Source organism: Stenotrophomonas maltophilia, assembly GCF_006970445.1.
GTDB classification, from domain to species: Bacteria; Pseudomonadota; Gammaproteobacteria; order Xanthomonadales; family Xanthomonadaceae; genus Stenotrophomonas; species Stenotrophomonas maltophilia_AU.
Window position 1 is genome coordinate 230,102 of sequence record NZ_CP033877.1, and the last position, 56,188, is coordinate 286,289.

The following is a 56,188-nucleotide window of genomic DNA, read 5'->3' on the forward strand; positions in this document are numbered from 1 at the left end:
CACTCAGCGCGGCCTGCTCGCGTTCGATCAGCGCGGTATCCAGCTTGGCGTGCGTGAACGAATCGGTGTTCACCAGGCGGCGCAGGAAACCGGCATTGGTGGTCACGCCCACCACCTGGCAGTCGGCCAATGCCTGGCTCATGCGGCGCAGTGCGGCGTCGCGGTCCACGTCCCAGACAATCAGCTTGGCAATCATCGGGTCGTAGTACGGCGTGATGCTGTCGCCTTCCTCGACGCCGGTATCCACGCGCACATGGGCCGACGGCGTCGGCAGGCGCAGGCGGCGCAGGGTGCCGGTGGACGGCAGGAAGCCGCGGTCGGCATCCTCGGCATACAGCCGCGCTTCGATCGCGTGGCCGTGGATGGCCAGCTGGTCCTGGCGCAGCGGCAGCGGCAGGCCCGAGGCCACGCGCAGCTGCCACTCCACCAGGTCGGTGCCGGTGATGTACTCGGTCACCGGGTGCTCGACCTGCAGGCGGGTGTTCATTTCCATGAAGTAGAAATCGCCATCCGGGCCGGCGATGAATTCCACCGTGCCCGCACCCTCATAGCCCACCGCACGCGCGGCATCGACCGCGGCCTTGCCCATCGCAGCACGACGCTCGGGACTCATGCCCGGCGCGGGTGCTTCTTCCAGTACCTTCTGATGGCGGCGCTGCACCGAGCAGTCGCGCTCGAACAGGTAGACCGCCTCACCGTGGCTGTCGCCGAACACCTGGATCTCGATATGGCGCGGGCGCTCGACATACTTCTCGACCAGCACGTGGTCGTTGCCGAACGCCGAGGCCGCCTCGCGCTGGCAGCTGGCCAGTGCATCGACGAAGTCTTCGCTGCGTTCGACCTTGCGCATGCCCTTGCCACCGCCACCGGCGCTGGCCTTGATCAGCACCGGGTAGCCGATGCCGTCGGCCTGCGTGCGCAGGAAGTCCGGCGCCTGCTGGTCACCGTGGTAACCCGGCGTCAGCGGTACACCGGCCTTGGCCATCAGCGCCTTGGCCGCGCTCTTGTCGCCCATCGCGCGGATGGCGCTGGCCGGCGGCCCGATGAAGGTGATGCCGGCGGCGGCGCAGGCATCGGCGAAGTCGGCATTCTCGGACAGGAAGCCGTAACCGGGGTGGATCGCCTGCGCGCCGGTCAGGCGTGCGGCGTCGAGCAGGGCATCGCCGCGCAGGTAGCTCTCACGCGCGGCGGCCGGGCCGATGTGGATGGCTTCGTCGGCCAGGCGCACGTGGCGTGCGTTGCGGTCGGCATCGGAATACACCGCCACGGTGGCGATGCCGAGGCGCCGGCAGGTGGCGATGACGCGGCAGGCGATCTCGCCGCGGTTGGCGATCAGGACTTTGGTGAACATGGCAACAGGCTCGGTCATGGCACGGGTTACATGCGGAACACGCCGAAGCGCGTCTGCTGCGGGGCGGCGTTGAGGCTGGCCGACAGCGCCAGGGCCAGCACCCGGCGGGTATCGGCCGGATCGATCACGCCGTCGTCCCACAGGCGCGCGCTGGCGTAGTACGGGTGGCCCTGCTGCTCGAACTGGTCGCGGATCGGTGCCTTGAACGCATCTTCTTCCGTTGCCGGCCACTGCCCGCCCTTGGCTTCGATGCCATCGCGCTTGACCGTGGCCAGCACGCTGGCGGCCTGCTCGCCGCCCATCACGCCGATGCGCGCGTTCGGCCACATCCACAGGAAGTTCGGCGAGTACGCACGGCCGCACATGCCGTAGTTGCCGGCACCGAACGAGCCGCCGATCACCACGGTGAACTTGGGTACCTTGGCGCAGGCCACCGCCATCACCAGCTTGGCACCGTCCTTGGCGATGCCGCCCTGTTCGTATTTGCGGCCGACCATGAAGCCGGTGATGTTCTGCAGGAACACCAGCGGGATGTTGCGCTGGGTGCACAGCTCGATGAAGTGCGCGCCTTTCAGCGCCGACTCGGAGAACAGGATGCCGTTGTTGGCGATGATGCCGATCGGGTAGCCGTTCAGATGGGCAAAGCCGGTCACCAGCGTTGCGCCGTAGCGCGGCTTGAATTCATCGAAGCGCGAACCGTCCACCAGCCGCGCGATCACTTCGCGCACGTCGTAGGGCTTGCGCGTATCGGCCGGGATCACCCCGTACAGTTCGTGTGCCGGCAGCAGCGGTTCTTCGGTTGCCCGCACCGCCATTGCCGGTTCCGGCTTACGCCAGTTGAGCTGGGCGATGATCGCGCGCACCCGCGCCAGCGCCTGCAGATCGTTGTCGGCCATGTGGTCGGCGACGCCGGAGATGCGGGTGTGCACATCGGCACCGCCCAGTTCCTCGGCCGTGACCACTTCGCCAGTGGCCGCCTTCACCAGCGGCGGGCCACCGAGGAAGATCGTGCCCTGCTCGCGCACGATCACGGTCTCGTCGCTCATCGCCGGCACATAGGCACCACCGGCGGTGCAGCTGCCCATTACGCAGGCGATCTGCGGAATGCCCTGTGCCGACAGGTTGGCCTGGTTGTAGAAGATGCGGCCGAAATGGTCGCGGTCGGGGAAGACTTCGTCCTGCAGCGGCAGGAACGCGCCACCGGAATCGACCAGGTAGATGCACGGCAGGTGGTTCTGCTCGGCGATCTCCTGCGCGCGCAGGTGCTTCTTCACCGTCATCGGGTAGTAGGTGCCGCCCTTGACCGTGGCGTCGTTGGCCACGATCACGCATTCCACGCCGCTCACCCGGCCGATGCCGGCCACCACGCCAGCGGCCGGCACGGCGTCTTCATACATGCCGTGCGCGGCCAACGGTGCGATTTCCAGGAAGGCGCTGCCGGGGTCGAGCAGGGCGTCGATGCGGTCGCGCACCAGCAGCTTGCCGCGAGCGGTGTGCTTGGCGCGCGCCGCCTCGCTGCCACCCAGTGCGGTGCGGGCGAGGGTGGCGTGCAGGTCGTCGACCACGGCCTGCATGGCGGCGCGGTTGCTTTCAAACGTTTCGCTGCCCGGTTGCAGCTGGCTGTTCAGGACGGTCATCGCGTTGGCCTTACAGGGTGCGCTGGAACAGTTCGCGGCCGATCAGCATGCGGCGGATCTCCGAGGTGCCGGCGCCGATTTCATACAGCTTGGCGTCGCGCCACAAGCGGCCGGTCGGGTATTCGTTGATGTAGCCATTGCCACCGAGGATCTGGATCGCCTGGCCGGTCAGCCAGGTGGCCTTCTCGGCGGCGTACAGGATGGCACCGGCGGCGTCCTGGCGGGTGGTGCGGCCCTGGTCGCAGGCGCGCGCCACGGCATAGACATACGCACGGCAGGCACCCAGGCCCACGTACATGTCGGCGATCTTGGCCTGGATCAGCTGGAAGCTGCCGATCGCTTCACCGAACTGGTGGCGCTCGTGCACGTACGGCATCACTACGTCCATGGCCGCGGCCATCAGGCCCAGCGGACCACCGGACAGCACCACGCGTTCGTAGTCCAGGCCGGACATCAGCACCCGCACGCCACCGCCGACCTGGCCCAGCACGTTCTGTTCCGGTACTTCGCAGTCCTGGAACACCAGCTCGCAGGTGGGCGAGGAACGCATGCCCAGCTTGTCCAGCTTCTGCGCAGTGGAGAAGCCCTTCATGCCCTTCTCGACGAGGAACGCGGTGATGCCCTTGGCACCGGCCTCCATGTCGGTCTTGGCGTAGACCACCAGCACGTCGGCGTCCGGGCCGTTGGTGATCCACATCTTGTTGCCGTTGAGCACGTAGCGGTCGCCGCGCTTGTCGGCGCGCAGCTTCATCGACACCACGTCCGAACCGGCACCCGGTTCGCTCATCGCCAGGGCGCCGACCAGGCTGCCATTGCACAGGCCGGGCAGGAAGCGCTGCTTCTGTTCTTCGTTGCCGTTCTTGCGCAGCTGGTTCACGCACAGGTTGGAGTGCGCGCCATAGGACAGGCCGATGCCGCCGGACGCGCGCGAGATTTCTTCCATCGCCACCACGTGGGCCAGGTAGCCCATGCCGGTACCACCGTATTCTTCTTCCACGGTGAGGCCGAGCAGGCCCTGTTCGCCCAGCTTCGGCCACAGGGCCAGCGGGAACTGGTTGCTGGCATCGGCCTCGGCGGCCAGCGGTGCGACCTCGGCGGCGGCAAAATGGGCCACGCTCTGGCGCAGCAGGTCGATGTCTTCGCCAAGGTCGAAGTTCAGGGATGGCACGTGCATTGTGGTGGCTCCACGGGGGATGGCAGGGAATGGACGCACCCGGCGGGGGAGCGGGCGGCGGTGTACAGGACCGCCACCCGCACGGGCGATAGGCCCCAGCGTAGCGGGGTTCGGGTAAGAAGTGAATACGAATTCAAAAATTGAAACTAGAATCAGAACATGGCCTATAAACGCTCTGCATTGATGGAAGAACGCCTGGCGGGCGCCCGTGAACGGATCCTGCTGGCCACCCGCGAGCTGGTCGCCACCGGCGGCTGGCGCAATGCCCCGGTGACCGCCGTGGCGACCCAGGCGGGGGTGTCCACCGGCCTGATCTATCGCCACTTCCCGTCCAAGGCCGAGTTGTTCGTGGAAGTCCTCAATGCCGCCGTGGCCCACGAGGTCGCGATCATGGAGCGCATCGCCAGTGGCCCGGAGGTGGCCAGCGAGCGCCTGCGGCTGGCGATCACCGCCTTCGTCCGCCGCGCCCTGGCCGGGCCGGGGCTGGCGCACGCCTTCATCGTCGAACCGGTCGATCCGGACGTGGAAGCCGAGCGCATGCGCGGACGTCGCGCGTTCGGCGACGTGTTCCTGCGGCTGGTGGAGGAGGGCGTGGCGGCCGGTGAGCTGCCGGCGCAGGACGCGCATGTGGCCGCCGCCTGCCTGGTCGGTGCCTTCACCGAAGCCATGGTCGGCCCCACCGCGCCCAGCCGCGAAGCGCACCGCGACGAAGACGCGCTGGTGGATGCGATCTGCAGCTTCTGCCTGCGCGCGATCGGCGCCCCGGTAATCCGGTAGCGCCGGCCGCTGGCCGGCTTCTGTTGCTGGGGTCAGATCCCTTTTGCGGCGCAAAAGGGATCTGACCCCATCCCCCGGCATGTTGCGCCGCACCAGCAGTGACGCCTGTTGTCGCACGCAAAGCGCGTTCTATACTCGGTCCATCACGCAGTCGCTCAGCCGTGGTCCAACGACTATCAGCCAGGGGTAACGAAGAGTGCGGAATTACGATCTGGAGTTCCTGAAACGCTTCTCCATGGTGATCGCGCTGCTGGCGACCATCACCCTCGGCCTCATCCTCCTTGCCGCCTACATCCACACCCGGATTCCGCCCGAGGTGTCGCCGACCGCGGCCAAACGCACCGAACAGCGCATCTCGCCCACCGGCGCGGTCTATGCCGGCAGCACCGGCGCTGCCGCACAGGCTGCTGCCAAGGCCGCCGCGCTGGCCAAGGCTGCTTCGCAGGTGGCCTACGGCGGCACCAAGGATGGCAAGGTGATCTTCGACAACCTCTGCACTGCCTGCCATACCAACGGCGTGGGCATGGCGCCGACGCTGGACCATTCGCACTGGGACAAGCGCATCGCGCAGGGCAAGGACACCCTCTACAAGCACGCCATCGAGGGCTATACCGGCCCTGACGGCGGCATCATGCCGCCCAAGGGCGGCAACCCGGCCCTGACCGAGGAGCAGATCCACGCCACCGTGGACTGGATGCTGGGCAACCTGAAGTAAGTGGTAGTGCCGGCCGCTGGCCGGCAACCACGCGTCGCACGAAGGTCATGAGGTTGCCGGCCAGCGGCCGGCACTACCCAGGCTTTGCCTACCGAGGCCTGATCGCTCATATGCCCCCGCTGCGCAGGCGGGGTTTCGCATTTCAGGGTTAGTCTGTGCGCCCTCTTCCAAGGAATCGCCCGTCGATGCGCCGCCGCTCCCTCGCCCTTGCCCTGTCCCTGCTGCTGCCGGCCGGCGCCTTTGCCCAGGCCCAGCCCCAGGCCGCACCGGTCGCGACACCGGCCGCCGCGCGCAGCAGCGCCACCGTGGTGCTGACCGCCGCGCCGGCCGACTGGCGCGCGCTGGATGGCCAACGCGTGCGCATCGCCGCACCGCTCACCCTGGCCGGTACCGATGGCCTGGAGCGCTTCGGCCAGCTCACCGTGGCCTTCGATGGCCGCCTCTGGCAGCCGACCGAAGTGGCCGCGCCGGGTACTGCCGGCTATGAGCAGGTGATGGCCGACAACCAGCGTCGTCGCCTGCTGCTGGACGATGGCAGCGATGCCCGCGATCCGGCCAGCGTCGCCTACCTGCCGGGCAACCCGGTGCTGCGCACCGGCATGCAGCTGCGCAATGTGGAAGGCATCGTGCGCGTGGATGCGCAGGGCCGTCCGCGCCTGCAGGTCGAGGGTGCGCTGAAACTGCCGGAACTCAAGCGCCCGGCGGTGCCGACGGTGCCGGGCAGCCTGCATGTGGCCGCTTTCAACCTGGAGAACTTCTTCAACGGTGATGGCCAGGGCGGTGGCTTCCCGACCCTGCGTGGTGCGCGCACCCTGGACGAGCACAAGGCGCAGGTGGCCAAGCTGGTCACCACGGTCAACGCGCTGGGCGCCGATGTCGCCGCGCTGATGGAGCTGGAGAACGACGGCTACGGTCCGCAGTCCGCCATCGCCGAACTGGTCGATGCGCTCAACCGTGACCGCGGCGCGCAGGGTGACTGGCGCTTCGTCGACGCGGGCACCGGCCCCGGCGACAACCCGATCCGGGTCGGCATCATCTACCGCAGCACGCGCCTGCAGCCGGTCGGCAAGCCGGCCACGCTGACCGGCGGCCCGTTCGTCGAGCACAGCCGCGTACCGTTGGCGCAAGCCTTCCAGGGCAAGCACGGCGCGCCGTTCGTGGTGGTTGCCAACCACTTCAAGTCGAAGGGCTGCCGAGACGCGGCCGGTGCCGACGCCGACCGCAACGACAACCAGGGCTGCTGGAACGCCACCCGGGTGACTTCGGCGCAGCAGCTGCACGCCTGGCTGCAGACCGATCCGACCGGTACCGGCGCCAAGGACGCGGTGCTGCTGGGTGACTTCAACGCCTACGCGATGGAAGACCCGATCCGCACCCTGCATGACCTGGGCTGGCAGGACGCGTTCAAGGTTGCAAAGGTCGAGCATCCCTACAGCTACGTCTACAACGGCTACACCGGCCGCCTCGACCACGCGCTGCTGAACCCGGGCATGGCCAAGCGCCTGCGCGGTGCCGCCGAATGGCACAGCAATGCCGACGAGCAGGACGCCAGCGGCTACCAGGGCCGCAACGTGCAGGGCCCGTGGCGCAGCTCTGACCACGACCCGCTGCTGCTGGGCTTCGATAAATAACCCAGCAGTTGGGCATCCGCTTGGGTGTGGGCGCGTACATGGGGCGGCACTGATCCTGCTGTTGCTTTTGACCTGTCAGTCCGCCTTCAAGCGAGCCGAGCATCGCAGGTGAATCAGGGGCGAAGAGGCGCCGATGTCTGAGCGTAGCGAGTTCGGCGCCGTCCCCTGGTTCACCGAGAAGCGCAGGGTACCGGTGCACAGCACCGGCTCGCGGCTGGCGGAGCGTTTCTTTGGTTACTTTCTTTGCGCGCAAAGAAAGTGACACCTCTCCGGAGTTGCGGAAACGACTTGCCGGAAATGGTCCGTCGCAACCAAATGCTCACCCCCAGGCGATCAACCCGATCGCCAGCACCGCCAGCGCCAGACCTGCGCGGTTCCACCTCGTGGTGGCTTCGCCGAAGGCGAACACGCCCACCAGCGCCCCCAGCACCACCACGCCGATGTTCATCCCGGCGAACACGGTGGCCGGGCTGTCCGGCATGGACTGATGCGCGTGCACATAGAAAAGAATGTTGCCGCCGTTGAGCAGGCCCAGCAGCGCGCCCGCGCCCAGGTTGCGCCAGGCCAACCGGCTGCGGCCACTGGCGTGCCGCCACAGCTGCACTGCCAGCATCAGCACGAAGGCGACGCTGAAGCTGGCCAGCACCGCCGCCATCGACGGCGTGCCGGACAGCGCCACCTGCTTGAGCAGCACGTCGACCACCGCGAACCCGGCCCAGACGCCCAGCAGCCAGCCCCATCCACCCGGTGAGGACGCCACCGCCGGTCCGCGCGGGCGCAGGCTGATGGCCACCATCGCCAGCAGGCCCAGGCCGAGCCCGGCCAGCTTCCACGGCGTGGTGGTCTGGCCGAAGAACAGGAAGGCGGCGGCCAATGACAGCAGCAGCGACAAGCGTTGCGCCACGTCGCTGCGGACGATGCCGGCCACCGCCACCGCGCGGCCCAGCACCAGGAAGATCGACGGCAGCACCACGGCCAGCGCCAGCAATGACAGCCACGGGGCATGCGGCGCGCGCAGTGCGTCCAACGGCGGTTGCAGTACCACGGCGGTGAGCGTTGCGGCCACCAGATAGTTCCAGGTGACCATCTGCGCAACATCCAGCTGGCGGCGTCCGGCCACCTTCAACAACACCGAAACCAGCACACTGCAGATCACGGCCAAAGACAGGTAGAGCATGGGGCGGGCACAGGGCAGGGGCAGGGGACGGTATCATGGTGCCATGCACAAGCCTTCGTTCCCCGTCGCCCCCGGCGAAACCGCCTGCCTCGAACTGGACGGCCCGGCCGGCCCGCTGGAAGTGGTCGTCGACCTGCCCAAGGCCGATGTGCCGGTGCAGCCGATCGTGGCCATCGTCTGCCATCCGCTGTCCACCGAGGGCGGCACCCTGCACAACAAGGTGGTCACCATGACCGCCACCACCCTGCGCGAGCTGGGCATCACCACGGTGCGCTTCAACTTCCGCAGTGTTGGCGCGTCGGCCGGTGAGTTCGACCACGGCGTGGGCGAGCAGGATGATCTGAAGGCCGTCGCCGCCTGGGTGCGCAGCCAGCACCCGGACGACCGCCTGTGGCTGGCCGGTTTCAGCTTCGGCTCGTTCGTGTCGCTGAAGGCCGCGGGCGAGTTGCAGCCCGAAGCGCTGATCTCGATCGCGCCGCCGGCCGGCCGCTGGGATTTCGATGGCATCGCGCCGCCGGCCCGCTGGCTGGTGATCCAGGGCGAGCAGGACGAGATCGTCGACCCGCAGGCCGTCTACCAGTGGCTGGACACGCTGGACGCCCCGCATGAGCTGGTGCGCATGCCCGAGACCAGCCACTTCTTCCACCGCAAGCTGATCGACCTGCGCGGCGCGCTGACCCACGGCGTGAAGCATTGGCTGGGCGCAGCGGCATGAGTGCAACCGAGTTGACCCCGTCGCAGCGGTACGCGGAAGGGGTCGCCCGTGGCGACTGGCAGAACGACCCGGCCCAGCACGCGGCGCTGGCCGAGCTGGACCGGATCCATCTGGGCCTGCTGGACAGCGCCGAGGACGGCTGGCTGGACCGCCTGTCCTCGTTCTGGAAGAAGCCCGAGCCGGTGAAGGGCCTGTACTTCTGGGGCGGCGTCGGCCGTGGCAAGACCTTCCTGGTCGACCTGTTCTACGACGGCCTGCCGATCAAGCAGAAGTACCGCACGCATTTCCACCGCTTCATGCGCAGCGTCCACGAGCGCCTGCGCGAGCACCAGGGGCAGAGCGACCCACTGGCAAAGATCGCCCAGGAGTGGCGCAGCAACCTGCGCGTGCTGGTGCTGGACGAATTCTTCGTCACCGACATCGGCGATGCGATGCTGCTGGCACGGCTGCTGGAGCGCCTGTTTGCCGAGGGCGTGACCCTGGTGACCACCTCCAACACCGCGGTGGAGAACCTGTACCTCAACGGCCTGCAGCGCGAGAGCTTCCTGCCGGCCATCGGCCTGCTGCAGCGCTTCTGCGTGGAGCTGTACGCCGAAGGTACCGAGGACTACCGCATGCGCGCGCTGACCCGCTCGCCGGTGTACCGCGCACCGTTGGCCGCCGACAGTGATGAGTGGCTGGCCACGCGCTGGAACGAACTGAGCGGCGGCCAGCCGGCCAAGCCCGGCAACATCGAGATCGAAGGCCGCAAGATCCCGGTGCGCGGCCGTGGCAAGAGCATTGCCTGGTTCGATTTCGCCGCGTTGTGCGAAGGCCCGCGTGGCCCGTCGGATTACATTGAGATCGCGCACGAGTTCAACACCGTGCTGCTGGGCGGCATCCCCGCCTTCGACCGTTTGAACGAAGATGCCGCGCGCCGCTTCGTCAACCTGATCGACGAACTGTACGACCGCCACGTCAACCTGGTCTGCACCGCCAGTACCTCGCCGATCGAGCTGTACAGCGGCCAGCGCCTGCAGGGCGCGTTCGAGCGCACCGCCTCACGCCTGATCGAGATGCAGAGCGCCGAATACCTGGGTACCCCGCACCGGGCGTGAGGGGTGCCGCGGGTTGTAGAGCCGAGCCCATGCTCGGCTGCTTCTGCTGGCCGGCATCTGCTCGATGCCTTCAAGAGCCATGATGTTGCCGGCCAGCGGCCGGCACTACCCGATGCAGGCGGGGGCGTCGGCTGGGCAAAAAGCGTCAACGACTATCGCTTTAAGACTTGCCTGATAGTTCACCGGGTGGGGTCGGCCTAGCATGGCCGTCATCGCCTGACGTCGCGTGCCTGTGCCGCAACGGGGCCCCACCGAACGGGAACTGCCATGAACGCTCTTCTTTCGAAGCGGCGCGGGAATCTGTTGGCCTGGAAATGGCTGGCTGCCGCCGCGCTGCTCGGCCCGGCTGTGCCGCTGCAGGCGTCCACCTTTGCCCTGCAGAGCAATACGGTGATCCTGGAGGAGCGCGAGGGACGTACCGCGTTCAACATCAGCAATCCCGGCAGCGAGCCGATCCTGCTGCTGAGCAGCGTGGACGACCTGGACGGCCAGCCGATGGCCGGCAACATCCTGGTGACCCCGGCGGTGACCCGCATCGACCCGGGCCAGAGCCAGATCGTCAACTTCACGCTGAAGAAGGGCACGGTGCTGGATCGCGAATACATGCTGCGGGCGTCGTTCGAAGGTGTCACCCAGAAGAGCGAGCGCGGCATGCGCATGCCGATCCGCCAGCAGATCGGCTTCATCCTGCAGCCGCGTGCGGTTGCCGTTGCAGCGCGTCCCTGGCAGGACCTGCGGTTCTCCATCGATGGCGATCAGTTGACCGTCCGCAACAGTGGACCCCATGTGGTCCGGATCGGCCCCGAGTTGCGCCTGCAGCCCTCCGCCGCGTTGGGCGTGCTGCCGCATCCCTACCTGATGCCGGGCGAAACGCGTGTGCTGACCCTGGCGGGTGAAGTGGGCGGCAGCAACCGGCACGTCGAAATCGTGCCGCTGAGCCGCTATGGCTTCGCCAAGGACAAGGAACAACTGCCGCTGCAGCCGTGAGCGCGCGGCGATGACTCCACCTGCATGCAAGGACCCCACCCATGAGGCAGCCGCCGTCATTGGCGCCGGTTGCCGCCCTGGTGATCGGCGCGGGAGGAATGAGTAGCGCCACCGGAGTTGCCGCACAGGAGGTGCAGTTCGACCTCAAGCAGCTGGAGCGCAATGGCGTCTCGGCCGACGTTGCACGCTTCTTTGCACGCCGGGCCGGCTTTCTGCCAGGCGTGCACCAGGTTGACGCCAGTGTGAACGGCATGCGTCGCGAGCCGCTGCAGGTGCGTTTCGATGCTCAGGGTGAGCCTTGTTTCTCCGCCGAAGTGCTGGCGCAGCTGGGCCTGAAACAGGACGACCCGGAGCAGATCTGCGCGCCGCTGCAGCAGATCCATCCCGGTACCCGGGTCGAGCTTCGGCCAGGCAGTGCGCGGATGGATCTGGTCGTGCCGGCCACGGCCCTGCGCGACAGCAGCGCGGGCGGTGCCTTTCAGCGTGGCGGCAGTGCCCTGGTTCTCAACTACGACGTTTTCTCCCAACGCGTGCAGCGACGCACGGGCAATGACCATTCTTTAAGTGCACGCATGGAACTGGGATTCAATACCGCCAACTGGGCCGTACGCAGCCGCGGCGATTATGCACGGCGTCGCTCGCAAAGCCGCTACGTGCAGCAGGAAACCTATGCCCAGCGTGCGCTGGAGCGTGCCTCGGCGTTGTTCCAGGCGGGCCAGCTGAGCCTGGCCTCGGAAGGCTTCGGTGGCACTCCGGTGGTGGGGGCACAGCTGTTTTCCGATGACATGCAGCGCCAGGCCAGCCGCCTCAGCGTGCCGATCGAGGGCATCGCCGACAGCCATGCGGTGGTGGAAGTGCGCCAGCGCGGCAGCGTCGTGCATCGCAGCGTGGTGGCGCCAGGTGTCTATTCGATCAGCGACATCGCCGTGACCAGCCGTGGTACGGACCTCGATGTGGAAGTCCGGGAAGAGGACGGGCGCACGACCCGCTATCGGGTACCGGCACCGATGGATGTGCCGGAGGCCGATGCCGCGCCAGCCTTCCAGCTTGGGGTGGGGCGCTACCGTGCCCGCGATGGCGTGCACCTGCAGGGCAATGCTCCCTGGCTGGTCCACGCCGGGGGCGCCATGCAGCTGCACGCTGATACCCGTGTCAGCACGTCGCTGTTGCTTGCCCGTGGCTACCAGGGATTGGCGGCACAGTCCGGCTTCAGCCTTGGGTCGCGCAGCATCTGGGGCGTGGGGGCGCGTTTCTCGCATGCCGCGCAATGGGGCTTCGGCCACGAGCTGCAGCTGCAGGGCAATGCCAGCTTCGACAACGGACTCAGCCTCGGAGCGTCCTGGCAGCGCCGCAGCGCTGCGTTCGCAACGCTGGAAGACACGTTGTCGCTGCGCGATACCCGGCCGTGGCCGTGCGAACCCTGGACCTTGCCGGAAGCCTGCGCTTCGCGCAGCGAGCGGCTGCAGCAATCGCTGTCGGCCTCGGTGGGCTGGTCCAGCGCTACCTGGGGCGCGTTCTCCTACACGTTCTGGCAGAGCCACTATGGCGGCGATGTTGGCCGCGGGCAGACGCTGTCGGCGTCACGCCGGTTCGGCCGGGTCAACGTCAACCTGACCCTGCAGCATGCGCAGGGGCGGGGCAGCGCCGCGTTCGTCAATCTGCAGGTTCCGTTGGGACGCGGCAGTGTCAGTGCCCGTGCCTACCGCTATGAAGATGCGTCGCGCAACCTGGGGGCCAGTTTCCAGAGCCGCACCGCGGGTGGCCTGGCCTACAACGTGGATGCGTCGCACAGCGGTTCGCAGCAGCGGTTGGCGGTCGCGGCCAGCCAGCGCACCGCGTATGGCGCATTCAATGCGGGGGCCTCGCATATCCAGGGCCAGGCCCAGACCCAATATCTGGCCGCCAGCGGCGGTGTAGCGCTGGCCTCGGGGCGCACGTTGGCGTTTTCCAGCTCGCGCATTGGTGACACCTTTGCCGTGGTCCGGATTCCACGTGTGGCCGGGATCGGCCTGAGCGGCGCCGGCAGTGCCACCACCTCCGTGCTGGGTACGGCGGTGTTGCCGTCGATCACCCCGTACCGGCGAACCCGGTTGCAGCTGGAGGGGCGCACGCTGCCGCTGAACCAGCGCTTTGCCAGTACCACGCTTGATCTGGCGCTGGCGCGCGGCGCCGTCGCCACCCACACCATCAGTGCGCACCCGGTGCGCCAGCTGCTGCTGACCGTGCGCACCCGCGGCGGCGAACTGGCGCGGGTGGGTACCGCGCTGTACTCCGCCGAAGGCGACTTCATTGGCACCGTGATCGGCCAGGGCAACGCGATCCTGGACAACGAACAGATCGGCAAGCCGGTGCTGCTGGACGATGCCAGCGGTCGCTGTGAAGTGCACTACAGCGTGCCGGCCCGGTTCGATCCCGCGCGTCCCTACGAGGCGTCCGAAGGACGTTGCCTGTGACGGCCTCATTCCAGCGCCGCGAACGCGCGGTGTCCGTATTGCCGGTGGCGACCTTGGTCGCTCCGCCAATGGGTCGTCGCCGCAGACGATCCCCCCATCCCCCTCCAACCTGGGAGTTTCCACACCATGAGTAAAGTCCAGCTTTCCCTTGCCGCAACCGCGCTGGCACTGCTGTCGGCCGGTGCCGTGCACGCAGAACCCATCGCGCCCTCGACCCTGAAGGTCACCGGCAGCCTGGATGTACCGGCCTGCCTGGTCACCGCTGGCGATGACGGCGTCTACGACTACGGCAGCCTGGGCCCGGGCGATATCCGCACCGGCACCACCTACAACGTGCTCCCTGCCATCAGCAAGGCCTGGAAGATCGAGTGCGAAGGCGACACCTACCTGACCTTCAAGGTGACCGACAACGCCGCCGCGTCGGCCAGTGCGGTGGACTCGTCCTACTTCGGCATGGGTAACGTCAACGGCACCGGCAAGCTGGGCTACTACACGGTGACCATGCGCAACCCGAAGGTGAATGGCACCGCATCCAACGTGTTCACCACCAACACCACCGCCATTACCCGTGCGGCCACGGCGCCGTTGCGGCATAGCAGCTACACCATGGGCTGGGCGCAGACGGCGGCCAACCTGCAGCAGATCGGCCGCGTGTTCGAGACCGATCTGGATGTGGTCGCCAACCTTGCCGGCAGCCAGACCATGGGCGGCCCCATCACCGAGGACGCGAAGCTGGAAGGCTCGCTGACCCTGAACTTCGCCTACGGCCTGTAAGGAGGCTCCCATGCGTACCCCTATGATCCGCTCCTCGCTCGCGCTGGTCCTGCTGTCGGCCTGCGGCATGGCCTCTGCTGCCATTGCGCCCAAGGACCTGGAGGTGACCGGCACGGTGAAGACGCCGACCTGCGTGGTCAGTTCCGACAAGGATGGCGTCTACGACTATGGCAAGGTCAACGCCAGCCTCATCCCGACCACGGGCTATCTCACGCTGTCCACCATCGACCAGGTGTGGACGGTGGATTGCGGCAGTGGCAAGACCTTCATGTCCTTCCAGGTGGTCGACAACCGCGAGGCCTCCAGCTCCAGCGTCAGCTCGCAGAACTTCGGGCTGGGCGCGGTGGCGGGCTTCCCCACCAGCAAGCTGGGCTACTTCACGGTGACCCTGAACGGGGCCAAGGTCGACCAGGCCAACGTCAATGTGCTGCGCGGGACCAAGGGCGCGGCCTCTGGCACCGGTGCCGCCAGCACCTTCCTGGACAAGACCCTGTCGCACAGCTGGACCACCTCGGGCACCACCGGTGCCCTGCCGCTCAGCGGCAGCGTGTTCTCGATGGGCTTGCGGGTCAGCGCCTTCGTCGCCAGTGAAACGGTGCGCGGTGCGCCGATCACCGAAGGAACGCCGCTGGATGGCAACCTGACACTGAACTACGCCTTCGGTCTTTGACGGCAATGCCGGGGCAGGTGCAACGCCTGCCCTGGCTGCTGTCGGCCACCCCGCCGTCCTCTGGCAGGCCGGAAGTCACCCGTCCACCGGATTCCCACCGGCTGCCCACCACCTATCCACAGGGTTGTCCCTAGCCAGCTTCATCACTGTCATGTGAAGCTGTCATTGTTCCGTTTCCGCGGTGCGTTGTACCACCGCAATGACGCCTTTCGGGCTTGACTGCGCAGCCCGTTCCGGCAGGTCTGAAGCGTCTGATCCGGGCGCCGATGGCACGATCCTTGCGGCGCAAGGGATTGCCGAATTTCACTACATTTGGCGTTGACGGACCCCATTACCCCCACTATCTTGTGGCCGTCGGTCGCAGCAACCCCAATTCCAGGGGTTGCCCGGGGTACCCATCCGCGATCGTCAACGGCAGTGGCAGGCGCAGGGTCTCATCCCCTGCGACGCCGTCCTGCCATCCTGGGCTGTCATGTCCCGGGCTGCGTCACCCGATGCATCGAGCACCCCCAATCACGCCAAGAGGACACACGCCGTGAGCACCGAATCCAGCGCCACCATCGAGAAGGAAAGCGAATTCCTGTTGACGTCGCCGCCGACGGCCAACGCGATGAGTGTGACCAAGCGCAATGGGACCACCGAACTGGTGGACCTGAACAAGATCGTGCGCGCGGTGCAGCGTTCCTCCGAAGGCCTGCACGCCGTCGATCCGATGCGCGTGGCCACCCGTACCATTTCCGGCCTGTACAACGGTGCCACCACCCGCGAGCTGGACGAACTGTCCATCCGCACCGCCGCCCTGCTGATCGGTGAAGAGCCCGAGTACGGCCGCCTGGCTGCGCGCCTGCTGGCCAACTACATCGCCAAGGAAGTCTCGGGCCAGGAAATCTACGCCTTCTCGCAGTCGGTCAGCCGTGGCCATGAAGTCGGCCTGATCAACGACCGCCTGCTGAACTTCGTGCAGACCAACGCGCGCAAGCTCAACGATGCCATCGACATCTCGCTGGACCTGAACTTCGATTACTTCGGCCTGCGCACCCTGTACGACCGTTACTTGCTGCGCCACCCGCACACCCGCAAGGTGATCGAGACCCCGCAGCAGTTCTTCCTGCGCATCGCCAGCGCGCTGAGCGAGGACGTGTCCGAGACCCTGGCGCTGTACAAGCGCATGGGCAACCTGGACTACCTGCCGTCCAGCCCGACCCTGTTCAATTCCGGCACCACCCACGAGCAGCTGTCCTCGTGCTTCCTGCTGGATTCGCCGCAGGACTCGCTGGAGTCGATCTATTCCAAGTACGGCGACATCGCCCAGCTGTCGAAGTTCTCCGGCGGCATCGGCGTCAGCTACACCCGCGTGCGTTCGCGTGGTTCGCTGATCAAGTCGACCAACGGCCACTCCAACGGCATCGTGCCGTGGCTGAAGACCATGGATTCGTCGGTGGCCGCGGTGAACCAGGGCGGCAAGCGCAAGGGCGCGGCCTGTGTGTACCTGGAGACCTGGCACGCCGACGTCGAGGACTTCCTCGAACTGCGTGACAACACCGGTGACGAAGCCCGCCGTGCGCACAACCTGAACCTGGCCAACTGGGTGCCGGACCTGTTCATGAAGCGCGTCGAAGCCGACCAGGAATGGTCGCTGTTCGATCCGCGCGTCGTGCCGGAGTTCACCGACCTGTTCGGCGAAGCCTTCGAGCAGGCCTACCTGCAGGCCGAAGCCCAGGGCAAGGCCAACCGCACCATCTCCGCCCGCAAGCTGTACGCCCGCATGATGCGTACGCTGGCCGAGACCGGCAACGGCTGGATGACCTTCAAGGACAAGTGCAACCGCGCCAGCAACCAGACCCTGCGCGCCGGCAACGTGATCCACCTGTCGAACCTGTGCACGGAAATCCTGGAAGTCACGTCCAACGATGAAACCGCGGTGTGCAACCTGGGTTCGATCAACCTGGGCAACCACTTCGACGAGCACAACGAGTTCGACTTCGAGAAGCTGGCCGAGACCGTGCGCCTGGCCGTGCGCCAGCTCGATCGCGTCATCGACCTGAACTTCTACCCGATCGAAACCGCCCGCCGCGCCAACCTGCGCTGGCGTCCGGTCGGCCTGGGCTGCATGGGTCTGCAGGACGTGTTCTTCCGCAAGCGCCTGCCGTTCGACAGCGCCGAAGCCCGTGCCCTGTCGAAGAAGATCGCCGAAGCGATCTACTTCCACGCGCTGGAAACCTCCTGCGAGCTGGCCCAGGAACGTGGCAAGCACCCGTCGTTCAACGACACCCGCGCCGCCGGTGGCGAACTGCAGTTCGACGCCTGGAACGTGGTGCCGGAAGACACCGCACGCTGGGATGCCCTGCGCGCCCGCATCAAGGAACACGGCCTGCGCAACTCGCTGATGATCGCGATCGCCCCGACCGCGACCATCGCCTCGATCGCCGGCTGCTACGAGTGCGTCGAGCCGCAGGTGTCCAACCTGTTCAAGCGCGAGACCCTGTCCGGTGACTTCCTGCAGGTCAACCGTTACCTGGTCAACGAGCTGAAGAAGCTGGGCCTGTGGACCGCCGACATGCGCGATGCCATCAAGCTGGCCGAAGGCTCCATCGCGGGTGTGGCACAGATTCCGGAAACGCTGCGCGAGGTCTACCGCACTGCGTGGGAACTGCCGATGCGTTCGCTGATCGACATGGCCGCCGAGCGTGGCGCCTTCATCGACCAGTCGGCCTCGCTCAACCTGTTCATGGAAAGCCCGAACATCGGTGCGATGTCCTCCATGTACATGTACGCCTGGAAGCAGGGCATCAAGACCACCTACTACCTGCGTTCGCGCCCGGCCACCAAGATCGCCAAGACCACGGTGAGCGCCGCCGCACCGGCCAAGGTGTTCAGCCCGGACGAAGCCATCGCCTGCTCGCTGGAAAACCCGGAAGCCTGCGAGGCCTGCCAGTAAGAGCGGCACCGCCGCGCGGTAGTGCCGGCCGCTGGCCGGCAACCCCGGCCAACGATCATCACCCACGGTAGCGCCGGGCCATGCCCGGCGGCTCACCCAGGATTTCAAGGAAACACCCATGGCCGACAAGCCCAAGCAGATGCTGCTCGATCCCGGTTTTGAACTGACCCTGCGCCCGATGCGCTACCCGCAGTTCTATGACATGTACCGGAATGCGATCAAGAACACCTGGACGGTGGAAGAGATCAACTTCCAGATCGACATCACCGACCTGCACAGCAAGATGTCGCCGGGCGAGCGTCACCTGATCCACCGCCTGGTCGCGTTCTTCGCCACCGGCGACTCGATCGTGTCCAACAACCTGGTGCTGAACCTGTACCAGCACTTGAACGCGCCGGAAGCGCGCATGTACCTGTCGCGCCAGCTGTATGAAGAAGCGCTGCACGTGCAGTTCTACCTGACTTTGCTCGACAACTACCTGCCGGATCCGGAAGAGCGCGTCAAAGCGTTCGCCGCGGTGGAGAACATCGACTCGATCAAGAAGAAGGCCGATTTCTGCTTCAAGTGGATCGACTCGATCCAGGACCTGAAGCGCATCGAGACCCGCGCCGAGCGTCGCCAGTTCCTGCTCAACCAGATCTGCTTCGCTGCATGCATCGAAGGCCTGTTCTTCTTCGCCGCCTTCGCCTACGTGTACTACTTCCGTTCGCGCGGCCTGCTGCCGGGCCTGGCCTCGGGCACCAACTGGGTGTTCCGCGACGAGAGCGCGCACATGGAGTTCGCGTTCGAGTCGGTGCGCGTGGTGCGTGAGGAAGAGCCGGACCTGTTCGATGACGAGATGAAGCAGCAGGTCTACGACATGCTGGCCGAAGCCATCGAATGCGAAGTGCAGTTCGCCGAGGACGTGCTGTCCGGCGGCGTGGCCGGCATCTCGACCCGTGACATGCGCCAGTACCTGCAGCATTGTGCCGACCAGCACTTCGCCAAGCTGGGCATGGAAAAGAAGTACAACGTGCGCAACCCGCTGCCGTTCATGGAACTGCAGGACGTGCAGGAACTGACCAACTTCTTCGAACGCCGCGTCTCGGCCTACCAGGTCGGCGTGCAGGGCGAAGTCGCCTTCGACATGAACTTCTGATCGAAGAGGTCAGGCCTGTCGCAACGAAGAACCCCGGCCAATGCCGGGGTTTTTTGTTTCTGTAGCGTCGAGCCATGCTCGACTGCTGTTCGCAAGAAAGTCGAGCATGGCTCCACTCTACAATCAGCGCCGCCCTTCCACCGCCATGCGCACCGCCAACCCGGCCAGCACCTTGCGTGGATGTCGGTTATCCATTCCCGAGCCGTTGCCAGCGGGCTTATGGTTGATGGATTCACATACCACTTTTGCCAGCGGCGAAGACTGTGGATCCGTTTTACCGAGCCTACTTGCCGCATCGGCGGCTGAGTGCCCGAGGCCAGTGACCTGCTTGATTCCGGACGCTGTGCTAGATTCGCGAAAGCGGGGCTGCTGCGAGAGGTACTTTCATGGATGCATGGGTCGAGAAATCCGCTTCTTCATCAAAAGGTGAACCTCGGGGCAGCCCCTGGATAGCAGGGTGTGGCTACCTCACGACAGTTATTGCGGCGTTGGTACTGCCAGCATGTTCGAGCGGTGCGCCCCCAACCCCCTCATATCATTTGGATCAAAGGCAGTCCGTCAAATCAGGGAGTGACATTGGTATGGAGCGATTCAAGAACGACATCGAGCGTTTGATCAGCGTGCGTTTTGATGATGTCGATGCATTGAATGAACAGCTTCACACGCACCTGGGAGCGCCGACTCGACAGGGTTTGAGGGACGAGCGGATTGCAGAGCGCGGAATGTTGGGTGACCTTGAGGTCCGGAACATCAAGCTGAGAAGTGCTGCCGATGATCCTGCGCATGCGAACCTGATCTTTGAGGTCGCGCCACCGAGCATTGCACTCGAGGAAGTTAGTTGGGAGGGCTCCATCGTAAATCCACCTCACCCCGATGCGTCTGGCTCCCGCCCTTACTGGTCTGCGCAAGTGAACGGTGCAGAGGTCGTGCTCGGGCTCGCGGCCGACAACGTGACGCTGACCTACGTATCGATCAGGCAGCGCTAACCACCTGTCATTGCGAAGGAACCGCACCATGGAGCGTTCTGAAGAAGCTGGACTGCCACAGCAGCAGGAGGGGGGACGCCCAGGAGCCGCACGTCGTCCTGCATCACCATTGGCCGACCCGTCGTTTACGCCGATTCTGGCGAAATCCACAACACTTCAAGCGGGTCTCGCCCAAGCAGGTCGTGACGGTCTGGATGTTGTCTGGGGGCAAGCCGGTGGCGGCACCTATCTTGTTCCTGGTGTGAAGATCGTTATTGACGAGAATGCGATCGGGCAAGGCCCCAGAATCACACGTTCTCTTTCTCACGAAGTTGGGCACCATCTCTTCACCGAAGGCCCGGATCGGACTTCCAAGCAAGCCTATGTAAACAGCTTGTTGCGAGGAGAAGCCGCCGCGACGCTGAGCAATGTCCAGGTGCAGCGCGAAATCCTCGCGGCTGGTGGACCGGACATTGGCGTGTCAGGCACGGGTAATCGGCCACAGCAGTATGGAGCCATTGCGGTGGAGCTCCAGGCTGGACGGATCAATCGAAGCCAAGCGCTTGGACAGATCGCTGAGGTGTTCAAGACGGAGGCCCCGTCTGTTGGTCCTCATGCGAATTACGAGCTCTACTACGGCGCGTTCTATGACCAGCACATAGCGCCCTCGCAACGGCGGCGCAGGCCGGAGCCAGAACTTGACGCCGAACGCACTGCGGTTGCGGAGAGAGTTGCCACTTCCATCAACGACTCTCCGTCGCTGCGTCGGGTTTCTTCTTCAATAGCTGAACTTGGTGATGCAGATCGTTCTCTCTATATGCAGATAAGGGCTGGTGTGGAACGCCTGGACGCCGAGCATGGGAAGCCATGGGACGAGTCGAGCCAGCGGATGACCGTGAGCCTGTTGGTACTGGCCAAGGAGCAGGGGCTTTCGCGGGTCGACCATGTTGTGCTCAACAACCCGACAGAAAGCTTGGCTCGTGGGGAGAGGGTCTTCATAGTGGAAGGGGCAATGGATGATCCTGCCCATCGCCGAGGAGACATGGATACGATGGATGCGCTTCGTGCACCTGAGGCGGAGTCGCTTCATCGTGCTGATGCGTTGAATCAATCGCAAGCACGAGGCCTTGAACAACAGCCGGTACAGCCTGTTCATACGCAGGACGGTCCATCGTTCTTGAGATAAGAATATCGCTGCGGCATCGAAGGCGCATATGTCGCGGCCCACAGTGCAGACTTCATGGATAAGCCCGTCATGCAATCATGGAGCGCGATGGTTGGGGCGGTGATACCGGTTGTTCCCTTCCACCAATGCTGCAGGGGTATCAGGCGGAAAAGCGACGTCGCCCAGGGTCATCAGCGCCGTCCTTCCACCGCCATGCGCACCGCCAACCCGGCCAGCACCGTGCCCATCAACCAGCGCTGCACCATCTGCCAGGTGGGACGCGCGGCCAGGAAGCCGGCGATGCTGCCAGCGGTCAACGCGATCATGCCGTTCACGCTGACGCTGACCAGGATCTGGGTGGAACCCAGCACGATCGACTGCATCAGCACACTGCCTTCGCCATCGGGATGCAGGAACTGCGGCAGCAGCGACAGGTACATCACCGCCACTTTGGGGTTCAGCAGATTGGTCAGGAAGCCCATCGTGAACAGCTTGCGCGGGCTGTCCTGCGGCAGGTCGCGCACCGCGAACGGCGAACGGCCACCGGGCTTGAGTGCCTGCCAGGCCAGGTACAGCAGGTACAGCGCGCCACCGATGCGCAGCGCGTCGTAGGCGAACGGCACGGTCATCAGCAGGGCGGTGATGCCCAGTGCCGCACACAGCATGTAGAACACGAAGCCCAGCGCCACTCCGCCCAGCGAGATCAGGCCAGCCATCGGCCCCTGGCAGATCGAGCGCGAGATGACGTAGATCATGTTCGGCCCAGGGGTGAGCACCATGGCCAGCGAAACCAGCGCAAAGGCCAGCAGGTCGGAAGTGGCGGGCATGAGCGGTCCTGGCAGTGGGCGTGGCGCAGTGTAACGCCTGCCGCAGGCGCGGCCTGCGCAGGCACCGCTGCCGGGTGACCGTTGCGCGTGCATTCCGATGGCCATCACGCCGGTCGCTTAGAATCCGCAGCACCCCACACCGAAGCACCCCCATGACCCCGATCCCCGAGACCGTGCCGCCCACCGAAGTGCGCATGGCCGAAATCGTCTTCCCCAACCACACCAACCACCTCGGCACCCTGTTCGGTGGCCAGGCATTGGCGTGGATGGACAAGGCCGCCTTCCTGGCCGCCGCCCGCTATTCGCGGCGCACGGTGGTGACCGCGCGCAGCGACCAGGTCGACTTCAAACTGCCGATCCGCATCGGCCAGATGGTGGAAACCATCGGCCGCATCGTCGAAGTCGGCCGCAGCTCGATGAAGGTCGAGGTGGAACTGGTCGCCGAAGACCTGCACAGCGGCGAGCGCAAGCTGTGCACCCGCGGCCACTTCGTGATGATCGCGCTGGACGAGGAAGGCCACCCGATCGCGGTGCCTCCGCTGCCGGCGGCCTGAGTACGCCGGCTGAACCGGTGCTTGCGGGGGCGCTGCAGCGCCCCCATCTGGCAGCCATGACCCCGCCACTGACCGACTTCATCAACCGCGCCCAGCGCCTGTTCGTGCTGACCGGCGCCGGTTGCAGCACCGCCTCGGGCATTCCCGATTACCGGGATACCGACGGCCAGTGGAAACGCACGCCGCCGGTGACCTACCAGGCGTTCATGGGCGAGGCAGCCACCCGCCAGCGCTACTGGGCGCGCAGCCTGCTGGGCTGGCCGCGCTTCGGCCTGGCCCGGCCCAACGGTACCCACCAGGCCCTGGCTGCCCTGGAACGCTGCGGCAAGCTGCAGCTGCTGCTGACCCAGAATGTGGACGGCCTGCACCAGCGTGCCGGCAGCCACAATGTGATCGACCTGCATGGCCGCCTGGATCGGGTGCGCTGCATGGGCTGCGAGCGCCGCAGTGGCCGCGAGGAGTTCCAGCAGCGGCTGCTGGACGCCAATCCCGGCTGGGATGCGCTGGAGGCCGGTATCGCCCCCGATGGCGATGCCGACCTGGAGACCGATTTCTCCACGTTCGTGGTGCCCGATTGCGCCTACTGCGGCGGCCTGTTGAAGCCGGATGTGGTGTTCTTCGGCGAAAACGTGCCGCGCGAACGCGTGGCCGCGGTGCACGATCACCTGCAGCAGGCCGACGCCGTGCTGGTGGTGGGCTCGTCGCTGATGGTCTATTCCGGCTTCCGCTTCGTGCAGGCGGCCGCCAAGGCAGGGTTGCCGGTGGCGGCGCTGAACCGCGGTCGCACCCGTGCCGACGACCTGCTGCAGTTCAAGGACGAGCGCGATTGCGCTGAAGCGCTGGCTGGATGGGCTTCGTGTTGAGCCGAGCCCACGCTCGGCTGAAGTAGATCGCACGAAACAGCGATCCATCCAGGCGGTTGATCCGGGAGCCGCGCAGCGGTGCAATACGCACCCTCCATCCGCCTGTCCCCCGCATCGCCGTGACCCAGCTGTTTTCGCCGATCTCGTTCGGCCCCCTGACCCTGTCCAACCGCATCGTGATCGCGCCGATGTGCCAGTACTCCGCCGAAGACGGTCGCGCCAGCGACTGGCACGCCATGCACCTGGGCAACCTGGCGCAGTCCGGCGCCGGCCTGTTGATCCTGGAAGCCACCGCGGTCGAGCCGCGCGGCCGTATCAGCTGGGCCGACCTGGGCCTGTGGGATGACGGCACCGAGGCCGCGCTGGCACAAGTGCTGGCCAGCGTCCGCCGCTGGTCGCCGATGCCGCTGGGCATCCAGCTGGGCCATGCCGGCCGCAAGGCATCGGTGAAGCGTCCGTGGGACGGTGGTGGCCAGCTGCCAGCCGATGATGCGCGTGGCTGGGCCACCGTGGCGCCGTCGGCGCTGCCGTTCCATGCCGCCGATCCGGCGCCGCAGGAACTGGACGAGGCCGGCATCGCCGAGCTCATCGCCGCTTTCGCCGCCAGTGCGGTGCGTGCCGAGCGCCTGGGCTTCGAGCTGATCGAGCTGCATGCCGCGCACGGTTACCTGCTGCACCAGTTCCTGTCGCCGCTGAGCAACCGCCGCACCGACGGCTATGGTGGCTCCCTGCCGAACCGCCTGCGCCTGCTGGTGGAGGTGTTCGACGCCGTGCGTGCGGCGGTGTCCGACAAGATCGCCGTGGGCGTGCGCATTTCCGCCAGCGACTGGGTCGAGGGTGGCTGGGACCTGGTGCAGAGCGAAGCACTGGCCCAGGTGCTGGACGCGCGCGGCTGCAACTTCCTGCATGTCTCCAGCGGTGGCCTGGACGAGCGCCAGAAGATCACCGTCGGCCCCGGTTACCAGGTGCCGTTCGCCGCGGCGATCAAGGCCAAGGTGCGCATGCCGGTGATCGCGGTGGGCATGATCACCGAACCGGAACAGGCCGAGTCGATTCTGCGCCACCGCCACGCCGATGCCGTGGCCCTGGCGCGCGGCATCCTCTACGACCCGCGTTGGCCGTGGCACGCTGCCGCAGCATTGCGCGACAGCGTGGACGCTGCGCCCCAGTACCTGCGCTGTGAGCCACGCGATGCGCGCGGCGTGTTCAAGGCGCGCTGACGCAATCTGCGAGCGCATTGTGACGCTTCAGGATGCAGGGGATCTACGAGGCGGCGAGTTGCGGCATAGCCTGTCGCAACGAACTAGGAATGATTGCGGATACCACTTTATGTGAATGACACCTCATTGCGCTGGGTGCGGACATTGCAACGTTGAGCTGCACACACGGTTGTGCAGCCAATGGAGAAACGCAATGAAACCCATGATGCTGGTTGTTCTGCTCTCGGCTTTCTCACTGCCTCTATCAATGCCTGCCGTCGCAGGTGATGACGTGGCGAGTGTCACCGGGGCGGAGAATGTCTCGCTCATGCACGCCCCTGTGAACTCGCGGGGGCGGCTTGATCTTCATATGATCGAGCTCTCTCCCGAATCCCCACTGATGTTGCTTTCACCCCTTGCGCGCAAGCAGTTTGTCGATTCGCTGGTGTTTGGAGATCGGGGACTGGCCAGCTTCAGCTACGAGCCCATCGTCTCCGAACTGAGTGCAGGTGAAGCCTATCGGCTCCTGTCACTCTTCGGGGCACAGCGCGCAATTGTGCACATCCCGGGATTGCGGCAGGAGTCGGAAGCGGATCATGTGGTCGTGCAGTCGGCCAATCCAAACCCGGTATTCGAAGATTATCCGCGCTACGCCTGTTCAGGGCGTGCGACCTGTTCAACCTCCATGAGCAGCATCTGCATGTCGAGTTGCTGATCGCATGATTGGTCGCATGCTGCTTTGGTGTTTGCTGCTGCCCACAAGTACGTGGGCAGCAACTCCAGTAGACGCTCAACTGCGTGAAATGGACCGGGAGATGTTGGCCGCTGGCGCTTCGGACCGAGTCGAGAAGCTGGCGGATACCTATTCGTCATGGGAGTCTTCCAGATCATCAGGGGATGGTTGCGGCAGTTTGAGCAATCTGGATCTTGAGGCCGCGTTCCGCGCCAGCTTCTACATCTCAATGTACGTTGGAGACGAGAAATGGCTTGGCAAGGTCCGATGCATTCATGCAGAACTGGGGCGGAGAGGTATTGCCACAGAGACAACGCACCGGAAAATGCACGCGGTTCTGGTGCAGGTTCGACATTTTGCTGAGGCCAATGCGCTGCGTGAGATGGCGTCATTGCGTGTAGATGAACTTCCCGAGATAGAGCGGAACGCGCCTGGCCAGCAGGGCGTTCTCCACCCTCTTGCGAGTGGAAAGCTGGAATGGCGGGGGTGGACGTACAGGCAGGGATTGGAGGTGGTCGCCTATGTCAGTCCGGCATGCGCTCCCTCGCGACGCGCGATGCACGTGATCATGAACGAACCAGAATGGACATGGATTCGATCCAGCGTGCGCTTTGTCGTGCGTCGATCTCCTGCATGGCCGCAGCCGGGTGTCAGCGAGTGGAACAGAAGCAATCCCTCTCATCCCATGTTGCTCCAAGCGGGGCCCGCGGGCTGGAAAGAACTGGATGTCCATGAAACTCCGGTATTCCATGTTTTCAGGAATGGGCAGCGCCTGCGCACCCTGACAGGATGGGCAGAGGCCAGTGCTCACCTGATGAGCCTGAAGGAGAGTTTCTGACCGCGAAGGCCCTCCGCTCTTCCCCGTCACACCCGCCAGGCCGGCGCGATGCCAGCCTGCAGGTGCTCGAACAGCGCGCGGATCTTGGCGGTGAAGTCGCGACGGTCGCTGACGCAGAAATAGACATCCATCGGCTCCGGGCGCCATGCGGTGTCGGCGCCGAACACCGGCGTCAGGCGCCCATCGCGCAGGTACGGCTCGGCCACGAACGCGGCCAGCCGGGTGATGCCGGCACCGGCCGCCGCCAGCGACCCCAGCGCATCGATGTCATCGCAGACCATGCTCGGCGGCAGCGCGGCGTCCACGCGCTGGCCGTCCTTCAGCAGGCCCCAGCGCAGCGGCCGGCCATCGGTGGGGAAGCGGTGCAGCAGCCCGCGATGGCTGCCCAGTTCCGAGGGTTCCTGTGGCGTGCCATGGGCCTTCAGGTAGGTTGGCGAGGCGCAGAACACGAACGGAACACGCGCCAGCTGCCGCGCGACCACGCCATCCTCCAACTGTGCCCCGATGCGGATGCTGGCATCCACCGCTTCCGGGCCATGCTGCACGGCGCGGTCGGTCAGGCGCAGCTCCAGCTGCAGTTGCGGGTAGCGCTGCTGCAGTGAAGGCAGCAAGGGGGCAAGCACATGGCGACCGAAGGCGCTGCTGCTGGCGATGCGCAGCGGCCCGGCTGGTTCGATGTCACCGGCAGTGACCATCGCCTGCGCGCGCGCCAGGTCGGCTTCGATGTGGCGCACCTGCGCCAGGTACAGCGCGCCGGCCTCGCTGAGGGCCAGCTGGCGCGTACTTCGATTCAGCAACCGTACGCCCAGATGCGCCTCCAGCCGGTTGATGTTCTGGCCGACTGCGGTGGCGCTGATGCCAAGGATGCGGGCCGCGGCGGCAATGCTGCCGGTCTCTGCGGTGCGGGTGAAGCTGCGGATCAGTTGCAACAGGTTCATGACCGACCAGCTTGCCACGGGGAGTCCCAAGTATCGCTTGGGACTGAACCAAGCAGGTCGGTTGCATCGGTGACCATCGATCCATCGGGCGGGGCACTGCCCTACACTCGGGCGATGCGCCCTGATTCCATTCTTACCCTGTCCTGCCCCGACCGTACCGGCATCGTCTATCGCGTATCCGGCCTGCTGTTCGACCACGGCTGCAACATCCTCGACGCCCAGCAGTTCGGCGACGAGGAAAGCGGCCGCTTCTTCCTGCGCGTGCATTTCGACCGCGATGCCAGCCTGCCGCTGGAGACCGTGTACGCCGCCATGGCCACGCTTGCCGAAGGCTTCGGCATGGACTGGCAACTGCATGATGGCCGCCGCCGCGCACGCCTGCTGGTGCTGGTCAGCAAGCAGGGGCACTGCCTCAACGACCTGCTGTTCCGTGCCCACAGCGGCCAGCTGAAGGTCGACATCGCGGCAGTGGCGTCCAACCACGCCGACTTCGCACCATTGGCCGCGTCCTACCAGGTGCCGTTCCACCACCTGCCGGTGACCGCCGATACGCGTGCGGTGCAGGAGCAGCAGATCATCGACCTGGTCGAGCGCGAGCGCATCGACCTGGTGGTGCTGGCGCGCTACATGCAGATCCTGTCACCCACGCTGTGCCGCGCGCTGGCCGGCCGTGCGATCAACATCCACCACAGCTTCCTGCCCAGCTTCAAGGGCGCGCAGCCGTATCACCAGGCGCACGCGCGCGGGGTCAAGATCATCGGGGCCACCGCGCACTACGTCACCGAGGATCTGGACGAAGGCCCGATCATCGAGCAGGACGTGGCCCGCGTGGACCACGCGATGGCACCGCGCGAGCTGGTGCGGCTGGGTAGCGATACCGAATCGCTGGTGCTGGCACGCGCGGTTCGCCGCCATGTGGAGCACCGCATCCTGCTCAACGGGCACCGAACGGTGGTGTTCCGGTAATCGCCCATCCCGCGTCCGCCGGGCATGGCCCGGCGCTACCACGGGTGCTATCCGGTAGTGCCGGCCGCTGGCCGGCAACTGCAGAGATCCCGAGGTTGCCGGCCAGCGGCCGGCACTACCGAATCCTGATTTCATCCAATGAAAAGCCCCCGGTTCGGCCGTCCCGCGATCTGTAGGGGGCGTAGTTAGGGGGCTGGATGAATCGATTGTGTTGTCGTGGGCAGGAGCGCGCAAGCGGCATAAGCGACGTGCGCGGTAGCGCCGGGCCATGCCCGGCGGTCACGCCTCAGGCGATCGCGATCCCTGCCTTGCCCAGCGCTTCGCGTACCATCGCATCGTTGGCTTCGGTCACCGGCCGGGTCAGGTCCCACAGGAACTTCACCCGGAAGCCGGACTTCACCGCGTCCTGCGCGCTCCACAGCACGCAGTAGTCGCGGGCCAGGCCGCACACGTGCACTTCGCGGATGCGGCGTTCGTGCAGCCAGCCGGCCAGGCCGGTGGCCGGGCGCTCGCCCTCGGGGCCGTGGTTCTCGCGGAAGGCGCTGTACGAATCCACCTGTTGGCGCGTGCCCTTGCGCAGGATCAGGTCGGCCGCAGTCCAGTCCACGCCCGGATGCAGGACGGCACCGGCGCTGCCCTGCACGCAGTGGTCGGGCCACAGGGTCTGCGGCTGCGCATGCAGCAGGATGGTCTCGAACGGACGCTGGCCGGGGTGCTGGCTGGCAAACGAGGCGTGGTCGGCCGGGTGCCAGTCCTGGGTCGCCACCACGGTGCGGTAGCGGTGCTGCGCCAACAGTCCGGCAATCGGTGCCACCAGCGCATCGCCCTGGTCGCAGGCCAAGGCGCCCCCGGGCATGAAGTCCGGCTGCAGGTCGATCACCAGCAGGGCGACATCGGCGGGCAGGGCGGTCATGGCAGTTCCGGTACAACAGAAGGGGCGACCAGCGTGGCCGCCCCATGCCTGCACGTCAATCGCCCTGCGGTGTCTCAGCGTCCTGCCCGTAGTACAACAGGCCGATCTTGATCCGCTCGCGGCCATTCTCGCGGCGATGGCGGTTGGCATCGCGCAGCGAGTACACGCAGCCGCAGTACTCCTGCTGGTAGAACTGCTCGCGCTTGCTGATCTCGATCATGCGGCTGGCACCGCCGCCCTTGCGCCAGTTGTAGTCCCAGTACTGCAGGCCTTCATAGCGCGACGCGGCACGGATGCCGCAGTCGTTGATCTGCGCCATGTTCTTCCAGCGCGAGATGCCCAGCGAAGAACTGATGGTGTCGTAACCATGTTCGTGCGCGTACAGCGCAGTACGTTCGAAACGCATGTCGAAGCACATGGTGCAGCGGATGCCGCGTTCGGGTTCGTTCTCCATGCCGCGCGCACGGCTGAACCAGTTGTCGGTGTCGTAGTCGCAGTCGATGAACGGGATGTCGTGCTGTTCGGCGAAGCGGATGTTCTCCTGCTTGCGCAGCTCGTATTCCTTCACCGGATGGATGTTGGGGTTGTAGAAGAAGATCGCGTAGTCGATCCCGGAGGCGGTGATCGCCTCCATCACTTCGCCGGAGCAGGGCGCGCAGCATGAATGCAGCAGCAGGCGCTTGCCATCGGCGGGCAGGGTCAGGGCAGGGCGTTGGAGTTCGGTCATCGTCAGGTACCGCATGGACCGCCGGCGACGGCGGTGGCCCATGCATCAGCGCGTGGGGAACAGGTCTGGCCGGATACCGTGAAAAGGACGCGCGCGGCCATGCTGCCTGCATGCGCAGGACAACGACGGCCCCGGCAACCTCCCCGCGGAGATTCCAGGTCGAGTCAGGGGACGGTCGTGTCCCCCGGCCGGGGCCGGTATTCGGGCTGATGGACACGGGCCGCAGCCCACCTACTACCCACCGCTTCCCAGGCGCGAGCCCAGTGCTGTTGGCAGGATTCGTTTCCATTCACCGCTGCGGGGCAGCTCCGGAATGGGCGCGCGAGGCGCCTTCACCGGATTCCCGTTTAAATCCCTCCCCGCGCCGGAGCGATGGGAGGGATACCTTCGGCGTGTGCAAAGTGGACCTGTTGGTGGCGCGGGTCAAGAGCGCAGGGGTCAGAGCCGTTGCGCTGCAACGGGAGCCGACCCCGGTCGGGATGCACCTTCAACGCCCCGCCGCCGCCCGCGTGCGGATGTCGTCCATCCGCTGATCGTGCAGCAGGCGGCCGTTCTCCCACACGGTCACCATCGCGTCTTCGAAGCCGGTCGGCAGCGTTTCGTCACCGCTGGGAGGCAATGCCACCGTATGCAGGCTGCCGTCATCCAGGCGCCGCAGCAGGCGCATGCGGCCGCGCTTGCTGGTCTTGCCCGCATCGGTGACCGGATCCTTGTAGACGTCGATCCATTCGCCCCCGACCCTCGCCGCCGAGCACTTCAGTGCGAACTTCTGCGTATCGCGGTCCAGCCGCTGCAGCAGGGCACCGCCCATGCCGAAGGCCACATTGTCCGCGGCGTAGCCGTCATGGGTGATGCGCTGCAGGATGGCGCGGATCGTATCCGGGTTGATGCCATCGCCCTGGATCACCCGCACGTGGTTGAGCACGCGGTAGCCCTTGCTGTTGATCGCGTGGCCGAAGGCTTCATCCAGTCGGTGCAGGCTTTCGGCCACCACCTCCACCGGGTCGCCCGAGTCCGGGCGGATGACCAGGGTGGCACCCGAGGCGATCACTTCTTCGCGCAGGGTGGTACCCCAGTGCTCGCTGATCGCGCGGTAGATGTCATAGCTGTCCGATACCACCGCCACGATCGCACCGGGCTTGCCGAACTGGCGCAGCATGTTGCGATACGCGTCCACCTCGCGCTCGCGGCCCCAGCTGGTGATGGTGCTGTGCTCGGCGGCGGGAATCGAATAGCCGGCCATCGGCGCGTGATAGTGCGCGCGGGCCAGGCACAGGGCCGATACGGTATCGGTGCCGAGGAAGTTGACCAGATGTGCGGCACCGCCCAGCGCGGCCGATTCCAGGCTCGATACACCGCGCGCGCCGAAGTCGTGCAGCTTGAACGGCAGCTGCCCCTGCGGATCGTCGCTGGTCTGCTGCAGGAACGCGGCAATGGTCTGCCGTGCATGCCAGCTGATGGTGGCCACGGTGACCGGGTACCACACGCGCAGCAGCAGCGTTTCCAGGTACGACGGCACCCAGAACGCGGCCGGATCTGTCGATTCAATGGTCATCAGTGCCTGGTGGGTGGGCACCACGCTGCCCTCCGGCACGGCGCGGATGCACACCGGCAGGTGGCCGCCAAGCCGGTCGACGATATCGCGCCAGCCGGCCTCGTTGAACGGTTCGCCATGGGCGGCGAATACCGCAGCAGCGTCGTCGATGTCGGCGTGGGTGACCGGCCGTGCCAGGGCGTCCTTGAGGATCGCCTGCAGGCCGAAGAACACCGTGCGATCGTGCAGGCCGCCACGTGATTCCACGTAGAAGAACGTGGCATCGGTACCCGGCGGGTACTGCAGCCAATGGCTGGCCTTGTAGCTGTCGGTGTTGAGGAGAAGATTATCGAGGTAGTGCATGACGGAAGCTCCTTCGCGTCGAGTGACACCAGCGGTCTATCCGCCAGTGGGGAGGCCGGGCCTGTCAGCCGCGGCCGAGGAAATACTCCAGGATGTGCAGGTGGTCTTCGAACAGCTGCGGGCCCATGTCCAACGCTTCACTCACCGGTATCCAGCGCGCCTTGTCGGCGTCGTCGCCGCCGCGCACCGGCGGCAGTTCGCCGGCCGGGAATTCGAAGTGGAAGCCGTGGGTGATGGTGCGGCCGCGCTGGCTGCGGTCGGGGTGGTCGAAGACCTGCTGGCTCTTCAACGAACCCTTCAGCACCGGCAGCGGAATCTTCAGCCGGGTTTCCTCGCGCAGTTCGCGCAGGCAACTGTCGAGCAGGCTCTGTTCCTGGCCGACGAAACCGCCGGGCAGCGCCCACAGCCCCTTGCCGGGTTCCGAACGGCGCCGCACCAGCAGCACGTGGCCCGAATGCACGACCACCGCATCGGTGGTGACGAAGGTGGGCGCGTACGGCGCATCCTTCCAGGCTGCCTTGTACTGTTCGATGAAGCGGTACTCGGCCACCAGCTGGCCATACGCAGGCGCGCTTTTGCGGAACGCTTCGAGCATGTCGTACACCGGCGCCGGCACATTGCCACGCAGCATCAGCAGCGCACCGTGGAAGTCGACGTCGCCGGCCTCGAACAGGTAGCGCCGCAGCTCGGTGGCCGACAGGGTGGCGGTGTGCTGCACGTCCACCAGCGGCCACTGCGGGAATTCCCGCAGATAGTAGCTGGAGGCATCCTTGTCCATGCCGATCAGGCCCACCTTGGCATCGGCAGCGGCGCCATCGTTGCGCAGGGCTTCGGCCACCTGGCGTTGTACGTTGGCGATCCACTGCGCTTCGTTGTACAGGTGGTCGCGCAGGGGCCGGATCAGCAGGCGGTCGGTGTGGCCATCGAGGGCAGCCTGGATCATCACGGCGCGTTCGGCCACGGTCCAGGGATTGCGGAGGCTGCGGGGAGTATCGGCAGAGCCGACCAGGAAGATCAGCTTGCGGGCCCGGCTCAGGGCCAGGCGGGCAACGGCGGCGTGGCCGTTGTGGAAGGGCTCGAATCGCCCGATGAAGACGAGATAGTCGAATTCCATGAGAATCCCTCATGTTGTTTTGGCAGCCGCGGGTCTGTCCCTTGGCTTGCTGCAGATGCTACGCCGATGGCAGGGCGGGTCAAGCCTGCAGGCAGGCCATCGGCTGAACGCCGGAGATTCCTGCCGGGACTGCGGTGGTGTTCTCAGGCCCTGAGAAGCCTCTGCGCCATACTGGCACCCACGCGGCGGACGGCATGCTCGGGGGCAAGACAGTGGCGGACAAGTACTGCGATCTGGTCATGAAAGGCGGCATCACCAGCGGCATCGTGTACCCCAATGCGGTACTGGCGCTGGCGCGCGAGTATCGCTTCAAGAGCATCGGCGGCACCTCGGCCGGTGCCATCGCTGCGGCGGTGGCGGCTGCGGCGGCGTGCGGTGATCGCCGTCAGCAGGCGGGCGATCACCTGCCCGGCGATGCCGGCTACGGCGGGTTGTCGGCGGTGTCGGCGCAGCTGTCGCGGCGCGGCTTCATCTACAGCCTGTTCCAGCCGGCCCGTGGCGCACGCGCCGCCTACCGGCTGCTGGTGGTGCTGACCGGCAATGCCCGCCTGCCGCACAAGCTGCTGTGCCTGGCCGTTGCGGTATTCGAGATCGCGCCGCTGGAAGTGCTGGTGTCGCTGGCGCTGCTGCTCGGTCTGGGCTGGTGGGGCGGTGGCTGGAGCGGTGTGGCTGCCACGCTGCTGCCATCACTGCTGTGCGCGTACGGTGCGGGAGTGGCCGGTGCCGCGCTGCGTGTGGCACGGGTGGCGCGGCGCAACCTGCTGGGCCTGTGCAGCGGCCTCGGCCGCGATGCACGCACGCCGGCATTGACCGAGTGGCTGCATGAATGCCTGCAGCAGCTGTCCGGCAAGCCGCTGGATGCACCGCTCACTTTCGCCGACCTGCACGACGCGCCGCGCTACGCCGGTGAGCCGGACAGCCCGCATGCGATCAGCCTGCAGATGATCACCACCTGCGTGTCGCACAACGAGCCGCGCACGCTGCCGCTGGGCGGTGCGCAGTTCTGGTTCCTGCGCGAGGAGTTCGAGCAGCTGTTCCCCGCCAGCGTGGTGCAGTGGCTGGTGACGCAGGCCGGCCCGCCGCTGGAGGTGGAAGGGCGGCAGTACTACCACCTGCCGCAGGGCCCGAAGCTGCCGGTGCTGGTGGCCACTCGCATGAGCCTGAGCTTCCCGCTGCTGATCAGCGCGGTGCCGCTGCATGAGCCCTCGCGCCGCGAGCGCCGCTGTGAACCGACCGCGCCTGCGGCCGACCAGGAGCACAACGTGGCCGACAGCATGGAAGGGCTGACCAGTGCCGGGCAGGCCTGCGGCCCGGTGATCACCGCGTTCCGCATCTGCTGGTTCTCCGATGGTGGCATCAGCAGCAACTTCCCGATCCATCTGTTCGATGCCGCGTTGCCGCGCTGGCCGACCTTTGCCATCAATCTGGTCTACCCGCAGCACGCCGAAGACGTGAGCCACGGCAGCAGTGGCCGACAGGCGCTGGAACATGCCGTGTTCCTGCCCACCGAGAATCGTCACGGCTGGCAGCGGACCTACCAGTCGATCGCCACGCCGTTGGCGGCCGCCGAGCTGGGCCGCTTCCTGTTCGCGGTGGTGGCGACCATGCAGAACTGGCGCGATCTGCTGCAGGCGCGCGCGCCGGGTTACCGCGACCGTATCGTGCACGTCAGCCTGCAGGGCGACGAAGGCGGCATGAACCTGGACATGCCGCAGGAGGTGCTGACCCGCATCGCCGACAAGGGCAGCCTGGCCGGTGCGCGCTTCTGTTCGTTCTCGTTCGAGAACCACTACTGGATCCGCTGGCGCAACCTGGCCTCGGCCTACCAGCGCTACACGCTGGAAGTGGCGCGTACCGATGACCCGGCGCAGCAGGTGCTGGCCTACCGTGCGGCGTACTCGATGGTTGCCCGCGGTGAGCCGACGCCGCCGTCGTACAAGCTGGGCTCGGAAGACAAGCGGCTGGCCTCGCAGCAGCTGTGGGGCTTGATGGTCGAGCAGGGACGTACCTGGGAGGACCTCGGCCCCGACCTCACCGACGGTACACCGCGCCCGTTGCCGCAGATGAAAGTGACGCCGATCTACTGATCTCCGCCGTGGCCGATTGAACTGTTCTGGTGGGTGCCGACCTTGGTCGGCACGATCTGCTCCCTGCGGTGCTTCATCGCCAGGGTGCAACCACCGCATCACCCTGCAAGGGTGCATACAACGGCAGCGCCAGCTCCTGCTTCACCCAGCCCGGATTGAGCGCACGCAGGCCGGCCAGGTATTCGCGGGCCAGCGCGATATCCCCTTGCCGCATGGCCAGGCGCGCAGCGCGCGCCCAGGTGCGGTCCCAGCCGTGGGCCAGTGACAACGAGGACGCCAGCGCAGCGCGCGCACCTGCCACATCGCCGTTTTCCCAACGCTGCTCGGCCTGGATGATCGCCTCGTTGGACAGGCGCATGTCGTACAGCTCGCGCAGCCTCGCGACCGCACGCGGGTCGGCGTCCACGCGCAGGTCGGTGTCCTGCCAGTCGCCTCCTGGCGTGCGCACCAGCAGCGCGGCCGACCACTGCCCACTGCGCTGGCCGCCCGCGGCCTGGCCGGCTTCCAGCGCCGCCAGCAGGCGTGTGGCCAGCGCTCCGTGCGAAGCCGTAAAGGTACGTTGCATTGCCGCCAGCACGTCCGGTCCGGCCAGGCCATTGCCCTGCACGCTCAACATGCCGTCGCCGTGCGCACCGGCCCAGCTGGCCTGCTGCGCGGTGGCGCCGGTGTACTGCGCATTGCCGCCGCGCGCACTGACCAACCCCACCTGGCGCTCGGCGAGGGTGGTGCCATCGAAGTTGCCGTCTTCATCCAACAGCTGCTTCAGCACCTGCGCAGGCGTGCGACCCTTGGCCAGTAGTTCAAGGCCTTTCGACCCATAGGTCGGGTTGGTCTCGAACTGGCTGGCGACCGCGCCCACTTTGGCCTGTGCCCACGGCACACCCACGCCCCCGACCGCCAGGTTGTGCGTGGCCACCGCCACCCCGCAGTCGCCGGCCTCGTTGCAGGCGGTAATGGAAAAGGTCGCCCACGCCGGCGCGGCGGTGGCAGTGAGCAGCAGGGCCAGGCAAGAGCGCAACAGGGACATGGGTGTCTCCATGGGCAGGCATTGCATTGGGATGCAGCCTACGCACGAAAGGTTTAGTAGATCCACGCCATGCGTGGATGGAATCCGATCGAGATCGAATATTTCGAACCTTCATCGAAGCGCATCCACGCATGGCGTGGATCTACCGTGTCGACCAAGGTCGACACCTACCAACAGCAGCGTGCCGACCAACGGTCAGCCCCCCGCATCCCACGGAATGCCAGCTTTTGCCTTTGTTGTTGCTGTTGCCGGCCAGCGGCCGGCACTACCACGGGTGCAGGGCGCAGCCCTGCCGAACCAACCCTACCGCCCCGGCAACTGCGCGAACGCGCGCTGCATGCAGTCCTCGCGCGGGCACACCCGGCAACCCGGGCCGATCGATACCGAATTGCCCGGGCTCTGCACATCCAGCCCCAGCGAATACACCAGCCGCTCGGCATGCTGCAGATCGCAGCCCAGCGCCACCGCGAAGGTCTTGCGTGGCTGGCCATGGCCGACCGGGCCGCTGCTGACCTGCCGCGCCAGCCAGAAATGGCGGCGCCCGTCGGGCATGCGCGCGGTCTGGGTAAGGATGCGGCCGGGCTGGTTGAACGCCTCGTAGACGATCCACAGCGGGCACGAGCCGCCCACCTGCGAGAAGTGGAAATCGGTGGCCGAATGGCGTTTGGACACGTTGCCGGCACGGTCCACGCGGATGAAGAAGAACGGCAGGCCGGGCGCGCTGCGCCGCGCCAGCGTGCTCAGCCGGTGGCAGACCGCCTCGAAGCCGACACCGAACTGGTGTGCCAGCAGCTCGATGTCGTAGCTGCTGGATTCGGCCGCACGCAGGAAACGCATGTACGGCATCACCAGCGCGCCTGCAAAGTAGTTCGACAGGCCGATGCGGGCCTGGGCGATGCGCGCGTCATCGGTGAAGCCGGCACGCGCCACCACCGCATCGATCTGCGGCAGGTACCCGTGCAGGGCCAGTTCGGCGGCCATCTGGAACGCCTGCTGACCCGGCTCCAGATAGTCGGGCAGCCACAACCGGTGCGTGCCGGCGTCGAACTGGCGCTTCTCACGCCCGGCCTGAAGGGCGGCCACTTCCACCAGCACGCCGTGGCGGTCGGCCAACAGCTGGCGCAGCCGCGGCGCCACGTGCCCGGGCGAGAGCCCCCATTCGGCGAACAGCTGCTCGGCCAGCTCGTCCAGCTCGGGAATGTGGTTGTGCATGCGGTTGAAGAACTCACGCACCTGGTCACCGGCTGGCAGGGTGCTGCCGGCACCGGGCTCGCCCAGCTGGAATTCCAGCGCGGCGGCATGCTCGCGCAGCGCCAGGTGGCGGCGGTGCAGGTCCAGCAGCGCGCGGCTGACCTGCGGCAGGTTGCCAGCGAGGGCGCGCAGCTCGGTCGCGCTGACCTCGGCCAGGCCCAGGTCGCGCAGGGTTTCGCCCAGCGCTTCCTGCAATGCGGCGGGCTCATCTTCGTCGAACAGCGCCGAAACATCGCCGAGTACCTGGCCCAGCTTCTTCTGCACCGCCGGCGTCAGTGGACGCTTGTTGCGCTCGATCTGGTTCAGGTAGCTGGCCGACAGCCCCAGCGCCCGCGCCAGATCCGCCTGGCTGTAGCCGCGCTGTTCGCGCAGACGCAGCAGGCGCAGGCCAAGTTGTCGCTGGGGGGCTGAATAATTCACAGAATTAACATGAATCGTCTGGCGTGTTGGCCAGATTAAGCGGATTCAGCCCGGAAATCGAGGTGGGTGCTGTGAATAATGCCAAGCATCTTTCGCACCCTGTGGGATTGTCGTCATGACTGTTGCAGCGCCCCGTATCCGCATGCTGATCGATGGCCAGTTCGTTGAATCGGCCACCTCCCACTGGCAGGACGTGATCAATCCGGCCACCCAGGACGTGCTGGCCAAGGTGCCGTTCGCCACCACCGGCGAAGTGGACGCCGCCGTCGCCGCCGCCAAGGAAGCCTTCAAGACCTGGCGCAAGACCCCGATCGGCACCCGTGCGCGCATCTTCCTGAAGTACCAGCAGCTGATCCGCGAGAACATGGGCGAGCTGGCGCACATCCTTACCGCCGAACAGGGCAAGACCCTGCCGGACGCGGAAGGTGACGTGTTCCGTGGCCTGGAAGTGGTCGAGCACGCCGCCGCCATCGGCAACCTGCAGCTGGGCGAGCTGGCCAACAACGTGGCCACCGGCGTCGACACCTACTCGATCATGCAGCCACTGGGCGTGTGCGCCGGCATCACCCCGTTCAACTTCCCGGCGATGATCCCGCTGTGGATGTTCCCGATGGCGATTGCAACGGGCAACACCTTCATCCTCAAGCCGTCCGAGCAGGACCCGATGGTCACCATGCGCCTGGTCGAGCTTGCCCTGGAAGCCGGCATTCCGAAGGGCGTGCTGAACGTCGTCCACGGCGGCGAGGAAGTGGTCAACGCGATCTGCGACCATCCGGACATCAAGGCCGTGTCGTTCGTCGGTTCCACCCGCGTCGGCACCCACGTGTACAACCGGGCCTCGCTGGCCGGCAAGCGCGTGCAGTGCATGATGGGCGCCAAGAACCACGCCGTGGTGCTGCCGGACGCCAACAAGGAACAGACCCTCAACGCGATGGTCGGTGCCGCCTTCGGTGCCGCGGGCCAGCGCTGCATGGCAGCCTCCACGCTGGTGCTGGTCGGTGAAGCGCGTAGCTGGGTGCAGGACCTGGTCACCAAGGCCAAGACCCTGAAGGTCAGCGGCGGCACCGTGGCCGGCACCGACGTCGGCCCGGTCATTTCCTGCAGCGCCCGCGAGCGCGTGGAAGGCCTGATCGCCTCGGGCGTGGAGCAGGGCGCCAGGCTGGTGCTCGATGGCCGCAAGCCGCAGGTCGATGGTTTCGAGAAGGGCAACTTCGTCGGCCCGACCATCTTTGCCGGTGTCACCACCGACATGCGCATCTACCAGGAAGAAATCTTCGGGCCGGTGCTGGTCATCCTCGAAGCGGAGACGCTGGAAGAGGCCATCGCGATGGTCAACAGCAACCCGAACGGCAACGGCACCGCACTGTTCACCCAGTCCGGCGCCGCCGCGCGCAAGTTCCAGGAAGACATCGACGTCGGCCAGGTCGGCATCAACGTGCCGATCCCGGTGCCGGTGCCGCTGTTCTCGTTCACCGGTTCGCGCGCGTCCAAGCTGGGCGACCTGGGCCCGTACGGCAAGCAGGTGGTGCTGTTCTACACCCAGACCAAGACGGTCACCGCGCGCTGGTTCGATGACGAAACGCTGAGCCACGGCGTCAACACCACGATCAGCCTGAAGTAACGGCAGGAGCAGCCATGAGCCACTCGATGACGACGGAACTGGAAGAAGCGCAGCAGGCGTACCGCGAGGCGGCGCGCGACTTCGCACAGGCCGAACTGGCGCCGCACGCCGCGCGATGGGATGCGGAGGGCATCTTTCCGCGCGAGGCGATCGCCAAGGCCGGTGAACTGGGCTTCTGCGGTCTGTACATGGACCCGGAAGTGGGCGGCAGCGGCCTGAGCCGACTGGACGCCGCCGTCGTCATCGAGGAGCTCGCCAACGTCGATCCGTCGACCGCGGCCTACATCAGCATCCACAACATGGCTTCGTGGATGGTGTCCAAGTGGGGCCAGCCGGCGCTTCGCGATGCGTGGGGCACTGACCTGTCCTCAGGCAACAAGCTGGCCTCGTACTGTCTGACCGAACCGGGTGCCGGTTCCGATGCGGCGTCGCTGAAGACCACGGCCGTGCGCGATGGCGACTTCTACGTGCTGAACGGTTCCAAGGCCTTCATCTCCGGCGCCGGTGCCACCGAACTGCTGGTGGTGATGGCACGTACCGGCGGTGCCGGTGCCGGCGGTGTCAGCGCGATTGCGGTGCCGTCGGACCTGCTGGGCATCAGCTTCGGCCGCAAGGAAGAAAAGATGGGCTGGAACAGCCAGCCCACCCGCGGCATCACCTTCGAGAATGTCCGTGTGCCGGTCAGCCATCTTCTGGGAGAGGAAGGCGGCGGCTTCAAGCTGGCGATGAAGGGGCTCGATGGCGGCCGCATCAACATCGCTGCCTGCTCGCTGGGTGCCGCGCAGGGCGCGCTGGATGCCGCGCGCCGTTACATGGGCGAGCGCCGCCAGTTCGGCAAAGCGCTGGCCGAATTCCAGGCGCTGCAGTTCAAGCTGGCCGACATGGTCACCCAGCTGGTGGCCGCACGGCAGATGGTGCACACCGCCGCACGCAAGCTCGATGCCGGTGCCAGCGATGCCAACGTGTGGTGCGCGATGGCCAAGCGCTTCGCCACCGATGCCGGTTTCAACGTCTGCAATGAAGCGCTGCAGATCCACGGGGGCTACGGCTACATCCGCGAATACCCGATCGAGCGCCTGCTGCGTGACTGCCGCGTGCACCAGATCCTGGAAGGCACCAACGAGATCATGCGGGTGATCGTTGCCCGCCACCTGCTCAACACCGAAGAGGAACTGCGATGAAGGAATGGCGTACCCAGGAGCACGTGGGCCTGAAGGTCAAGGTGGATGGCCACACCGCCGTGGTCACCCTGAACAACCCGCCGGCGCATACCTGGACCGTGCACAGCCTGTCGGCGCTGCGCGACCTGGTCGGTGCGCTCAACGCGGACCGCGGGATCTACGCGCTGGTGATCACCGGTGACGGCGAGAAGTTCTTCTCTGCCGGTGCCGACCTCAACCAGTTCGCCTCGGGCGACAAGGCCGCTGCACGTGAGGCCGCGCGCCGCTTCGGTGAAGCCTTCGAGGCGCTGTCCGGTTTCCGTGGCGTGTCGATCGCCGCGATCAACGGCTATGCCATGGGCGGTGGCCTGGAATGCGCGTTGGCCTGTGACCTGCGCATCATCGAAGACCACGCCCAGGTCGCGCTGCCGGAGGCCACCGTCGGCCTGCTGCCGTGCGCCGGTGGCACCCAGAACCTGCCGCGCCTGGTCGGCGAGGGCTGGGCCAAGCGCATGATCCTGCTGGGAGAGCGCATCAACGCCGAGACCGCGCTGCGCATCGGCCTGGCCGAAGAAAAGGTCGGCAAGGGCGAATCCAAGGCACTGGCCCTGGAATGGGCGAAGAAGGCCGGCAAGCAGAGCCCGACCAGCATCGCCGCCTGCAAGACCCTGGTGCAGTCCACCCGCACCGGCACCCACGCCTCGGCGCTGGTGGCCGAGCGCGAAGCCTTCGTCGACCTGTTCGACACCGCCGACCAGGTCGAGGGCGTGACTGCCTTCCTGGAAAAGCGCGCCGCGCAGTGGAAGAACGCATGAGCACCGACACCGCTGCCGACGACGCACCGGTGCTGTTCGAAGAGCGCGCAGCCGGCAACGGCACGCGCATTGGCATCGCCACGCTCAACGCACCGCGTACGCTCAATGGTTTCTCGCTGCCGATGGCGCACCTGCTGCTGAAGCAGCTCAACGCCTGGGCCGACGACGACGGCATCGCCATGGTGGTGCTGCAGGGCGCCGGCGAAAAGGCGTTCTGCGCCGGCGGCGACCTGCACAGCCTGTACAAGGCCATGGTCGCCTTCCGTGAGGCCGGCCGCAGCGACATCCGCGAGAACGACTACGCGGCCGAGTTCTTCGACGTGGAATACCGCGTCGATTACCTCATTCACACCTACGCCAAGCCGATCCTGTGCTGGGGCCATGGCATCGTGATGGGCGGCGGCATCGGCCTGATGTCCGGTGCCAGCCACCGCGTGGTCAGCGAGCGCTCCAAGCTGGCTTTCCCGGAAATCACCGTCGGCCTGTTCCCTGATGTCGGTGGCAGCTGGCTGCTGCCGCGCGTGCCGGGCAAGGGTGGCCTGTTCCTGGCCCTGACCGGCGCACTGCTCAATCCGGGCGATGCCATCTATGCCGGCCTGGCCGATGTGCACGTGGCTGAAGAGCGCCGCAGCGCGGTGTTCGACGCGCTGCTGCAGGTGGCGTGGTCCAGGGATCCCGCACACAACCACGAACGCCTGACCCATCTGCTGCAGTCGCATGCCAGTGATGCTGCGACCGGTCCGCTGCTGGCCAATGCGGCGCAGGTCGATGCGTTGTGCGAAGGCGATGACCTGCAGGCCATCATTGCGCGCATTGCCGGTCTGCAGACCGACGATGCCTGGTTGCAGGCGGCACAGAAAACCCTCGCCGCCGGTGCACCGGGTTCGGCACGGTTGTCGTACGAGCTGCAGCGCCGCAGTGCCGGCCAGGATCTGGCCGCGATCTATCGCCTGGAGTACATCGTCGCCCTGCATTGCGCCGCCCACGGTGATTTCGCCGAAGGCATCCGCGCGTTGCTGATCGACAAGGACCGCAATCCGCAGTGGAACCCGGCCACCCTGGCCGAGGCCACCGGCGAGTGGGCCGACACCTTCTTCGCTTCCCCCTGGGCCGCCGCCGCGCATCCGCTGGCCGACCTGGGCACTCCCCTTGTTGAAAGGAGCCTTGCATGAGCCGCATTGCATTCATCGGGTTGGGCAACATGGGCGGCCCGATGGCCGCCAATCTGGTCAAGAACGGCCACACCGTGCGCGTGTTCGATCTGGTCCCGGCCGCGGTGCAGGCCGCCGTCGATGCCGGCGCCAGCGCGGCCGCGTCGGCGCGCGAAACCCTCGTCGATGCCGAGGTCGTGATCTCGATGCTGCCGGCCAGCCGTCACGTCGAAGGCGTGTACCTGGGTGATGACGGCATTCTCGCCGCCATCCCGGCCGGTGCACTGGTCATCGACTGCAGCACGATCGCACCGGCCAGTGCCCGCAAGGTCTCGGAAGCGGCCGCCGCGCGTGGCCTGCAGATGATCGACGCGCCGGTATCCGGCGGTACCGCCGGTGCCCAGGCCGGCACCCTGACCTTCATCGTCGGTGGCGAAGAGGACGCGCTGGAACGCGCCCGCCCGGTGCTGCAGGCAATGGGCAAGAACATCTTCCACGTCGGTGCCAGCGGTGCCGGCCAGGTGGCCAAGCTGTGCAACAACATGGCGCTGGGCGTGATCATGGCGGTGACCGGTGAAGCCATCGCACTCGGCGTGGCGCACGGCTTGGACCCGAAGGTGCTGTCGCAGATGATGGCGGTCAGCACCGGCCGCAGCTGGGCCACCGAAGTGTGCAACCCGTGGCCGGGCGTGCTGGAAAACGCCCCGGCCTCGCGCGGCTACAGTGGCGGTTTCGGCAGCGATCTGATGCTGAAGGACATGGGCCTGGCGGTGGAAGCGGCGATGAGTGTCGGCGCCTCGATCCCGCTGGGCGAAGTGGCCCGCAACCTGTACTCGATGAACCACCAGGCTGGCCGCGGCAAGCTGGATTTCTCCAGCGTCGTGCAGCTCATCACGAGCGAGAAGTGACCTGGTAGTGCCGGCCGTTGGCCGGCAACCTCATGCCCCCGTGCGGGACAACGAAGGTGGGATGGGCGGATGTTCGGTTTCGACCGGCATCCGCCCATTTTTTTTGGGGGGTCGGATCCCTTTCGCAACGCGAAAGGGCTCTGACCCCGCTCGCATCAGGCAACGACCAGCGTCACGTCGATGTTGCCGCGGGTGGCGTTGGAGTACGGGCACACGATGTGCGCCTTCTGCACCAGTTCTTCCACCTGCTCGCGCGGCACGCCCGGCACGTTGATGGTCAGTTCGGCTTCGATGCCGAAACCGGTCGGGATCTGGCCGATGCCGACCTTGCCGGTGACGGTGGTGTCGGCCGGCAGCGCGACCTTGGCCTGGCCGGCCACGAACTTCAGCGCACCCAGGAAGCAGGCCGAGTAGCCAGCGGCGAACAGCTGTTCCGGGTTGGTGCCCGGGCCGCCGGCGCCACCCAGCTCGCGCGGGGTCGACAGCTGGATGTCCAGCACGTTGTCGGAGGAGACGGAACGGCCTTCGCGGCCGCCGGTGGAGGTGGCCTGGGCGGTATACAGAACCTTTTCGATGGACATCGTGATGCTCCTGGTCAGTGGGTGGGTGGTGCGTTGGAGCCTACTTTGCCCGGTTTCTGCGTACGTTGGGTTGCAGTTCGTACGAAAAACTTGATTGATCGTCCTGCTGGCCTAGATCGTCCACTCACGGTCGGTGGTGAACATGATGGTCAGCCAGCGGTCGGGCGAGGCCTCGCCCAGCGCATCGCCGATCTCGTCGCGCAGCTGGTCCCATTCCACCAGCGGCCGCGGCGGGTCGTCCTCGCGTACCACGAAGAACAGCTCGATCTGCTCGCCACGCCCCACCTGCGCCACGTAGCTGCGATGCTCGACGAAGCCGTGCCTGGCGACGATCGCGCGTGCCACCGCGTCCACGTGCGTCTGCAGTTCCGGCGGGGTGACCAGCAGGATGCCGGCCAGCGCCCGGCGCACGGTGCCCAGCGGGGCGATCATCACCAGCACGCAGACGAAGGCGAGGATGGCCGGGTCGATGTACGGCCCGACCCAAGCCAGCGAGGTGCCCTGCACCAGCACGCCGCCGAGGAAGGCCAGCAGGTAGCAGGCTGACATGCTGGCGGCGATCACCCAGTTCTTCGCGTCCAGTGCGATGAACTCCGAACCGATGCGGCGGTTGGCGCGCAGCACGAACCAGGCCAGTGCACCTTCGCCGACGATCGACAACCCGGCGAAGGCAATGGCTGGGCCGAGTGCGATGTGGCGGCCGCCGGACATCAGCGCATCCACCGCATTGACCAGCGCATACAGTGCTGCGCCGATCATCAGCGTGCCGCTCACCCCCAGCACGATCGGCTCCAGGTGCCAGAAGCCCATGGTGAAGCGCTGGTTGAGCCGCGACTGCAGCGCGTCGGTGCTGGTGGACAGTGCGATCAGTCGCGCGACCAGCAGCGACAGCCAGGTCATCACCACATCGATCAGGCCGTAGATGCCATCGAAGATGATCAGCGAGGAATTGGCCAGCAGACCGAATACCACCGCAGCCGCGGCCAGCAGCAATGAGCCTGCGATGGACAGGCGCAGCACGCCTTGTTCGGTACGCGCATCGAAGAAGCGTTCGGGGGTGGCAGGCATGCGGAAATCCAGCGGGAAAATGGGCTGCGGAAGCAGCGCGCTGCCATTCTATCCAGCCCGCCGCACGTCGCCGTGACCACGCCCGCACAGCGCCTGGAAAAGTCACCAGACTGGTAACCGTTTGCGGATTGACGGGTGCACACCCGAAGCGTATCGTTTGTACCACGATGACATAGAAGCCTCCGGTGACCCCGGGGGCTTCTTTCGTTTGTGCCATCGCGCGCTGCGATGCCATCGCCACCGGCCCTGACGTTCCCGTCGTGGCCGTTCTGTTTTCCGCCCTGATCCTGCTTCTCCTGCGCCGTCCTGGTGACCGCGTGGGGCGCCGCCGTGCGCGCAGGGTCGGGGCACTCCACATCCATCAACGAAGGAGGATTCGATGCCCCTGCTGACCCTCGAGCAGTGCCGCGCGCACTGCCGTATCGACGGCGATTTTGACGACGCCATCCTGGGTGACCTGCTGGCCGCAGCCAGCGACGCAGCCGCGGCCTACCTGGGCCGCGAACTGTACGCCGACCAGGCCGCGCTGGACCAGGCGCTGGACCAGCTGCCGCAGGACATGGCGGCGGCGGTGACCGGGCATGAAGCCGCGGTTGCCGCCGCCAACGCCGAGACCAACGCGGCCAAGGCCAAGGCCATGCGGGATGTGGCCGATCGCCGCCTGGCCGTGGCCACCGCGCGCAGTGCACGCCTGCTGTTGGGCATGCCCGCCAGTGACAGCATCCGCGCAGCAGTCCGCCTGCTGCTGGGCCACCTGTACGCCCACCGCGAAGCCGTGGTTGTCTCTGCACAGACGCTCGATGCACCGGCAGCTGCCACTGCCATCGCCATGGAGCTGCCGTTCGGCGTGGCCGCGCTGCTGGATCCGTACCGACCGGCCGCAACGCCATGAACGCCGGCCACCTCAATCGCCGCATCCGTATCGAGCGCCAGGACGGCCGGCTCGATGCCTGGGGGCAGCCGCTGGACGCTTGGCAGCCGGTGGCGGAACTGTGGGCCGCCATCACTGCCGATCCCACAGGCAGCGTGCAGCGGCTGACGCTGGAAAGCCGCCTGCCGGCCACAATCCGCCGCCAGCGTTTCCATGTCCGATTGGCGGCTGCACGACAGGCCGGCATCCATGTCGGCATGCGCATCGTGCATGACAGTCGCGTTTTCAATATCACCGGCGTTGCTCCCGACTTCAGCCGGCGCCAGACCACGGTGCTGTTCACCGAACAGTCTTCAGGCACTGCCTGAGCGACGCCAACCAGGACACCGCGATGAGTTACGAAGCACAGCTGCACACGCTGCTGGCCCCGCTGCTGCAGGGCCGGCTGTATCCCGACGTTCCGCCGGAACCGGTCATCTACCCGTGTGCCGTCTACCAGCAGATGGGTGGACAGTCCGTGTGGTTCAACGAAGGTTCCACTCCCGAACAGAAGCACGCTCGCGTGCAACTGACCGTTTGGGCAGACAGCCGCGCCCAGGCCAATACCCTGATCCGTGAGATCGAGGATCAGGTCTGCGCGGGATTGCCGACCGCCGAGTCGTTCGGCGCTGCAATCGCCGTGCATGAGCCGGTGCTGCACAAGCACGGCGCGCGGCTCGATTTCGGCCTGTGGTACGTCGACCCGTAAACCGCATCACCCGCGCAACACCCCAGCCCGGCAACCGCCGGGCTTTTTTTTATCCAACGAGGAAATACACCATGGCACTCAAGCTTCCCAAGGGCACCCAGTTCGGTTTCGCACCGGTCGTCTCCACCGCGATCGCCACCAGCGCGATCTCCAAGGCTGTGCCGGCACTGGCCAGCGTTGCCGCCAACAGCGTCGACACCGGCGATGTAGTGGTCATTGAACTGCCGGGTTGGCCGGCCCTGAACAACCGCGCCACCCGCGCCGGTGCTGAAGCCACCGGCACCGTTGAACTGCTGGGCATCGACACCACCGACACCGTGCTGTTCCCGGGCACTAGCGGTGCCGGCGTGCTGCGCAAGGCAGGCGCCTTCGTCGACCTGGACCAGCAGGGCGACCCGACCACCGCCGGTGGCGAGCAGCAGTACTGGAGCGGCACGCTTCTGGAAGACCCGACCGGTCGCCAGGTGCAGATGCCGACCTTCAAGAACGCCAAGACCATCACCCTGCCGCTGTTCTACGATCCGAAGAAGCCGTGGTATTCGGCGCTGAAGAACGTTGATGCCAAGGGCGAGCCGGTGATCCTGCGTGCCAAGCTGGTCGGCGGCGACGTGCTGTACTGGTACGGCTACCTGAGCTACAACGGCGACCCGACCATGGCCGCCAACACCCCGATGGGCACCACCGCGACCTTCACCGCGCTGGCCGACTCCATCCTGGTCGAGGGCGCCTGATGTTCCAGGTAAAGGCGCCGGAGAGCTTCAAGAGCACCCTGACCATCGTCGGTCACGGTCGCGAGCAGAAGCTCAACCTGACCTACCGGCACCTGTCGGTAGCCGACTACGCCAGCCTGCTGGAGCGTCTGGGCGATGACACCTTGAGCGTGGCCCAGGCCATCCTGGACATCGTGGTGGACTGGGATGCCGATGTGGCGCTGGATACCGCCGGCGTCGAGCTGGCGCTGCAGCAGCAGGCCGGCCTGGATGGCGCCATCATCGGTGGCTACACCCAGGCGCTGCAGGTCGCACGCAAGGGAAACTGATCGAGGCGGTGGGGGCCCTGTACTGGCGGGCCCCCACCGAGTCCGAGCTGATGCAGCTTGGATTGAAGGCCAAGCATTTTCCGCCGCCGCAGGTTGAGCTGTGGCCGGAGTGCGTGCTTCCCATCGAACTTTTCTCGCGGGTTGCCACCCAGTGGCGCGTCGGCGCAGGTGGCCCGATCGGGCTGGATTACAACGTGGTCTACCACGAGCTGCAGCGCGAAGCGCTCGACAGCGAACAGTACGACGAGGTGATGGCGGCGATCCGCGTCATCGAACGCGCTGCCCTGGAGCAGATGCAACAGGAATGAGCCGGCCATCGCGATTACGCCGATGACCGATCCCGGCTCCGCAGATGCGGAGCCGACTCTCCCGAGGAACACTCAATGAGCACTACATCGCCTGGCAGCACACGGGCCACCGTGGAGGCCAGCAACGCATTGGAAACGGCCATGCAGGCAGCAAGGCGCAGCATGACCGAGATGACCGGCAGCACACAGGAGTTCCAGCGGCAGCTGGAAAAGATCAATACGGTGCAGCAGGCATTCAATGCCGTGCTGACCACCAGCGCTTCGTTGGTCACCGCACTGTCCACGCAACTGACTGCCTTGAACACGCAGTTGCAGGCGGCGGCGAAGGCGGGTGCGACCACAGCCGCCGCGGACGCTGGCAAGGCTGCAAAGAAGGAAGAGAAGGCCCAACAGGACGACATGGGCCTGGCGGGCATCCGCAAGGGCCTGGGCGGCGCGCTCGGCGACTATATCGGGAAGACCGAAAACACCGCCACGGCGGCCAAGAAGGCGTTCGACAAAGCGTTCACTGGCGCCGACGAAGCCCTGCGGAGCTTCGTGACCACCGGCAAGTCCAAGTACAAGGAGCTGGCCCAGTCCATCCTGGCCGACCTGAAGATGATCGCTGCACAGCAGGCGCTGGTCTGGGGGGCGAGGAAGATCGCCGGCTTGATGGGGGTCGACCTGACGCCCAAGGATGCAGCGACGGACGCGGCGGCGGTGATTGCAGGCGTGGCGACTGCCAAGGACGCCAAGGCTGGTGATACCAAGGCGGGCGAAACCAAGGACGCCAAGGACACCAAGGGCACCACAGGACTTTCGGGGTTCCGCAAGGGCTTCGGCAGCGCGCTCGGCGAGTACATGGAAAAGACCGAGAACTCCGCCAAGTCTACCCAGGATGCCTTTTCCAAGGCGTTCACCGGCGCCGAGGCGGCACTGCAGAGTTTCGTGAAGACGGGCAAGTCCAACTACAAGGATCTGGCCAAGTCGATCATCGCCGATCTCAAGATGATTGCCATCCAACAGGCAATCGTCTGGGGCGTCAAGAAGATCGCGGGCCTGTTCGGATATGGCACGGGGGTGGAGGCCAACGCCAACGGTGGCGTCTACCAGTCGCCGAGCCTGTCGGCCTACTCCGGCGGTGTCTACAACACCCCGCAGCTGTTCGCCTTCGCCAAGGGTGCCGGCGTATTCGGCGAAGCGGGGCCGGAAGCGATCATGCCGCTGCAGCGCGGGCCGGACGGCCGCCTCGGCGTGGCCGCACATGGCGGCGGTGGTGGCGGAGTGGGTGTGAGCATCCGCATCGACAACAACGGTGGCAAGGAAGTCACCACCAACGAAAGCATGCTGCAGCAGTTCGGCAACGAGATCGGCCAGTTCGTGGAACGCAAGTACCGCGAACTGCAGAGTCGTGACCTGAAGGCAGGTGGTGTGCTCAGCAGGAGTGCCATGTAATGACCGACACCTTCACCTGGCCGGCAACCAGCCAGAGTACGGGAACCACCACCGCCGCCGTGAAGCGCGCGAAGTTCGGTGATGGTTATGCGCAGGCCGCTGCCGATGGTCTGAATGCAACCTCACGCAGCTACCAGCTGCAGTTCGTCGGCAACCGCAGGACGATCAACGAGATCGTGGCCTTCCTGGATGGCCATGCCGGCCGCAGCTTCCTGTGGAAGGGACCACTGGGGCAGGGGCTCTACATGTGTGATTCCTACACCGACAGCCATCTCGGCGGCCAGGTATCGACGATCACCGCCACGTTCGAGCAGACCTTCCAGGCGTAGGCATGAGCATGGATCTTCAACGGATCGACCTGGATAGCATCCAGCCCAACGGAAAGCGCGGAGAGACCCAACGACCGGCCTTCACCAAGATCAACCAGAACTTTCAGGATGTTGCGTTGGCACTGGAGGAAATCCCCGGTGCCATCGCACACTCTGTCTCTGGAAAGAACCGTTTGATCAATGGGAATTTCGACCTCTGGCAGCGTGGGGACAACTTCACCGCTGCCGCTGCCTACTGTGCAGACAGATTCTTCGCACAGCAGGGAGGGATGGACGGAGCAGGCATATTCAAATCACCCGTTGCCCCGGGCGATGCGAATTTTCCAAGAAGCCTGTTTACGTTGGCCGCCAATTGCAACGGGAACCACAACGCCGCCGGACACCATTTCCTGTTCGAGCAGCGTGTGGAAAGTGTGCGGAACTTTGCCGCAGCGGAGAGCACGCTATCCTTCCTGGTCTACAACGCAGGCGCCGCAGGCAGAAAGATCGCAGTCGAGTTCCTGCAGCGCTTCGGAACAGGTGGAAGCCCCACTGTCACGGCGATCCAGCCGGAAGTGTTTACGCTCGCACAGGGCCTGAACCGGATCAGCAAGACCGTCAGTCTTCCCTCCATCTACGGTAAGACGCTTGGCGGTGGCGATGATTCGGTCACCTGTGCGGTATGGCTCTCGGCAGGCAGCGACTTCAACGCGCGCACAGGAGGGCTCGGCGCGCAGGCAGGCCAGTTGTACTTCGGTGAAATGCAGTGGGAAGTTGGCGCACGGGCGACCCGCTTCGAGTGGAGATCACCGGCCCACGAGCTTGCGCTGTGCCAGCGCTACTACCAGAAGTCCTTCCCTGTTGCAGAGGTGCCCAACAGCAGGAGCAGCTCCGCCGTCCACCGGAACGCAGTGGCCTTCAACAGTGGCACCTGCCGCGTTGCTGCAGAGTTCAAAGGCACGATGCGCGGCACGCCACAGCTGCTGTTCCACGCAGGCGGAGAAGGTGGTGACATCGGATCGCCGAGCTTCTGGAGGTACTACGACGCCGCTGGCGGAGCATGGCGCGCGGGAACCCTGACCAATGTAGTCATGGCAACGAGCCAGGCGTTCATGGCGGACGTGGGCGGCGCAGGCTTCCTGGTAAGCGGATCTGTTCTCCTGGCAGGCCACTACACCGCCGATGCCGAACTCTGAGTGCATTCATGCGTCTGCGGGATCGGGCGGAAAGCCGTGAGATCCGCCCGTTGATGGAATGGAAGTACTCAGACTGCGATCGGACGCTACCGATTCACCTCGTTCAAGGAGCCAACAATGGCAAGAAAGATCATCGACCTCGATTCCGTTCAACCGAACGGAAAGCGGGGTGAAACACAGCGCCCGGCGTTCACCAAGATCAACGAGAATTTCGCCGAGGTCTACGACGCCTTGACCGAGGTCGCGAAGATTCCGGAAACCGTGGCGAATGCCATCACCGACCGCGTTCCAGGCAGGAATCTGCTCATCAACGGTGCCCTGCAGTTCTGGCAGCGTCGCACGTCCGGTCGCGTTGGCCAGGGATCAGGCACGTTGGGAGCGGAGAAATTCTTCGCCGACCGCTTCACGAACTCGGCGCTGGTCTGCAACCACGACGTACAGCGCGTGGCGTACGACGGGCAGGCCGGCTTTCCGGAGGATACCCGGTCGATCCTGGTCTGCACCGTATCCGAGGCCATTGCCAGAAGTGGCGCCTGGATGGGGCAGAAAATCGAAGGTGTCCGCAGTGCAAGCGGTGACATCACGATCTCGGTATGGGCCAACTGTGACGCGCCAAGCCGCAGCGTTGGCGTGCGTGTCATCCAGGATTTCGGAACAGGCGGCTCGCCCTCACCGCAGGTGATGCTGGAGGCCGGCGTGCTTACGCTGGGGACGACCGGCAAGCGTCACAGCATCACGGTGACGTTGCCGAGCACCCGGGGAAAGGTGCTCGGCAGCAATGGCAACGACCACCTCTACGTGGTGTTCGACCTGTGCGGTACCGGCCAGAAGGGCGAGTTGGTGGCGCAGAACGGCTCGTTCGGATTCACCCAGTTCCAGGTCGAATCCGGACGCGCAGCGACGCGCTTCGACTGGCGGCCGCCGGGCGTGGAACTGGCGCTGTGCCAGCGCTACTACGAGAAGAGCTACAACCTCGACATCGTGCCCAACACCGCGCACAACGAAGGGCGCGAGGCATTCTCGATCAATTCACCGGGAATGGCGCATTACCAGAGTGTGCGATTCCATGCACCCAAGCGTACCCATCCTTACGTGATGATCATCTCGGCCGACAACATCCAGCAGGACGGACACATCGCGGAAGACAACATCTCCCGCGTTCCCTGCCTGGTCAACTACGCCTCGCCTTCAGGCTACGAAGTCAGCTGGACCAACAATCCAGGTCGCTGGGGTGGGTGGTGGCATTGGTGGGCCGATGCCGAGCTGTGATGGGGCGCCCCAGGGACTTACAGGACGACAGCAATGACGAGAAAAATCATCGACCTCGATTCCGTTCAACCGAACGGAATGCGGGGTGAAACGCAGCGCCCGGCGTTTACCAAGATCAACGACAACTTCGCCGAGGTCTATGGGGCGCTGGATGGCGTGACCACAATCGTGCAGCGCGTGGATTCACTGGAGCGCGCTCTTCAGACTGCAATTCCAGGCAGGAACCGCCTGATCAACGGCAACTTCGATTTCTGGCAGCGGGCCACCACCGGCACCACCCAGGGCGGCGAGATCTATGTGGCCGATCGTTGGACCGTGGCAGCGCTGGGCTGCACGCATACCGCAAATCGCGGGGCCAATCTGCCTGCCGGCGGTGCCGCACCGGAGTCGCGCCGTTTCCTCAACAGCGTTGTCTCCAAGACCAGTGCAGGTAGCAGCGCCTACGTCGCACAGAAGGTCGAGAGCGCGGCGACGCTGTCCGACGGCGAAGTGACGGTTTCCGGTTTCGCCTATGGCCCGCCAGGAAAACGCATCGGCGTTCGTCTCATCCAGCACTTTGGCACAGGTGGTTCGCCGTCCGCCGCGGTCAGCGTGGAGCTGGGAACCGTAGCGGTCACCGCCGCGTCCTGGACCTACTTCCAGCTCAGTGCGCGACTGCCATCGGTGAAGGGGAAGACGCTGGGCAGCAATGTCGACAGCGATTTCCTGTGGCTGGTGGTGGATCTGTGCGCGGATGCCTATGGCGGTGTCATCTCCGGCCAGAACGGAGAGTTCGGCATCGCGATGATGCAGCTGGAGCGCGGCAACCGGGCAACGGCATTCGACCTGCGCCCGCTGGCCCACGAGCTGCAGCTGTGCCAGCGCTATTACGAGAAGAGCTACAACCTGGACGTGCCACCTGGCACGGCCGATGGCATCGGCCGCGACAACCAGTTCTACGACCGCAGCGTCGGTGTTGGCAGTACCTCGCATATCCGGTGTCGCGTCCCCAAGCGTGCCATTCCTGCCTACACCGTCTACAGCGATGTGAACGGGCAGGCCGGGCGCATATCCGGCGCAAGCGGCGGTATCGGCACGGTGACGTCCATCGTGTATGCCGGCCAGTCCGGCGCCCAGGTCAACTACCAATCCGCCGCAGGCAACTGGGGCTCCTCCTTCCACTGGACCGCCGACGCGGAGCTATGACATGTATCAACTGACCGAAGAGATCGACATCATCAAGTGTCTGCAGACCGGCGCCTTCATTCCACGCGGCCATCGCTTGTGGAGCGACTATGAGGCCTGGTGTACCGCAGGTAATGAGCCAGAACCGGTACCGCCACTGTTCGCGCCTGGTTCGGCGCAGTTCCATCGCTTCATGCGCAGCAAGGCGTGGGAGTGGATGGCGCAGTGTGCCCGCGATCGTGGCTATGACAGCATCGAGAGTTGCTGCAGCTACGTAGGCAGTGCAGTGCCACGCTACGCACAGGACGCCATCGCCATGATTGCCTGGCGTGACGCTGTCAACCTCGCATTGGAAGCTGTTGAGTCCAACGTTGACGTGACCGCGCCCGACTGGCAGCAGGTACAGGCGCAGCTGCCGCAGCCGGCTGCGTTCGGCTGGGCCGCCGAATCGGTGTCGGACACGCTCGACTCCTGAGGAGCACTACACATGGCACAACGCACGATCGACCTCGACACCGTCCAGCCCAACGGCAAGCGGGGTGAAACCCAGCGCCCGGCGTTTACCAAGATCAACGACAACTTCGCCGAAGTGTATGGTGCGCTGGGCAGCGTGGCGACCATCGTAGAAGACGTTGAACAGCTGAAGACGGAGATCGAGAAGGAAGCAGAGCAGGCCAAAGCCGAAGTCCGTAACGCCATCGCGACGCTTCCCGCAGCGGTCGACAGCGCCATCCATGGGCGAATTCCTGGAAAGAACCGCCTCATCAACGGCAACTTCGATCTCTGGACGAGAGGAACACCGGTTGGACAGACCGGGTACGGCCCGGATCGATGGTTCGTTCAGATCGGACTCATGACCGACGCCAGCGTCTTTGCCAGCAACAACGTGCCGGGAGACGGTGTCTTTGACGATGCCCGCCTCTCGATGGGGACAAACTCGACCGGCAATCAGGATGCATTCGGGCACTACTTCGTGTTTGAACAGCGGGTTGAGAACGTGCGGACCTTTGCCGGAGTGGTCAGCACCGTTTCTTTCACCGTCTACAACCCAGGGGCGGCTGGACGGAAGATCGCGATTGAGTTCCTGCAGAACTTCGGTACCGGCGGCTCGGAGACGATTCTGGGGGTGGACGCTGAGGTTTTCAGCCTGGCGCAAGGTGTAAACCACATCAGAAAGACGGTCACCCTGCCGTCGGTCTCTGGAAAAACGGTAGCGAGCACGAATCACTACGCGGCCGTCGCAGTATGGTTGTCATCCGGCAATGGATTCGATGTCCGCAATGCCAAGCTGGGTGCCCAGTCGGGGCAGTTGTTCTTCGGCGGATTTCAGTGGGAACAGGGAGGCACGGCGACAGGCTATGACACCCGGCCACTGTCCCACGAGGCAGCGCTGTGTGGCTGGTACGCGCAACGCATTGATATCAGCGCGGGTGATGCGTTCTCGGTGTGCACGGCTCTCGGGCAGTTCGACTGCGTGGGTCAGCTCTCGTTCCAACCGATGCGCAGCAAGCCCACGGCGCGAACGCTGGGGGGCGGTGTCAACATGACAGGCTTCGGTATCGCTGGGGGCAATGCGCCTGGCTCGTCCTTCAACATCATTCCGGTCTCGGTATCGGGTGCGGCGATCACCGCGGGAGTGGCTACAGGCGGCATGTCCCCGGGGGCATCGGGCTATATCGCGCCCAAAGCCGGTGGAATCAGCATCATCCTTGAGGCTGAGATCTGATCCATCGATTTCTTTTCGCACCGGCGAAGAGGACACCGCGCTGTTGCGGCACCAGCGACCTGGAATCAGGAAAACAAGAATGACAATGAAAATCATCGACCTCGATACCGTTCAGGCGAACGGCAAGCGGGGTGAGACACAGCGCCCGGCTTTCACCAAGGTCAACGAGAACTTCGCCGAAGTGTATGGCGGATTGGATACCGTCCAGACCGCGGTGGATGGGCTGGATGGCCGAATGGCTGGCCGCAACTGGCTGATCAACGGCGACTTCCGCCTTTGGCAGCGTGGTGCAGTGTTCCCTGCATCCGTGGGCACTCGCTACATCGCTGACCGCTGGCAGGCCAATGCCACCGGCACCAAGGTAGCTGCCACACGCGAGGATGTGCCTGCAGGCGGCGGTCAGGGAGGGCGCCTGTTGGCCGGATCACGCCACCTGCTCCGGCTGGACGTGCAGAGCGTGGCCGGTGCCGGCAACATGGCACTGGTCCAACAGCGCATCGAGGACGTCCGGAGCCTGGCCGGGCGCACCGTCACCATCAGCTTCAAGGCGCGGTCCTCGGTGGACGATTTCCGCATCGGTGTGGAACTGCAGCAGTCCTACGGAACGGGCGGGTCCACCGCGCGCGATAGTATCGGCGCCTCGGTCGTGCTCGATACGCTGTGGCGATGGCACCAGGTCACCGTGGAAGTTCCCGGCCTTGCCGGCAGGACGCTGGGCCCGGACAGCTACCTGCAACTGAGCTTCTGGCTGGATGCCGGTGCTGACTTCGGCGGGCGGGCGTTCGCCGCTGGGCAGAAGAGCGGCAGCGTGCAGCTGGCCGAAGTGCAGATCGAAGAAGGCGATACCGCGACCGACTTCGATCGCCGGCCCGAAGCACTGGAGCTGTTGCTGTGCCAGCGCTACTACGAGACGGTGGATGTGAACCGGATCCTGGGCATCACCTACACCGCCAACGGCGACACGCGCGCCTGCATTCCGTTCAAGGTACGCAAGCGCGTGGCGCCCAGGGTCACCTCGCCCTCTGCCGCGCTCAACCTGGTCGGCTTCGGCTCCGAAGGTAGCCTCATCAACTTCAACGGTGGCGATCCGGGCTGGCAGTCCA

At 65.8% G+C, this 56,188-nt stretch carries 53 protein-coding genes and 1 riboswitch (2 of these 54 cut by a window edge); of the genes, 39 read left to right on the forward strand and 14 right to left on the reverse strand.

Annotated elements, in window-relative coordinates:
• The 3 genes in view from EGM71_RS00950 to EGM71_RS00960 are tightly spaced (at most 10 nt apart) and all read right to left on the reverse strand, a layout consistent with a single transcriptional unit that may run on beyond the window.
• Positions 1–1,369, reverse strand: partial view of an acetyl/propionyl/methylcrotonyl-CoA carboxylase subunit alpha gene (locus EGM71_RS00950; protein WP_430544069.1) — the 5' portion only. It extends 632 nt beyond the left edge of the window; 1,369 of the gene's 2,001 nt are visible here — the first part of the coding sequence; the start codon lies at positions 1,367–1,369; the stop codon falls past the left edge of the window.
• Between the two features lie 8 nt (positions 1,370–1,377).
• A complete protein-coding gene (locus EGM71_RS00955) occupies positions 1,378–2,988 on the reverse strand; it encodes a carboxyl transferase domain-containing protein (protein ID WP_188487153.1) in 1,611 nt (536 codons plus the stop codon).
• A gap of 10 nt (positions 2,989–2,998) precedes the next feature.
• The gene (locus EGM71_RS00960; RefSeq protein WP_188487155.1) at positions 2,999–4,162 is read right to left on the reverse strand and encodes an isovaleryl-CoA dehydrogenase; all 1,164 of its coding nucleotides are present in this window, start codon (positions 4,160–4,162) and stop codon (positions 2,999–3,001) included.
• A gap of 159 nt (positions 4,163–4,321) precedes the next feature.
• On the opposite strand from EGM71_RS00960, the gene EGM71_RS00965 reads away from it, so the two are divergent.
• From EGM71_RS00965 to EGM71_RS00975, 3 genes are all read left to right on the forward strand, one after another.
• Positions 4,322–4,939, forward strand: coding sequence for a TetR/AcrR family transcriptional regulator (locus EGM71_RS00965; protein ID WP_014645572.1), 618 nt, complete (start codon positions 4,322–4,324; stop codon positions 4,937–4,939).
• Between the two features lie 196 nt (positions 4,940–5,135).
• Complete coding sequence (locus EGM71_RS00970) at positions 5,136–5,654, forward strand: c-type cytochrome (protein WP_014035592.1); 519 nt, start codon at positions 5,136–5,138, stop codon at positions 5,652–5,654.
• A 185-nt stretch (positions 5,655–5,839) separates the two neighbouring features.
• Positions 5,840–7,285, forward strand: a complete 1,446-nt coding sequence (locus tag EGM71_RS00975) for an ExeM/NucH family extracellular endonuclease (RefSeq protein ID WP_188487157.1) — start codon at positions 5,840–5,842, stop codon at positions 7,283–7,285.
• Between the two features lie 319 nt (positions 7,286–7,604).
• Here EGM71_RS00975 and EGM71_RS00980 read toward each other — a convergent pair whose 3' ends face one another.
• Positions 7,605–8,462: an EamA family transporter gene (locus EGM71_RS00980; RefSeq protein ID WP_188487159.1), complete on the reverse strand. Its 858-nt coding sequence runs from the start codon at positions 8,460–8,462 to the stop codon at positions 7,605–7,607.
• A gap of 43 nt (positions 8,463–8,505) precedes the next feature.
• On the opposite strand from EGM71_RS00980, the gene EGM71_RS00985 reads away from it, so the two are divergent.
• The 10 genes from EGM71_RS00985 (at position 8,506) to EGM71_RS01030 (ending at position 21,385) form a co-directional block, all read left to right on the forward strand.
• Positions 8,506–9,177 carry an alpha/beta hydrolase gene (locus EGM71_RS00985; RefSeq protein ID WP_188487160.1) on the forward strand — a complete coding sequence of 224 codons (672 nt, stop codon included), beginning with the start codon at positions 8,506–8,508 and terminating at the stop codon, positions 9,175–9,177.
• Positions 9,174–10,274, forward strand: coding sequence for a cell division protein ZapE (gene zapE, locus EGM71_RS00990; protein ID WP_188487162.1), 1,101 nt, complete (start codon positions 9,174–9,176; stop codon positions 10,272–10,274). The genes EGM71_RS00985 and zapE overlap by 4 nt, the downstream gene beginning before the upstream one ends.
• Positions 10,275–10,541: 267 nt before the next feature.
• Entirely contained in the window at positions 10,542–11,261 is a 720-nt protein-coding gene (locus EGM71_RS00995; RefSeq protein WP_188487164.1) for a fimbria/pilus chaperone family protein, read from the forward strand.
• Positions 11,262–11,302: 41 nt separating this feature from the next.
• Positions 11,303–13,714: a fimbria/pilus outer membrane usher protein gene (locus EGM71_RS01000; protein WP_188487166.1), complete on the forward strand. Its 2,412-nt coding sequence runs from the start codon at positions 11,303–11,305 to the stop codon at positions 13,712–13,714.
• 126 nt (positions 13,715–13,840) lie between these two features.
• Positions 13,841–14,488 carry a DUF1120 domain-containing protein gene (locus EGM71_RS01005; protein ID WP_101764727.1) on the forward strand — a complete coding sequence of 216 codons (648 nt, stop codon included), beginning with the start codon at positions 13,841–13,843 and terminating at the stop codon, positions 14,486–14,488.
• A 10-nt stretch (positions 14,489–14,498) separates the two neighbouring features.
• Positions 14,499–15,158 carry a hypothetical protein gene (locus EGM71_RS01010; RefSeq protein WP_188487167.1) on the forward strand — a complete coding sequence of 220 codons (660 nt, stop codon included), beginning with the start codon at positions 14,499–14,501 and terminating at the stop codon, positions 15,156–15,158.
• A 535-nt stretch (positions 15,159–15,693) separates the two neighbouring features.
• Positions 15,694–18,096, forward strand: coding sequence for a ribonucleoside-diphosphate reductase subunit alpha (locus tag EGM71_RS01015; protein ID WP_188487169.1), 2,403 nt, complete (start codon positions 15,694–15,696; stop codon positions 18,094–18,096).
• Between the two features lie 118 nt (positions 18,097–18,214).
• Positions 18,215–19,234 (forward strand): ribonucleotide-diphosphate reductase subunit beta, encoded by a 1,020-nt coding sequence (locus EGM71_RS01020; RefSeq protein ID WP_008264781.1) that lies wholly within the window; start codon positions 18,215–18,217, stop codon positions 19,232–19,234.
• Positions 19,235–19,815: 581 nt separating this feature from the next.
• Positions 19,816–20,220, forward strand: a complete 405-nt coding sequence (locus EGM71_RS01025) for a hypothetical protein (RefSeq protein WP_188487171.1) — start codon at positions 19,816–19,818, stop codon at positions 20,218–20,220.
• A 28-nt stretch (positions 20,221–20,248) separates the two neighbouring features.
• Positions 20,249–21,385 (forward strand): XVIPCD domain-containing protein, encoded by a 1,137-nt coding sequence (locus EGM71_RS01030; protein ID WP_188487173.1) that lies wholly within the window; start codon positions 20,249–20,251, stop codon positions 21,383–21,385.
• 170 nt (positions 21,386–21,555) lie between these two features.
• Here EGM71_RS01030 and EGM71_RS01035 read toward each other — a convergent pair whose 3' ends face one another.
• Positions 21,556–22,191: a LysE family translocator gene (locus tag EGM71_RS01035; RefSeq protein WP_188487175.1), complete on the reverse strand. Its 636-nt coding sequence runs from the start codon at positions 22,189–22,191 to the stop codon at positions 21,556–21,558.
• Between the two features lie 152 nt (positions 22,192–22,343).
• Between EGM71_RS01035 and EGM71_RS01040 the strand changes: the two genes are divergently transcribed.
• The 5 genes from EGM71_RS01040 to EGM71_RS01060 all read left to right on the forward strand — a co-directional run bounded on the left by EGM71_RS01040 (position 22,344) and on the right by EGM71_RS01060 (position 26,378).
• A complete protein-coding gene (locus tag EGM71_RS01040) occupies positions 22,344–22,745 on the forward strand; it encodes an acyl-CoA thioesterase (protein WP_004153688.1) in 402 nt (133 codons plus the stop codon).
• Positions 22,746–22,801: 56 nt separating this feature from the next.
• Complete coding sequence (locus tag EGM71_RS01045; protein ID WP_188487177.1) at positions 22,802–23,608, forward strand: NAD-dependent protein deacetylase; 807 nt, start codon at positions 22,802–22,804, stop codon at positions 23,606–23,608.
• Between the two features lie 119 nt (positions 23,609–23,727).
• A complete protein-coding gene (locus EGM71_RS01050; protein ID WP_188487179.1) occupies positions 23,728–24,828 on the forward strand; it encodes an NADH:flavin oxidoreductase/NADH oxidase in 1,101 nt (366 codons plus the stop codon).
• Positions 24,829–25,021: 193 nt separating this feature from the next.
• The gene (locus tag EGM71_RS01055; RefSeq protein WP_188487181.1) at positions 25,022–25,522 is read left to right on the forward strand and encodes a hypothetical protein; all 501 of its coding nucleotides are present in this window, start codon (positions 25,022–25,024) and stop codon (positions 25,520–25,522) included.
• Between the two features lie 100 nt (positions 25,523–25,622).
• The gene (locus EGM71_RS01060; protein WP_188487183.1) at positions 25,623–26,378 is read left to right on the forward strand and encodes a hypothetical protein; all 756 of its coding nucleotides are present in this window, start codon (positions 25,623–25,625) and stop codon (positions 26,376–26,378) included.
• Positions 26,379–26,404: 26 nt separating this feature from the next.
• Here the strand turns inward: EGM71_RS01060 and EGM71_RS01065 are convergent, their stop codons facing one another.
• Positions 26,405–27,316, reverse strand: a complete 912-nt coding sequence (locus EGM71_RS01065) for a LysR family transcriptional regulator (protein WP_188487185.1) — start codon at positions 27,314–27,316, stop codon at positions 26,405–26,407.
• A 114-nt stretch (positions 27,317–27,430) separates the two neighbouring features.
• Between EGM71_RS01065 and purU the strand changes: the two genes are divergently transcribed.
• Complete coding sequence (gene purU / locus EGM71_RS01070) at positions 27,431–28,282, forward strand: formyltetrahydrofolate deformylase (protein ID WP_029550788.1); 852 nt, start codon at positions 27,431–27,433, stop codon at positions 28,280–28,282.
• A gap of 286 nt (positions 28,283–28,568) precedes the next feature.
• On the opposite strand, the gene pncA is transcribed toward purU, so the two are convergent.
• The 4 genes from pncA to EGM71_RS01090 all read right to left on the reverse strand — a co-directional run bounded on the left by pncA (position 28,569) and on the right by EGM71_RS01090 (position 32,933).
• Positions 28,569–29,195 carry a bifunctional nicotinamidase/pyrazinamidase gene (pncA, locus tag EGM71_RS01075; RefSeq protein WP_188487186.1) on the reverse strand — a complete coding sequence of 209 codons (627 nt, stop codon included), beginning with the start codon at positions 29,193–29,195 and terminating at the stop codon, positions 28,569–28,571.
• Positions 29,196–29,250: 55 nt separating this feature from the next.
• Positions 29,251–29,937 (reverse strand): epoxyqueuosine reductase QueH, encoded by a 687-nt coding sequence (locus EGM71_RS01080; RefSeq protein ID WP_430544070.1) that lies wholly within the window; start codon positions 29,935–29,937, stop codon positions 29,251–29,253.
• A 160-nt stretch (positions 29,938–30,097) separates the two neighbouring features.
• Positions 30,098–30,327: riboswitch (cobalamin riboswitch) on the reverse strand.
• A gap of 82 nt (positions 30,328–30,409) precedes the next feature.
• Positions 30,410–31,819: a nicotinate phosphoribosyltransferase gene (locus tag EGM71_RS01085; RefSeq protein ID WP_188487190.1), complete on the reverse strand. Its 1,410-nt coding sequence runs from the start codon at positions 31,817–31,819 to the stop codon at positions 30,410–30,412.
• Between the two features lie 64 nt (positions 31,820–31,883).
• On the reverse strand, positions 31,884–32,933 hold the full coding sequence (locus EGM71_RS01090) for a bifunctional nicotinamide-nucleotide adenylyltransferase/Nudix hydroxylase (protein WP_430544071.1): 1,050 nt from the start codon (positions 32,931–32,933) through the stop codon (positions 31,884–31,886).
• A 194-nt stretch (positions 32,934–33,127) separates the two neighbouring features.
• Here EGM71_RS01090 and EGM71_RS01095 point away from each other — a divergent pair, with 194 nt between their 5' ends.
• Entirely contained in the window at positions 33,128–35,020 is a 1,893-nt protein-coding gene (locus EGM71_RS01095; RefSeq protein WP_188487192.1) for a patatin-like phospholipase family protein, read from the forward strand.
• Between the two features lie 73 nt (positions 35,021–35,093).
• On the opposite strand, the gene EGM71_RS01100 is transcribed toward EGM71_RS01095, so the two are convergent.
• Both EGM71_RS01100 and EGM71_RS01105 read right to left on the reverse strand, forming a co-directional pair.
• Positions 35,094–36,047: a DUF1028 domain-containing protein gene (locus EGM71_RS01100; protein ID WP_188487194.1), complete on the reverse strand. Its 954-nt coding sequence runs from the start codon at positions 36,045–36,047 to the stop codon at positions 35,094–35,096.
• Positions 36,048–36,350: 303 nt separating this feature from the next.
• Positions 36,351–37,718, reverse strand: a complete 1,368-nt coding sequence (locus EGM71_RS01105; RefSeq protein WP_188487196.1) for a helix-turn-helix domain-containing protein — start codon at positions 37,716–37,718, stop codon at positions 36,351–36,353.
• A gap of 115 nt (positions 37,719–37,833) precedes the next feature.
• On the opposite strand from EGM71_RS01105, the gene EGM71_RS01110 reads away from it, so the two are divergent.
• From EGM71_RS01110 to mmsB, 5 genes are read left to right on the forward strand one after another with little or no spacing between them, the layout of a single operon-like run.
• The gene (locus EGM71_RS01110; RefSeq protein ID WP_188487197.1) at positions 37,834–39,339 is read left to right on the forward strand and encodes a CoA-acylating methylmalonate-semialdehyde dehydrogenase; all 1,506 of its coding nucleotides are present in this window, start codon (positions 37,834–37,836) and stop codon (positions 39,337–39,339) included.
• Positions 39,340–39,353: 14 nt separating this feature from the next.
• Entirely contained in the window at positions 39,354–40,520 is a 1,167-nt protein-coding gene (locus tag EGM71_RS01115) for an acyl-CoA dehydrogenase family protein (protein WP_188487199.1), read from the forward strand.
• Positions 40,517–41,314 carry an enoyl-CoA hydratase gene (locus EGM71_RS01120; protein ID WP_188487201.1) on the forward strand — a complete coding sequence of 266 codons (798 nt, stop codon included), beginning with the start codon at positions 40,517–40,519 and terminating at the stop codon, positions 41,312–41,314. Before EGM71_RS01115 ends, EGM71_RS01120 begins: the two co-directional genes overlap by 4 nt.
• Complete coding sequence (locus tag EGM71_RS01125; protein ID WP_188487203.1) at positions 41,311–42,486, forward strand: enoyl-CoA hydratase/isomerase family protein; 1,176 nt, start codon at positions 41,311–41,313, stop codon at positions 42,484–42,486. Before EGM71_RS01120 ends, EGM71_RS01125 begins: the two co-directional genes overlap by 4 nt.
• A complete protein-coding gene (gene mmsB, locus EGM71_RS01130; protein WP_188487205.1) occupies positions 42,483–43,373 on the forward strand; it encodes a 3-hydroxyisobutyrate dehydrogenase in 891 nt (296 codons plus the stop codon). Before EGM71_RS01125 ends, mmsB begins: the two co-directional genes overlap by 4 nt.
• Before the next feature lie 155 nt (positions 43,374–43,528).
• Here the strand turns inward: mmsB and EGM71_RS01135 are convergent, their stop codons facing one another.
• The gene (locus EGM71_RS01135; RefSeq protein WP_005411948.1) at positions 43,529–43,954 is read right to left on the reverse strand and encodes an organic hydroperoxide resistance protein; all 426 of its coding nucleotides are present in this window, start codon (positions 43,952–43,954) and stop codon (positions 43,529–43,531) included.
• A gap of 111 nt (positions 43,955–44,065) precedes the next feature.
• Complete coding sequence (locus tag EGM71_RS01140; protein WP_188487207.1) at positions 44,066–45,022, reverse strand: cation diffusion facilitator family transporter; 957 nt, start codon at positions 45,020–45,022, stop codon at positions 44,066–44,068.
• A 379-nt stretch (positions 45,023–45,401) separates the two neighbouring features.
• Here EGM71_RS01140 and EGM71_RS01145 point away from each other — a divergent pair, with 379 nt between their 5' ends.
• The 14 genes from EGM71_RS01145 to EGM71_RS01210 form a co-directional block, all read left to right on the forward strand.
• Positions 45,402–45,914 carry a head-tail connector protein gene (locus tag EGM71_RS01145; RefSeq protein ID WP_188487209.1) on the forward strand — a complete coding sequence of 171 codons (513 nt, stop codon included), beginning with the start codon at positions 45,402–45,404 and terminating at the stop codon, positions 45,912–45,914.
• Positions 45,911–46,261, forward strand: coding sequence for a head-tail adaptor protein (locus EGM71_RS01150; RefSeq protein WP_188487211.1), 351 nt, complete (start codon positions 45,911–45,913; stop codon positions 46,259–46,261). The genes EGM71_RS01145 and EGM71_RS01150 overlap by 4 nt, the downstream gene beginning before the upstream one ends.
• A gap of 23 nt (positions 46,262–46,284) precedes the next feature.
• Positions 46,285–46,641 (forward strand): tail completion protein gp17, encoded by a 357-nt coding sequence (gene gp17, locus EGM71_RS01155; protein WP_188487213.1) that lies wholly within the window; start codon positions 46,285–46,287, stop codon positions 46,639–46,641.
• 71 nt (positions 46,642–46,712) lie between these two features.
• The gene (locus EGM71_RS01160; protein ID WP_188487215.1) at positions 46,713–47,372 is read left to right on the forward strand and encodes a phage tail protein; all 660 of its coding nucleotides are present in this window, start codon (positions 46,713–46,715) and stop codon (positions 47,370–47,372) included.
• On the forward strand, positions 47,372–47,680 hold the full coding sequence (locus EGM71_RS01165; protein WP_014645599.1) for a phage tail assembly chaperone: 309 nt from the start codon (positions 47,372–47,374) through the stop codon (positions 47,678–47,680). Before EGM71_RS01160 ends, EGM71_RS01165 begins: the two co-directional genes overlap by 1 nt.
• A gap of 50 nt (positions 47,681–47,730) precedes the next feature.
• Positions 47,731–47,988 (forward strand): DUF1799 domain-containing protein, encoded by a 258-nt coding sequence (locus EGM71_RS01170; RefSeq protein WP_014035628.1) that lies wholly within the window; start codon positions 47,731–47,733, stop codon positions 47,986–47,988.
• A 75-nt stretch (positions 47,989–48,063) separates the two neighbouring features.
• Positions 48,064–49,422 carry a phage tail tape measure protein gene (locus EGM71_RS01175; RefSeq protein WP_188487217.1) on the forward strand — a complete coding sequence of 453 codons (1,359 nt, stop codon included), beginning with the start codon at positions 48,064–48,066 and terminating at the stop codon, positions 49,420–49,422.
• Positions 49,422–49,751 (forward strand): phage tail protein, encoded by a 330-nt coding sequence (locus tag EGM71_RS01180; protein WP_087921208.1) that lies wholly within the window; start codon positions 49,422–49,424, stop codon positions 49,749–49,751. Before EGM71_RS01175 ends, EGM71_RS01180 begins: the two co-directional genes overlap by 1 nt.
• A gap of 2 nt (positions 49,752–49,753) precedes the next feature.
• Positions 49,754–50,926 carry a hypothetical protein gene (locus tag EGM71_RS01185; protein ID WP_188487219.1) on the forward strand — a complete coding sequence of 391 codons (1,173 nt, stop codon included), beginning with the start codon at positions 49,754–49,756 and terminating at the stop codon, positions 50,924–50,926.
• Positions 50,927–51,043: 117 nt separating this feature from the next.
• Positions 51,044–52,195, forward strand: a complete 1,152-nt coding sequence (locus EGM71_RS01190) for a hypothetical protein (RefSeq protein WP_188487221.1) — start codon at positions 51,044–51,046, stop codon at positions 52,193–52,195.
• Between the two features lie 33 nt (positions 52,196–52,228).
• Complete coding sequence (locus tag EGM71_RS01195) at positions 52,229–53,380, forward strand: hypothetical protein (protein ID WP_188487222.1); 1,152 nt, start codon at positions 52,229–52,231, stop codon at positions 53,378–53,380.
• A 1-nt stretch (position 53,381) separates the two neighbouring features.
• Positions 53,382–53,834, forward strand: a complete 453-nt coding sequence (locus EGM71_RS01200; protein WP_188487225.1) for a hypothetical protein — start codon at positions 53,382–53,384, stop codon at positions 53,832–53,834.
• A gap of 12 nt (positions 53,835–53,846) precedes the next feature.
• A complete protein-coding gene (locus tag EGM71_RS01205) occupies positions 53,847–55,085 on the forward strand; it encodes a hypothetical protein (RefSeq protein ID WP_188487227.1) in 1,239 nt (412 codons plus the stop codon).
• Between the two features lie 79 nt (positions 55,086–55,164).
• Positions 55,165–56,188: the 5' portion of a hypothetical protein gene (locus EGM71_RS01210; protein ID WP_188487228.1), read on the forward strand. Its footprint extends 113 nt past the window's final position; only the first 1,024 of its 1,137 coding nucleotides appear in the window; it begins with the start codon at positions 55,165–55,167; the stop codon falls past the right edge of the window.

Excerpts from the sequence above, each read along its gene's own strand:
- EGM71_RS00955 (WP_188487153.1), bottom strand. The coding sequence starts at position 2,988 with ATGACCGTCCTGAACAGCCAGCTGCAACCGGGCAGCGAAACGTTTGAA.
- EGM71_RS00960 (WP_188487155.1), bottom strand. The coding sequence starts at position 4,162 with ATGCACGTGCCATCCCTGAACTTCGACCTTGGCGAAGACATCGACCTG.
- EGM71_RS00965 (WP_014645572.1), top strand. The coding sequence starts at position 4,322 with ATGGCCTATAAACGCTCTGCATTGATGGAAGAACGCCTGGCGGGCGCC.
- EGM71_RS00975 (WP_188487157.1), top strand. The coding sequence starts at position 5,840 with ATGCGCCGCCGCTCCCTCGCCCTTGCCCTGTCCCTGCTGCTGCCGGCC.
- EGM71_RS00980 (WP_188487159.1), bottom strand. The coding sequence starts at position 8,462 with ATGCTCTACCTGTCTTTGGCCGTGATCTGCAGTGTGCTGGTTTCGGTG.
- EGM71_RS00985 (WP_188487160.1), top strand. The coding sequence starts at position 8,506 with ATGCACAAGCCTTCGTTCCCCGTCGCCCCCGGCGAAACCGCCTGCCTC.
- zapE (WP_188487162.1), top strand. The coding sequence starts at position 9,174 with ATGAGTGCAACCGAGTTGACCCCGTCGCAGCGGTACGCGGAAGGGGTC.
- EGM71_RS00995 (WP_188487164.1), top strand. The coding sequence starts at position 10,542 with ATGAACGCTCTTCTTTCGAAGCGGCGCGGGAATCTGTTGGCCTGGAAA.
- EGM71_RS01000 (WP_188487166.1), top strand. The coding sequence starts at position 11,303 with ATGAGGCAGCCGCCGTCATTGGCGCCGGTTGCCGCCCTGGTGATCGGC.
- EGM71_RS01005 (WP_101764727.1), top strand. The coding sequence starts at position 13,841 with ATGAGTAAAGTCCAGCTTTCCCTTGCCGCAACCGCGCTGGCACTGCTG.
- EGM71_RS01010 (WP_188487167.1), top strand. The coding sequence starts at position 14,499 with ATGCGTACCCCTATGATCCGCTCCTCGCTCGCGCTGGTCCTGCTGTCG.
- EGM71_RS01020 (WP_008264781.1), top strand. The coding sequence starts at position 18,215 with ATGGCCGACAAGCCCAAGCAGATGCTGCTCGATCCCGGTTTTGAACTG.
- EGM71_RS01025 (WP_188487171.1), top strand. The coding sequence starts at position 19,816 with ATGGAGCGATTCAAGAACGACATCGAGCGTTTGATCAGCGTGCGTTTT.
- EGM71_RS01030 (WP_188487173.1), top strand. The coding sequence starts at position 20,249 with ATGGAGCGTTCTGAAGAAGCTGGACTGCCACAGCAGCAGGAGGGGGGA.
- EGM71_RS01035 (WP_188487175.1), bottom strand. The coding sequence starts at position 22,191 with ATGCCCGCCACTTCCGACCTGCTGGCCTTTGCGCTGGTTTCGCTGGCC.
- EGM71_RS01040 (WP_004153688.1), top strand. The coding sequence starts at position 22,344 with ATGACCCCGATCCCCGAGACCGTGCCGCCCACCGAAGTGCGCATGGCC.
- EGM71_RS01045 (WP_188487177.1), top strand. The coding sequence starts at position 22,802 with ATGACCCCGCCACTGACCGACTTCATCAACCGCGCCCAGCGCCTGTTC.
- EGM71_RS01055 (WP_188487181.1), top strand. The coding sequence starts at position 25,022 with ATGAAACCCATGATGCTGGTTGTTCTGCTCTCGGCTTTCTCACTGCCT.
- EGM71_RS01060 (WP_188487183.1), top strand. The coding sequence starts at position 25,623 with ATGTTGGCCGCTGGCGCTTCGGACCGAGTCGAGAAGCTGGCGGATACC.
- EGM71_RS01065 (WP_188487185.1), bottom strand. The coding sequence starts at position 27,316 with ATGAACCTGTTGCAACTGATCCGCAGCTTCACCCGCACCGCAGAGACC.
- purU (WP_029550788.1), top strand. The coding sequence starts at position 27,431 with ATGCGCCCTGATTCCATTCTTACCCTGTCCTGCCCCGACCGTACCGGC.
- pncA (WP_188487186.1), bottom strand. The coding sequence starts at position 29,195 with ATGACCGCCCTGCCCGCCGATGTCGCCCTGCTGGTGATCGACCTGCAG.
- EGM71_RS01080 (WP_430544070.1), bottom strand. The coding sequence starts at position 29,937 with ATGCGGTACCTGACGATGACCGAACTCCAACGCCCTGCCCTGACCCTG.
- EGM71_RS01085 (WP_188487190.1), bottom strand. The coding sequence starts at position 31,819 with ATGCACTACCTCGATAATCTTCTCCTCAACACCGACAGCTACAAGGCC.
- EGM71_RS01090 (WP_430544071.1), bottom strand. The coding sequence starts at position 32,933 with ATGGAATTCGACTATCTCGTCTTCATCGGGCGATTCGAGCCCTTCCAC.
- EGM71_RS01095 (WP_188487192.1), top strand. The coding sequence starts at position 33,128 with ATGCTCGGGGGCAAGACAGTGGCGGACAAGTACTGCGATCTGGTCATG.
- EGM71_RS01100 (WP_188487194.1), bottom strand. The coding sequence starts at position 36,047 with ATGTCCCTGTTGCGCTCTTGCCTGGCCCTGCTGCTCACTGCCACCGCC.
- EGM71_RS01110 (WP_188487197.1), top strand. The coding sequence starts at position 37,834 with ATGACTGTTGCAGCGCCCCGTATCCGCATGCTGATCGATGGCCAGTTC.
- EGM71_RS01115 (WP_188487199.1), top strand. The coding sequence starts at position 39,354 with ATGAGCCACTCGATGACGACGGAACTGGAAGAAGCGCAGCAGGCGTAC.
- EGM71_RS01120 (WP_188487201.1), top strand. The coding sequence starts at position 40,517 with ATGAAGGAATGGCGTACCCAGGAGCACGTGGGCCTGAAGGTCAAGGTG.
- EGM71_RS01125 (WP_188487203.1), top strand. The coding sequence starts at position 41,311 with ATGAGCACCGACACCGCTGCCGACGACGCACCGGTGCTGTTCGAAGAG.
- mmsB (WP_188487205.1), top strand. The coding sequence starts at position 42,483 with ATGAGCCGCATTGCATTCATCGGGTTGGGCAACATGGGCGGCCCGATG.
- EGM71_RS01135 (WP_005411948.1), bottom strand. The coding sequence starts at position 43,954 with ATGTCCATCGAAAAGGTTCTGTATACCGCCCAGGCCACCTCCACCGGC.
- EGM71_RS01140 (WP_188487207.1), bottom strand. The coding sequence starts at position 45,022 with ATGCCTGCCACCCCCGAACGCTTCTTCGATGCGCGTACCGAACAAGGC.
- EGM71_RS01145 (WP_188487209.1), top strand. The coding sequence starts at position 45,402 with ATGCCCCTGCTGACCCTCGAGCAGTGCCGCGCGCACTGCCGTATCGAC.
- EGM71_RS01150 (WP_188487211.1), top strand. The coding sequence starts at position 45,911 with ATGAACGCCGGCCACCTCAATCGCCGCATCCGTATCGAGCGCCAGGAC.
- gp17 (WP_188487213.1), top strand. The coding sequence starts at position 46,285 with ATGAGTTACGAAGCACAGCTGCACACGCTGCTGGCCCCGCTGCTGCAG.
- EGM71_RS01160 (WP_188487215.1), top strand. The coding sequence starts at position 46,713 with ATGGCACTCAAGCTTCCCAAGGGCACCCAGTTCGGTTTCGCACCGGTC.
- EGM71_RS01165 (WP_014645599.1), top strand. The coding sequence starts at position 47,372 with ATGTTCCAGGTAAAGGCGCCGGAGAGCTTCAAGAGCACCCTGACCATC.
- EGM71_RS01170 (WP_014035628.1), top strand. The coding sequence starts at position 47,731 with ATGCAGCTTGGATTGAAGGCCAAGCATTTTCCGCCGCCGCAGGTTGAG.
- EGM71_RS01175 (WP_188487217.1), top strand. The coding sequence starts at position 48,064 with ATGAGCACTACATCGCCTGGCAGCACACGGGCCACCGTGGAGGCCAGC.
- EGM71_RS01180 (WP_087921208.1), top strand. The coding sequence starts at position 49,422 with ATGACCGACACCTTCACCTGGCCGGCAACCAGCCAGAGTACGGGAACC.
- EGM71_RS01185 (WP_188487219.1), top strand. The coding sequence starts at position 49,754 with ATGAGCATGGATCTTCAACGGATCGACCTGGATAGCATCCAGCCCAAC.
- EGM71_RS01190 (WP_188487221.1), top strand. The coding sequence starts at position 51,044 with ATGGCAAGAAAGATCATCGACCTCGATTCCGTTCAACCGAACGGAAAG.
- EGM71_RS01195 (WP_188487222.1), top strand. The coding sequence starts at position 52,229 with ATGACGAGAAAAATCATCGACCTCGATTCCGTTCAACCGAACGGAATG.
- EGM71_RS01200 (WP_188487225.1), top strand. The coding sequence starts at position 53,382 with ATGTATCAACTGACCGAAGAGATCGACATCATCAAGTGTCTGCAGACC.
- EGM71_RS01205 (WP_188487227.1), top strand. The coding sequence starts at position 53,847 with ATGGCACAACGCACGATCGACCTCGACACCGTCCAGCCCAACGGCAAG.